This window comes from Streptomyces sp. NPDC042346 (assembly GCF_055581845.1).
Genome location: NZ_JBVJEH010000013.1, coordinates 112,997 through 167,764, shown reverse-complemented (window position 1 = coordinate 167,764; position 54,768 = coordinate 112,997). Strand labels below are relative to the sequence as shown.

The 54,768-nt window shown below is 71.8% G+C and carries 62 protein-coding genes and 1 pseudogene (1 of these 63 running past the window's edge); 31 read left to right on the top strand and 32 right to left on the bottom strand.

Annotated features, from left to right (window positions below; translation table 11 throughout):
* Window positions 1-114 carry the 3' end of an NUDIX domain-containing protein gene (locus ACZ6K0_RS37840; RefSeq protein WP_469578047.1) on the top strand. The gene continues 1,428 nt to the left of window position 1, outside the view, so only the last 114 of its 1,542 coding nucleotides appear in the window; the start codon falls outside the window, past its left edge; it ends in the stop codon at window positions 112-114.
* Between the two features lie 13 nt (window positions 115-127).
* Here the strand turns inward: ACZ6K0_RS37840 and ACZ6K0_RS37835 are convergent, their stop codons facing one another.
* From ACZ6K0_RS37835 to ACZ6K0_RS37795, 9 genes are read right to left on the bottom strand one after another with little or no spacing between them, the layout of a single operon-like run.
* Window positions 128-688, bottom strand: coding sequence for an NUDIX domain-containing protein (locus ACZ6K0_RS37835; RefSeq protein ID WP_469578045.1), 561 nt, complete (start codon window positions 686-688; stop codon window positions 128-130).
* On the bottom strand, window positions 688-1,644 hold the full coding sequence (locus ACZ6K0_RS37830) for a phosphotransferase family protein (RefSeq protein WP_469578044.1): 957 nt from the start codon (window positions 1,642-1,644) through the stop codon (window positions 688-690). Before ACZ6K0_RS37830 ends, ACZ6K0_RS37835 begins: the two co-directional genes overlap by 1 nt.
* A complete protein-coding gene (locus tag ACZ6K0_RS37825; RefSeq protein ID WP_469578042.1) occupies window positions 1,641-2,393 on the bottom strand; it encodes a class I SAM-dependent methyltransferase in 753 nt (250 codons plus the stop codon). The genes ACZ6K0_RS37830 and ACZ6K0_RS37825 overlap by 4 nt, the downstream gene beginning before the upstream one ends.
* A 5-nt stretch (window positions 2,394-2,398) precedes the next feature.
* Complete coding sequence (locus tag ACZ6K0_RS37820; RefSeq protein WP_469578041.1) at window positions 2,399-3,205, bottom strand: inositol monophosphatase family protein; 807 nt, start codon at window positions 3,203-3,205, stop codon at window positions 2,399-2,401.
* Window positions 3,202-4,302, bottom strand: coding sequence for a glycosyltransferase family protein (locus ACZ6K0_RS37815; protein WP_469578040.1), 1,101 nt, complete (start codon window positions 4,300-4,302; stop codon window positions 3,202-3,204). Before ACZ6K0_RS37815 ends, ACZ6K0_RS37820 begins: the two co-directional genes overlap by 4 nt.
* Entirely contained in the window at window positions 4,299-5,432 is a 1,134-nt protein-coding gene (locus ACZ6K0_RS37810; RefSeq protein ID WP_469578410.1) for a glycosyltransferase family 4 protein, read from the bottom strand. The genes ACZ6K0_RS37815 and ACZ6K0_RS37810 overlap by 4 nt, the downstream gene beginning before the upstream one ends.
* Before the next feature lie 47 nt (window positions 5,433-5,479).
* A complete protein-coding gene (locus tag ACZ6K0_RS37805; RefSeq protein WP_469578038.1) occupies window positions 5,480-6,154 on the bottom strand; it encodes an HAD family hydrolase in 675 nt (224 codons plus the stop codon).
* Window positions 6,151-7,065 (bottom strand): aminotransferase class IV, encoded by a 915-nt coding sequence (locus ACZ6K0_RS37800; RefSeq protein WP_469578036.1) that lies wholly within the window; start codon window positions 7,063-7,065, stop codon window positions 6,151-6,153. The genes ACZ6K0_RS37805 and ACZ6K0_RS37800 overlap by 4 nt, the downstream gene beginning before the upstream one ends.
* 12 nt (window positions 7,066-7,077) lie before the next feature.
* A complete protein-coding gene (locus ACZ6K0_RS37795) occupies window positions 7,078-8,283 on the bottom strand; it encodes a hypothetical protein (RefSeq protein WP_469578035.1) in 1,206 nt (401 codons plus the stop codon).
* 235 nt (window positions 8,284-8,518) lie between these two features.
* Here ACZ6K0_RS37795 and ACZ6K0_RS37790 point away from each other — a divergent pair, with 235 nt between their 5' ends.
* Window positions 8,519-9,871, top strand: coding sequence for a tetratricopeptide repeat protein (locus ACZ6K0_RS37790; protein WP_469578033.1), 1,353 nt, complete (start codon window positions 8,519-8,521; stop codon window positions 9,869-9,871).
* Entirely contained in the window at window positions 9,868-10,752 is an 885-nt protein-coding gene (locus ACZ6K0_RS37785; RefSeq protein ID WP_469578031.1) for a glycosyltransferase family 2 protein, read from the top strand. Before ACZ6K0_RS37790 ends, ACZ6K0_RS37785 begins: the two co-directional genes overlap by 4 nt.
* A 76-nt stretch (window positions 10,753-10,828) precedes the next feature.
* On the opposite strand, the gene ACZ6K0_RS37780 is transcribed toward ACZ6K0_RS37785, so the two are convergent.
* The 10 genes from ACZ6K0_RS37780 to ACZ6K0_RS37735 form a co-directional block, all read right to left on the bottom strand.
* The gene (locus ACZ6K0_RS37780; protein ID WP_469578030.1) at window positions 10,829-11,830 is read right to left on the bottom strand and encodes a DUF6624 domain-containing protein; all 1,002 of its coding nucleotides are present in this window, start codon (window positions 11,828-11,830) and stop codon (window positions 10,829-10,831) included.
* Between the two features lie 41 nt (window positions 11,831-11,871).
* Window positions 11,872-12,033 (bottom strand): hypothetical protein, encoded by a 162-nt coding sequence (locus ACZ6K0_RS37775; RefSeq protein ID WP_469578028.1) that lies wholly within the window; start codon window positions 12,031-12,033, stop codon window positions 11,872-11,874.
* A 388-nt stretch (window positions 12,034-12,421) separates the two neighbouring features.
* Window positions 12,422-13,321 carry an aKG-HExxH-type peptide beta-hydroxylase gene (locus ACZ6K0_RS37770; protein ID WP_469578027.1) on the bottom strand — a complete coding sequence of 300 codons (900 nt, stop codon included), beginning with the start codon at window positions 13,319-13,321 and terminating at the stop codon, window positions 12,422-12,424.
* A gap of 94 nt (window positions 13,322-13,415) precedes the next feature.
* Window positions 13,416-13,577: a hypothetical protein gene (locus ACZ6K0_RS37765; protein ID WP_469578025.1), complete on the bottom strand. Its 162-nt coding sequence runs from the start codon at window positions 13,575-13,577 to the stop codon at window positions 13,416-13,418.
* A gap of 106 nt (window positions 13,578-13,683) precedes the next feature.
* Window positions 13,684-14,577 (bottom strand): protein kinase domain-containing protein, encoded by an 894-nt coding sequence (locus tag ACZ6K0_RS37760; RefSeq protein ID WP_469578023.1) that lies wholly within the window; start codon window positions 14,575-14,577, stop codon window positions 13,684-13,686.
* Window positions 14,578-14,593: 16 nt separating this feature from the next.
* Window positions 14,594-15,229 carry a hypothetical protein gene (locus tag ACZ6K0_RS37755; protein ID WP_469578021.1) on the bottom strand — a complete coding sequence of 212 codons (636 nt, stop codon included), beginning with the start codon at window positions 15,227-15,229 and terminating at the stop codon, window positions 14,594-14,596.
* Between the two features lie 5 nt (window positions 15,230-15,234).
* Window positions 15,235-15,966 (bottom strand): hypothetical protein, encoded by a 732-nt coding sequence (locus tag ACZ6K0_RS37750; protein ID WP_469578019.1) that lies wholly within the window; start codon window positions 15,964-15,966, stop codon window positions 15,235-15,237.
* On the bottom strand, window positions 15,963-16,607 hold the full coding sequence (locus ACZ6K0_RS37745) for a hypothetical protein (RefSeq protein WP_469578018.1): 645 nt from the start codon (window positions 16,605-16,607) through the stop codon (window positions 15,963-15,965). Before ACZ6K0_RS37745 ends, ACZ6K0_RS37750 begins: the two co-directional genes overlap by 4 nt.
* Window positions 16,604-18,490 (bottom strand): radical SAM protein, encoded by a 1,887-nt coding sequence (locus tag ACZ6K0_RS37740; RefSeq protein WP_469578017.1) that lies wholly within the window; start codon window positions 18,488-18,490, stop codon window positions 16,604-16,606. The genes ACZ6K0_RS37745 and ACZ6K0_RS37740 overlap by 4 nt, the downstream gene beginning before the upstream one ends.
* A gap of 39 nt (window positions 18,491-18,529) precedes the next feature.
* Window positions 18,530-18,964, bottom strand: a complete 435-nt coding sequence (locus tag ACZ6K0_RS37735; RefSeq protein ID WP_469578015.1) for an NUDIX hydrolase — start codon at window positions 18,962-18,964, stop codon at window positions 18,530-18,532.
* A gap of 288 nt (window positions 18,965-19,252) precedes the next feature.
* Here ACZ6K0_RS37735 and ACZ6K0_RS37730 point away from each other — a divergent pair, with 288 nt between their 5' ends.
* Both ACZ6K0_RS37730 and ACZ6K0_RS37725 read left to right on the top strand, forming a co-directional pair.
* Window positions 19,253-20,560: an XRE family transcriptional regulator gene (locus ACZ6K0_RS37730; RefSeq protein WP_469578014.1), complete on the top strand. Its 1,308-nt coding sequence runs from the start codon at window positions 19,253-19,255 to the stop codon at window positions 20,558-20,560.
* Between the two features lie 480 nt (window positions 20,561-21,040).
* Window positions 21,041-21,487, top strand: a complete 447-nt coding sequence (locus tag ACZ6K0_RS37725) for a hypothetical protein (protein ID WP_469578012.1) — start codon at window positions 21,041-21,043, stop codon at window positions 21,485-21,487.
* A gap of 1,029 nt (window positions 21,488-22,516) precedes the next feature.
* Here the strand turns inward: ACZ6K0_RS37725 and ACZ6K0_RS37720 are convergent.
* From ACZ6K0_RS37720 to ACZ6K0_RS37710, 3 genes are all read right to left on the bottom strand, one after another.
* Window positions 22,517-22,840, bottom strand: coding sequence for a class I SAM-dependent methyltransferase (locus ACZ6K0_RS37720; protein ID WP_469578011.1), 324 nt, complete (start codon window positions 22,838-22,840; stop codon window positions 22,517-22,519).
* Between the two features lie 146 nt (window positions 22,841-22,986).
* Window positions 22,987-23,565 carry a GNAT family N-acetyltransferase gene (locus tag ACZ6K0_RS37715; RefSeq protein ID WP_469578009.1) on the bottom strand — a complete coding sequence of 193 codons (579 nt, stop codon included), beginning with the start codon at window positions 23,563-23,565 and terminating at the stop codon, window positions 22,987-22,989.
* 4 nt (window positions 23,566-23,569) lie between these two features.
* Window positions 23,570-24,349, bottom strand: a complete 780-nt coding sequence (locus tag ACZ6K0_RS37710; protein ID WP_469578007.1) for a GntR family transcriptional regulator — start codon at window positions 24,347-24,349, stop codon at window positions 23,570-23,572.
* A 576-nt stretch (window positions 24,350-24,925) separates the two neighbouring features.
* Between ACZ6K0_RS37710 and ACZ6K0_RS37705 the strand changes: the two genes are divergently transcribed.
* The 8 genes and pseudogenes from ACZ6K0_RS37705 (at window position 24,926) to ACZ6K0_RS37670 (ending at window position 31,060) form a co-directional block, all read left to right on the top strand.
* Window positions 24,926-25,117, top strand: a complete 192-nt coding sequence (locus ACZ6K0_RS37705; RefSeq protein ID WP_469578005.1) for a hypothetical protein — start codon at window positions 24,926-24,928, stop codon at window positions 25,115-25,117.
* A complete protein-coding gene (locus tag ACZ6K0_RS37700; RefSeq protein WP_469578004.1) occupies window positions 25,114-25,632 on the top strand; it encodes a hypothetical protein in 519 nt (172 codons plus the stop codon). Before ACZ6K0_RS37705 ends, ACZ6K0_RS37700 begins: the two co-directional genes overlap by 4 nt.
* Window positions 25,629-25,790: a hypothetical protein gene (locus ACZ6K0_RS37695; protein ID WP_469578002.1), complete on the top strand. Its 162-nt coding sequence runs from the start codon at window positions 25,629-25,631 to the stop codon at window positions 25,788-25,790. The genes ACZ6K0_RS37700 and ACZ6K0_RS37695 overlap by 4 nt, the downstream gene beginning before the upstream one ends.
* A gap of 262 nt (window positions 25,791-26,052) precedes the next feature.
* Window positions 26,053-26,671, top strand: a pseudogene (locus ACZ6K0_RS37690) (DUF2637 domain-containing protein); the annotation flags it as partial.
* Between the two features lie 1,254 nt (window positions 26,672-27,925).
* Window positions 27,926-29,026 (top strand): hypothetical protein, encoded by a 1,101-nt coding sequence (locus ACZ6K0_RS37685; protein ID WP_469578000.1) that lies wholly within the window; start codon window positions 27,926-27,928, stop codon window positions 29,024-29,026.
* Window positions 29,027-29,039: 13 nt separating this feature from the next.
* Entirely contained in the window at window positions 29,040-29,507 is a 468-nt protein-coding gene (locus tag ACZ6K0_RS37680; RefSeq protein ID WP_469577998.1) for a hypothetical protein, read from the top strand.
* Window positions 29,504-30,553: a hypothetical protein gene (locus ACZ6K0_RS37675; RefSeq protein WP_469577996.1), complete on the top strand. Its 1,050-nt coding sequence runs from the start codon at window positions 29,504-29,506 to the stop codon at window positions 30,551-30,553. The genes ACZ6K0_RS37680 and ACZ6K0_RS37675 overlap by 4 nt, the downstream gene beginning before the upstream one ends.
* A gap of 243 nt (window positions 30,554-30,796) precedes the next feature.
* The gene (locus ACZ6K0_RS37670; protein ID WP_469577994.1) at window positions 30,797-31,060 is read left to right on the top strand and encodes a hypothetical protein; all 264 of its coding nucleotides are present in this window, start codon (window positions 30,797-30,799) and stop codon (window positions 31,058-31,060) included.
* A 149-nt stretch (window positions 31,061-31,209) separates the two neighbouring features.
* On the opposite strand, the gene ACZ6K0_RS37665 is transcribed toward ACZ6K0_RS37670, so the two are convergent.
* From ACZ6K0_RS37665 to ACZ6K0_RS37645, 5 genes are all read right to left on the bottom strand, one after another.
* Window positions 31,210-31,587, bottom strand: a complete 378-nt coding sequence (locus tag ACZ6K0_RS37665; RefSeq protein WP_469577992.1) for a hypothetical protein — start codon at window positions 31,585-31,587, stop codon at window positions 31,210-31,212.
* Window positions 31,588-31,629: 42 nt separating this feature from the next.
* Window positions 31,630-32,433, bottom strand: coding sequence for a hypothetical protein (locus tag ACZ6K0_RS37660; RefSeq protein WP_469577990.1), 804 nt, complete (start codon window positions 32,431-32,433; stop codon window positions 31,630-31,632).
* Between the two features lie 82 nt (window positions 32,434-32,515).
* Window positions 32,516-33,400 (bottom strand): hypothetical protein, encoded by an 885-nt coding sequence (locus tag ACZ6K0_RS37655; protein ID WP_469577988.1) that lies wholly within the window; start codon window positions 33,398-33,400, stop codon window positions 32,516-32,518.
* Window positions 33,401-33,568: 168 nt separating this feature from the next.
* Window positions 33,569-34,087, bottom strand: a complete 519-nt coding sequence (locus ACZ6K0_RS37650) for a hypothetical protein (protein ID WP_469577986.1) — start codon at window positions 34,085-34,087, stop codon at window positions 33,569-33,571.
* A 116-nt stretch (window positions 34,088-34,203) separates the two neighbouring features.
* Entirely contained in the window at window positions 34,204-34,347 is a 144-nt protein-coding gene (locus ACZ6K0_RS37645) for a hypothetical protein (protein ID WP_469577985.1), read from the bottom strand.
* Window positions 34,348-34,734: 387 nt separating this feature from the next.
* Between ACZ6K0_RS37645 and ACZ6K0_RS37640 the strand changes: the two genes are divergently transcribed.
* From ACZ6K0_RS37640 to ACZ6K0_RS37555, 18 genes are all read left to right on the top strand, one after another.
* Complete coding sequence (locus ACZ6K0_RS37640) at window positions 34,735-35,130, top strand: hypothetical protein (protein WP_469577983.1); 396 nt, start codon at window positions 34,735-34,737, stop codon at window positions 35,128-35,130.
* A 119-nt stretch (window positions 35,131-35,249) separates the two neighbouring features.
* Entirely contained in the window at window positions 35,250-35,708 is a 459-nt protein-coding gene (locus ACZ6K0_RS37635) for a hypothetical protein (RefSeq protein ID WP_469577981.1), read from the top strand.
* A 446-nt stretch (window positions 35,709-36,154) separates the two neighbouring features.
* Window positions 36,155-36,853 (top strand): DUF6884 domain-containing protein, encoded by a 699-nt coding sequence (locus ACZ6K0_RS37630; protein ID WP_469577979.1) that lies wholly within the window; start codon window positions 36,155-36,157, stop codon window positions 36,851-36,853.
* 79 nt (window positions 36,854-36,932) lie between these two features.
* Window positions 36,933-37,676: a VWA domain-containing protein gene (locus tag ACZ6K0_RS37625; RefSeq protein WP_469577977.1), complete on the top strand. Its 744-nt coding sequence runs from the start codon at window positions 36,933-36,935 to the stop codon at window positions 37,674-37,676.
* 112 nt (window positions 37,677-37,788) lie between these two features.
* A complete protein-coding gene (locus ACZ6K0_RS37620) occupies window positions 37,789-38,172 on the top strand; it encodes a hypothetical protein (protein WP_469577974.1) in 384 nt (127 codons plus the stop codon).
* Between the two features lie 199 nt (window positions 38,173-38,371).
* Entirely contained in the window at window positions 38,372-39,067 is a 696-nt protein-coding gene (locus tag ACZ6K0_RS37615; RefSeq protein WP_469577972.1) for a hypothetical protein, read from the top strand.
* A 172-nt stretch (window positions 39,068-39,239) separates the two neighbouring features.
* Window positions 39,240-40,211, top strand: a complete 972-nt coding sequence (locus tag ACZ6K0_RS37610) for an AAA family ATPase (protein ID WP_469577970.1) — start codon at window positions 39,240-39,242, stop codon at window positions 40,209-40,211.
* Window positions 40,212-40,375: 164 nt separating this feature from the next.
* Window positions 40,376-40,909: a hypothetical protein gene (locus tag ACZ6K0_RS37605; RefSeq protein ID WP_469577968.1), complete on the top strand. Its 534-nt coding sequence runs from the start codon at window positions 40,376-40,378 to the stop codon at window positions 40,907-40,909.
* Between the two features lie 179 nt (window positions 40,910-41,088).
* Window positions 41,089-41,538, top strand: coding sequence for a hypothetical protein (locus ACZ6K0_RS37600; protein WP_469577966.1), 450 nt, complete (start codon window positions 41,089-41,091; stop codon window positions 41,536-41,538).
* 15 nt (window positions 41,539-41,553) lie between these two features.
* Entirely contained in the window at window positions 41,554-42,342 is a 789-nt protein-coding gene (locus ACZ6K0_RS37595) for a hypothetical protein (protein WP_469577964.1), read from the top strand.
* A gap of 264 nt (window positions 42,343-42,606) precedes the next feature.
* The gene (locus ACZ6K0_RS37590) at window positions 42,607-43,809 is read left to right on the top strand and encodes an IS110 family RNA-guided transposase (protein WP_469577962.1); all 1,203 of its coding nucleotides are present in this window, start codon (window positions 42,607-42,609) and stop codon (window positions 43,807-43,809) included.
* Between the two features lie 224 nt (window positions 43,810-44,033).
* A complete protein-coding gene (locus tag ACZ6K0_RS37585) occupies window positions 44,034-45,314 on the top strand; it encodes a phosphoadenosine phosphosulfate reductase domain-containing protein (protein WP_469577960.1) in 1,281 nt (426 codons plus the stop codon).
* A gap of 215 nt (window positions 45,315-45,529) precedes the next feature.
* On the top strand, window positions 45,530-45,979 hold the full coding sequence (locus ACZ6K0_RS37580) for a hypothetical protein (protein ID WP_469577958.1): 450 nt from the start codon (window positions 45,530-45,532) through the stop codon (window positions 45,977-45,979).
* Window positions 45,976-46,323: a hypothetical protein gene (locus tag ACZ6K0_RS37575; protein WP_469577956.1), complete on the top strand. Its 348-nt coding sequence runs from the start codon at window positions 45,976-45,978 to the stop codon at window positions 46,321-46,323. Before ACZ6K0_RS37580 ends, ACZ6K0_RS37575 begins: the two co-directional genes overlap by 4 nt.
* Window positions 46,324-46,402: 79 nt before the next feature.
* Window positions 46,403-46,567: a hypothetical protein gene (locus tag ACZ6K0_RS37570; protein WP_469577954.1), complete on the top strand. Its 165-nt coding sequence runs from the start codon at window positions 46,403-46,405 to the stop codon at window positions 46,565-46,567.
* Window positions 46,564-47,187, top strand: a complete 624-nt coding sequence (locus ACZ6K0_RS37565; protein WP_469577952.1) for a cell envelope biogenesis protein OmpA — start codon at window positions 46,564-46,566, stop codon at window positions 47,185-47,187. Before ACZ6K0_RS37570 ends, ACZ6K0_RS37565 begins: the two co-directional genes overlap by 4 nt.
* Window positions 47,188-47,246: 59 nt before the next feature.
* Window positions 47,247-48,788 (top strand): hypothetical protein, encoded by a 1,542-nt coding sequence (locus ACZ6K0_RS37560; RefSeq protein ID WP_469577950.1) that lies wholly within the window; start codon window positions 47,247-47,249, stop codon window positions 48,786-48,788.
* A 28-nt stretch (window positions 48,789-48,816) separates the two neighbouring features.
* On the top strand, window positions 48,817-49,020 hold the full coding sequence (locus tag ACZ6K0_RS37555; protein ID WP_469577948.1) for a hypothetical protein: 204 nt from the start codon (window positions 48,817-48,819) through the stop codon (window positions 49,018-49,020).
* A gap of 30 nt (window positions 49,021-49,050) precedes the next feature.
* Here ACZ6K0_RS37555 and ACZ6K0_RS37550 read toward each other — a convergent pair whose 3' ends face one another.
* The 5 genes from ACZ6K0_RS37550 to trpA all read right to left on the bottom strand — a co-directional run bounded on the left by ACZ6K0_RS37550 (window position 49,051) and on the right by trpA (window position 54,678).
* Window positions 49,051-49,650 (bottom strand): hypothetical protein, encoded by a 600-nt coding sequence (locus ACZ6K0_RS37550; RefSeq protein WP_469577946.1) that lies wholly within the window; start codon window positions 49,648-49,650, stop codon window positions 49,051-49,053.
* A gap of 58 nt (window positions 49,651-49,708) precedes the next feature.
* Entirely contained in the window at window positions 49,709-50,938 is a 1,230-nt protein-coding gene (locus tag ACZ6K0_RS37545) for an MFS transporter (RefSeq protein WP_469577944.1), read from the bottom strand.
* A gap of 332 nt (window positions 50,939-51,270) precedes the next feature.
* Window positions 51,271-52,509, bottom strand: coding sequence for a hypothetical protein (locus tag ACZ6K0_RS37540; RefSeq protein WP_469577942.1), 1,239 nt, complete (start codon window positions 52,507-52,509; stop codon window positions 51,271-51,273).
* Window positions 52,510-52,548: 39 nt separating this feature from the next.
* Window positions 52,549-53,403 (bottom strand): IclR family transcriptional regulator, encoded by an 855-nt coding sequence (locus ACZ6K0_RS37535; protein ID WP_469577941.1) that lies wholly within the window; start codon window positions 53,401-53,403, stop codon window positions 52,549-52,551.
* 438 nt (window positions 53,404-53,841) lie between these two features.
* Window positions 53,842-54,678 carry a tryptophan synthase subunit alpha gene (gene trpA, locus ACZ6K0_RS37530; RefSeq protein ID WP_469577939.1) on the bottom strand — a complete coding sequence of 279 codons (837 nt, stop codon included), beginning with the start codon at window positions 54,676-54,678 and terminating at the stop codon, window positions 53,842-53,844.
* Window positions 54,679-54,768 lie beyond the last annotated feature (90 nt).

Below are 54,768 nucleotides of genomic sequence, written 5' to 3'. Positions count from 1 at the left end.
AGCGAACCCGGGCCCGCCGTCGCGCACCAAGGACTGGACCTCCGCAAGCACACCCGCGTCCAGGGCGTCGAGCAGTTCCTCGCCGCCCTTCCACCCGCCGACGCGACCCTGTGAACGACCAGCCGCCCTACGGGCTTGTCCCCTCCGCGCCGACGTCGTCGCGGGTGTGCTCGACGTAGGCGGTGGTGCCCGTACGCGCGGCCTCGTCGACCGCGCACAATCGGTCGTACGCCCGCAGCGGGAGTACGAGCTTCCAGTCGGCCAGGGGGCGGGCGTCCCATTCGGTGTGCTCCGCCGGATCGAGCCGGATGGTCGACAGGTCGACAGGAGCCAGGGCCCCTCCGTCGAACACGTAGCCGTGCTTGGCGGCGGGCCAGGAGGATTCGGGCGGGAGGAAGTGCACGGCGAGGAGCCGGCCGCAGGGGCGTGTCAGACCGGTTTCCTCGGAGGTCTCCCTGACGGCCGCGGCGCGCGGGGACTCGTCGTGGTCGAGGTTTCCCCCGGCGAACTGCCAGATCTGCCGCCCACCGTCGGCCTGGTAGATCCGGGAGCGCAGCAGGAGAGGATGGCCGTCGGGGTCCCGCAGAAAGAGGCACGCGTAGGCGGTGGAGCGGGGCAGGGTCTCGATGTACTGCTCGGGCGGGAGCCAGGTACCGGCGGTGGGGTCGAGGTGGGGCGGGAAGGCCATCAGCTCCTCCAGTTCAGGTCGCGCAGGACGGTGACGGCCCACTGGTAGTGGCCGGTGGCCTGGATCGCCTTGTGGTTCTCGGGATACAGGTCGCAGGTGAGGATGGCGATGATCTCGGCGTACGCGCGCAGGAGGTGGCGGCGGCCGGCGGGGGTGCGGTCGGCGGCCTGGTCGAGCAGGCGCCGCCAGACGGTGAGGCGGTCGGTCTCGTACTGACGGTAGTAGATGCAGGCGCCGGCGACGTCGTAGAGCGGGTCGCCGGTCATGGTGAAGGTGCCGAAGTCGACGACCGCGGACACGGTTCCAGCGGCGAGCAGGAGGTTGTCGGGGTAGAGGTCGCCGTGGACGACGGCCTCGGGCCCGGTGTAGTCGCTGTCGAGCAGCGCGTACAGGTCCTTGACGACGGTGTCGAAGCGGGGAACGTCGGCGCTCAGGATGGCGTGGACGGTCTCGAGCCTGGTGTCGAGCAGGCGGCGCAGGAAGGGGTGCCAGCCGAGGCCGGGCTCGGCGCCAGGCGTGCCGGGGCCGGCCAGCAGCATGCGCGGGCCCGCGTCGCCGGGCGGAGGCAGGGCACCGAGGGCGGTGACGGCGTCGAGGTAGAGGGCCTCGGACTCGGGAGTGGTCAAGTCGCAGACCTCGCCCATCGGACGGCCGGGCAGAAGCGTCTCGCGAGTGGCCAGGAGCGGGCCGTGCTGCTCAACCGAGCGGATCTCAGGCAGAGCGTAGGGCACCCGGTCGCGGTCGAGCCGGTCGTAGAAGGCGCGCAGGGTCTGCAGCCGGGCGGCCTGGGTGCCGTCGGGGTCGCCGTACACCTTGAGCACCTGCTCGGCGTCGAGGAGGTAGACCTTGGCCTCGGTGCCGGTGGCGATGAGGTCGGCGGAGTTGAGCTGGTGGGCGGCGAGGAGGTCGCGTTCGGCCTGGGCGGTGATGTCGCTGACGTCGCGGCGGTGGATCACGGGGTGACTCCGGGGGTGGTGGCGAGGACGACGGTGCGGTTGGCGGGCCGGGTGGGCCCGAGGAGGAAGTCGCCGTGGAAGGAGACGGCACTGAACCCGGCGGCGGCCAGCATGGCGTGCAGCTCGTCGCGGGTGTACATGCGGGTGCGGCAGGTGCGCGACCATCCGGGGCGGCTGTAGGTGACGTGGGCCAGGCTCTCGGTCCAGTCGTACCAGGACGTCTCCGTGACCGTGCCGGTGGTCGTCTTCTTCGTGCTGACGGGCTCGTCGTCGTGGCGGTTCTCGTGCTCGGCGCGCTCGCGGGTGGTCAGTTCCATGACCAGGGTGCCGCCCGGGACGAGGGCGCGGCGCCAGGCGGTCAGGGCTTCGGCGTCGTCGGCCGGGGTGGGCAGGTAGCCGAAGCTGGTCCACAGGTTCAGCACGACGTCGTACGGGCCCGGCGGCGGGGTGCGCATGTCCAGGGCGTGGAAGGTGACGGCGGGCCAGAGGCGGCGGGCGGTGGCGAGCTGGACGGGCGAGGTGTCGATGCCGGTGACGCGGTAGCCGGCGGCGGCCAGGGGTCCGGCGTGCCGGCCGGTCCCGCACGGCACGTCGAGGATCCGGACCCCGGGGCGCAGGGCGGGCAGGGCCGTGAGGGCGGTGAGGTCCTGCTCGGTGGTGTCGTACTTGCCGAGCTCCGTGAAGGTCGTCTCGAACCCTTCGTCGAAGAAGGTGTCGGCCCAGTTGTCGGGTGACGGGGTCAGCGGCACGGGGGCTACTCCTGGGTGAGGGCGGCGAGGAGCCGGCGGTGGAGGGCGGGGGTAGTGGCGGCCACGAGGTAGCGGGCGGTGACGTCGCAGCCGGTCAGGCGGAGCGGGGCGCCGTGTTCGTCGGTGACGGTTCCTCCGGCGGCGGTGATCAGGTGGGCGGGGGCGGCGATGTCCCAGGTGCGGTGGCCGCACATCAGGGCGACGGTGGCGGCAGCGTGTCCGCGCGCGACGTCGACGAGGGCGCGGGTGGACTCGTAGGCGTCGAGCCGGTGGTCGAGGTGTGCGGGGACGGCGCGGCGCAGGTCGGGCGGGTCGCAGTAGCAGACGTGGACCGGCAGCCGTGCCGGCGGCGGGGCGGGCGGGGTGAAGGAGGCCGTGTTGTTGATCGCGGTGGCCAGGATGCCGTCGGCCGGGAAGGAGGCGATGGACAGCAGGGGCAGGCCCGCGTGCCAGGCGCTGAGGAGGATCGCGAAGTCGGGCGAGCCGTTCAGATAGGGGCGTGTTCCGTCCAGGGGGTCGACGAACCAGACGATCGTGCCCGGGGCGGCGGGGTGGTGGCTGGCGGGGTCTTCCTCGGCGGCGATGTGGGCGCCGGGGGTGGCGGCACGGATGGCCCGGGTCAGGAGGGCTTCGCTGGCGAGGTCGGCGTCGGTGACGAGGCTGCCGTCCGTCTTGACGGCCGCGTCCGGGCGTCCTCCCGCGCCGGGCCAGGTGTCCAGGAGCCGTAGTCCGGCGGCGCGGACCGCGTCGAGAAGGACGTCGGTGGTGGCGTCGGCCTGTTGGCCGCCGTGCGGCAGGAGGAGGGCGGTCATACCGGCGCCGCCTGGTCCAGGGCGAGGAACACCCCGGCCGCCCACGCCACCCAGGTGTAGGACGTGTCGAAGCGGGGCGCCGAGGGCCGCCGGGCGTAGCGGGTGCGCAGGGCGCGGGTCAGGTCGGTGATCTCACTGCCGCCGACGGGGACGTAGGTGACGGCGTCGGTGTTGTCGAGCAGGCGCAGGCCGGTGATCTCGCTGGTGATGACGGGCCGGCGGTGGGCCAGGAGCTTGGTCAGCGGGCCGGAGGTCTCCCCCAGCCACGGTCCGCGAAGCTGGATCGCGCAGTCCACGGACATCAGCAGCTGGTCGAAGTCGGCATCGGGCAGGTACCCGGTGTGGACGATGCCCGGGGCGTCGGGGACGGCGAGGCCGTCGCGGGCTTCGCCGGCCAGGAGCAGCACCGCGTCGGCGGGCCGGTCGTCCCACTGCCGCCACGCGTCGAGGAGCACCCCGATCCTCTTGTACGCGCCGAGGAAGCCGAAGGTGGCGAACACGAAGGCGCCCGCGGGCACGCCGTGGGCGGCGAGCAGATCCGCGCGGCGCGGCGCAGTGATGGGGTGGACGCCGAACGGGATGCGCTGGATGCGGGCCTGCGGGTAGCGGCGGGCGAGAGTGTCGTGGGCTTCGGCGGAGTGGACGAGGACCTCGGTGGCCTGGCCGATCGCGATGCTCTCCACCCCCATGTCCATGCTGTACCGGTCGATTTCAGGCCGGGCGTCGAGGTAGCGGTCCAGGGCCGAGCGGTCGGTGAACCGGTGGTCGAGGTGCCGGCCGGCCAGGGCGAGGAACCGGTTCTGCTCGGCGGGCGGGAGCCGGTCCCAGCAGCTGAGGTAGTAGTCGATGTTGTTGTACTCGTGCAGGATCACGGGCCCGGGCCGGGCGGCGAGCGCCCGGAACGCCTCGTGGTGCATCGCGTTGTTGCCCAGGTGGTAGAGGACCTGGTCGAACTGGCGGGGGTCGGTTGCGGGTTCGGTGACCCTGACGGGCTCGTAGTAGGCGGCGAGGGAGGCGAGGGAGTCGGTGATGTAGGCGGCCACGCCGCTGCGGTCGGCGGGCAGCGGGCCGTAGATGCCGAGCGTCTTGCGGGTCATGCTGCTCCTGCCGTGCGAAGGCGGATCGCCTCGCGGTAGACGTCGAGGGTGCGCTGGGCGCACTGGGCGATGCCGAACGTCTCGGCCGCCCGCCGGCGCCCGGCCTGGCCGAGCCGGGCCCGCAGGCCGGGGTCGGTGGCGAGGCGGTCCAGGGCGGCGGCGTAGCGGCGGGGGTCGGCGGTGTCGGTGAGGATGCCGGTCTGGTCGGTGACGACTTCACGCAGCCCGTCGGTGTCGGTGGCGACGACGGGCAGGGCGTGGCGCATCCCTTCGACGCAGGCCAGGCCGAGTCCTTCGTGGGTGCTGGGCTGGGTGAGGATGTCGCCGGCGTCCAGCGCGAGATCGCGCAGCGAGTCGGGGCAGTCGGCCAGGAGCGTGACCGCGGCGCCGGCCGCGGCGGCCTGCTGCTGGAGCCGGCCGAGGTAGCCGGGGTCGGACCCGTTACGGGAGCCGATCAGCAGCACCCGCACCGGGCCGGTTTCCTGGAGGAGGGGAAGGGCGTCGAGAATCCGGTGCTGGGCCTTGCGCGGGGTGTAGCGGCCGACGCACACCACCAGCGTGCCGTCGGCCGGGACACCGGCTTCCTTCTCGAGCTCCTGCCGGGCCTCCGCTCGCACGCGCGGCTCTGCGTCGGCCGGGGCCGGGGTGCCCATGAATACGGTGCGGATCCGGTCCTTGGGGTAGCCGAAGGAGACGGCCTGTTCGGCGAAGCGGCGGCTGCCGGCGAGCACGAGGTCGGGCAGGCAGGCGCGGGCGACGAACCGGGAGCGAGCGGCGCCGCACGGCTCGGTCTCGGGCCGGGTCTCGTGGAACGAGGCCACCAGCGGGCTGCGCTCGGCCAGGCCCGACAGGGACGCCAGCAGCAGGGCCGCCTGGGTGTGGGTGTGCACCACGTTGAACGGCTGGCCGTCCAGGAGCGGCGCGACATCGGCCAGCAGGCCGAACATGGCCTCCTCCCAGGGCACGCCGTGCTCGGTGAACCCGGCGAGCAGCGCGCCGGTCCGGATCACCTCGACGCCCTCTTCGGTGGCGGTGGGCGGCTGGCCGGGGTGGTCGCGGTTGGTCAGGACGGTCACCCGGTATCCGAGCTGTGCGAGGTGTTCGGCGAGGTTCGTCACGTGGGTCTCCATCCCGCCGGCCCGGGGATGGTACGTCGTGGACACCAGGCAGATCCGCATCAGCAGCCCACCAGCGGCAGAAGGTCACCGAGCCGGTGGATCACCGGCACCGGCAGGGTGCGCCAGACCCGGTGCCGGTCGTAGAGCACGGTGCGGCCGATGCCCGCCGCCAGTGCACCGAAGACGTCGTTGATCAGCCCGTCCCCGACGAACACCACTTCTGCCGGCGTGCATCGGGCGCGTTCCAGGCCCGCAGTGAAGATCGACGAGTTCGGCTTCTCGCGGCCGAAGACTGTGGAGTCGACCGTCGCGTCGAACAGGCCGAGCAGCCCGAACCGGTCCAGCTCCTCATCGAGGGTGCCGTCGGAGTTCGACACCGCCACCGTGGTGATCCCTGCGCCTTTCAGCGCGGTGAGCACACCGACCGCGTCCGGGTCGAGGTCGCGGTACAGATCCGGCCGGGCCGCGGCCGCCGTCCACGCCGCCGAGCCCGCCGACCGGTCCACCTCCAGCAGGTCCGCCCAGGCGTGGCCGAGCTTCGTGGGCCGCTCAAGGCCGTGGGGGAAGTCGGTGTGGTGGGCCTCGGCCGCCGCCGCGAGCGCCGCCGCCGCGACGGCCGGGTCCACCCCAGGCGCACCCTGGGCGGCGAGTTCCTCGGCCATCACCGCGCCCGAGGGGTGGATCAGCGTCATGCCGATGTCCAGCAACACCGCCTGCGGCGTACGCCTGTTCACGCGAGGACCTCCGTGAACGCCTCGTCGAGCGGCTCGGTGCGGCCGGTGCACATCGCCAGGTACGCCTCGCTCACCGCGCCGGTCACCGCCCCGGCTCCGTCGCCGAACTGGCGGTCGTCGACGCAGGAGACCGCACGGACTTCGTCCAGCGTGCCGGTCAGGAACACCTCGTCCGCGTCCATCAGCTCGGCCGGGGCCAGCGAGCGGACCTGGACGGGGATGCCGAGCCGGTCGGCCAGGGCGAGCACGATGCCGCGGGTGACGGAGTCCAGCAGGCCGTCGCTGACCGGCGGGGTGACCAGCGTGCCGCCCGTGACCGCGAACACCGCCGCCCCGCCCGTCTCCGCGACCGTGCCTCGCTCGTTCAGCAAGATCGCCTCGTCCGCGCCGTCCGCCTGCGCCTGCAGCCGGGCCAGGCGGAACGCCGCGTACGCGGCACCGGTCTTCGCCGATGTCGGCAGCGCCCGGTCCGGGATCCGCATCCAGGTGCTGATGCGGCAGGCCACCGGCCGCTGAGGGCGCGCCGGCGCGGCCACGCACGTGACGTACACGCCGGTCACGATGCCGTCCGGGCGGTCGGTGTACCGGCCGTCCTCCACGTACAGGGTGGGCCGCAGGTACACGTCGTGGCGCGGGGCGAGCTCCTTGAGCAGCGCGGTCATGCCCTCGCGGACCTGTTCGGCGAGGCGGGGGCGGGGGATGCGCATCAGGGCGGCGGACTGCTCCAGGCGGGCCAGGTGCGCCGCCGGGCGGACGACGGCCAGCCGGCCGTGCTCCGCCTGCCAGTAGCCGCGGATCCCCTCGAAGACGTTCACGCCGCGCAGCGCGGTCTCCGAGGTGACGTGTACGCGGGCCTCGTCCCAGGGGCGGATGCGGGCGTTGTGCCAGATCAGTTGGGGGTGGGTGTCCACCGAGGTCCTCCTCTACTTGTCCGCGCCGAGCAGCGCGGCGAACTCGGTCAGAGCGGGCGTGGCCGGCCGACGGCACAGCACATCGCCCTCGCGGGCGCCTTCGACCGGGTAGGGGCGCCAGGCGCCGTTGTCCTCGAAGCCCTCGGGGTCGAGGAAGAACACCTTCATGCCGCGCTCGCGGGCGCGGGCCTGGACCCGGCGCCGGTCGGCGTGGCTGCCGATCACCAGCAGGGCCCGGGCTTCGGGCAGGAACGGCACGTCGGGCACCTGCTCGTCGTAGCGGCGGACGTAGCACTCCTGCATGCCGAGCCGGTCGAACAGGCCGTCGAAGTTGTTCGTGACGACCGGCCCGACCAGATGACCCGCGCGGGCCAGGGACCGCAGCACCCGGTGCGCCGGCGTCGGCTCGGCCCGCAGGCACGCGCCGAACATCTCCACCAGCTCCGGCAGTTTGGCCTCCGGCGCACCCAGCAGCTCGGTCAGGAAGGTGTCCGCCTCGGGGGACAGGACGAACGAGTCGTCGGACCGGTCGGTCACCCGGTACACCTCGTGGAGCCAGTGCAGGGCGGGGATCCCCGCCTCGACCGACATGCCGCACCCGACCTCGACCTGGAAGGGCAGGAAGCCGGCCAGGCCCGACAGGTCCGTGACGATCTCCGGCTCCCCGCGGAGGTCCTTCACCCGCATCCCGCCGGCCAGGACCTTCCACGGCAGCTCCGCCTCGCCGGGACCCGCGGGCCGGTAGCCGTCGGAGTGCACGGTCACCTCCACGTGCCGGTAGCTGTCCGGCATGGCCCGCCCGGCCCGCACGTCCTGCGGGTGCACCTCGTGGGTGCGCACCGCGCACCGCAAGGACCCGCGGCGCCACACCGTCTCGCTCATCTGCGTCCAGTTCCCGGCGACGAGGGCCTTGCCCACCTGGTCGTGGTGCAGGGCGGCCTCCGGCCCGGGGTAGGCGCAGGAGTGGAAGACGTACATCTGCGCGAGGGCCAGCCCCGTAGTGGGGTCGGCGGAGAACTCGTGGCGGTAGTGCACGATCCGCCGCCGGGCGTCCCCGGGCCCGGCCCACCCGGACTGCTCGGCGTTGCGCGGGTCCTGCGTCCGGCGCCACAGCCCCTCCTCGACGTGACGGGGGCGCCCGGCCGGGCGGGCGTAGAAGCGGTCCCAGCGGCGGGACAGGGTCTGGTCCAACGGAATAGTGACGTACGGAAGTTCCATGCTGCGCCTCCGCGGTGGTGAGGCTCGCCCCCGGACGGGGCAGAGCCAGGGATGACGGAGCCCGGCCAATATCAGGCAGGGCAAGGAGGAACGGGCGCGGTCCGGCAGGCGGCTCTCGACGCGGTCGGCCGTACCCGGCGCTGTGAAGAGTGAACAGCTGGACTTGCAAAGCGAGTACGGTGTTCGCCCCGCGGATGCGTTCAAACCGTTCAAGATCACTCACGGGAGGCCGGGCATGCCGGACCCCAACACCCAGTTAGCCGCCGTCATCGCCGAGGCCGGCATCACCTACAACGCTCTGGCCAGCACCGTTCGCATCGTCGCGGCCGAAGCCGGAGAGCGACTCAGTACCCGGCCATCCGCCGTCGCCTACTGGGTCGCCGGCGGTACACCATCCGGCCAGACGCCGTCCTACATCGCCGAGGCGCTCACCAGAAGGATGAAGCGGACGGTGACGGTCGACGAAATCGGTCTAGGCTCCGCAGGCACCGGACCGGCCCTCGCGGCCGACCCGCTCGCCGCCGTCGCCGACCTCGGGAGATTCGTGTTGCTCCGGCGCAGAGACTTCCTCCACTCCGCCTTCGCCACCGCCGCCGTCGCGCTTCCCCTGGCGTACGACCACGAAGCCGTCGCCGCCACCCTCCACGCCGCCGCGCACAAGGGAGCCGTGGGAACGGGCGAGATCAGCACCATCCGCGACCTCACCGAGATGTTCCGGGCAGCCGACGACAAACTCGGCGGCGGGCACGGCCTGACCACCGCCACCGTCTACCTCACCGACACCGTCGTCCCGCTGCTCAAGGCCCGCTTCCCCGACGACAAGCAACGCCGGCAGGCGTACGCGGCCGCCGCCCAGCTGGCCTGCCTGATCGGATGGAAGCACCACGACCTCAGCCGCGAAGGCGCCGCCCAGCGCTACTACCAAGTCGGCTACCAGCTCGCCTGCGAGGCCGACCCGGACGGGCACGCGGCATGGATGCTGCGGGCCATGACCCACCAGGCCCTCGACCTCGGCCACCCCGACTCCTGCGTCGACCTCTCCGAAGAAGCACTCCGTCGCGCCGCCGGCAAGGTCGACCGGCACACCCAGGCTCTGCTCCTGGTGACCTGCGCCCGCGCCTACGGCGCCGCCGGCCACACCGTTAAGGCCGCTTCCGCGCTTCTGCGCGCCGAGCAGGCTCTCGACAGCGAAGACGGCCCGGTGGCCTCGTACGCGGCAGGGTCCGGGCCCGTCGCCGCCACCGTCGCCTCCCACACCGGCAAGACCTTGACCGCCATGCGCGATCACAAGGCCGCCGAGCACCACTACCGCTCAGCCCTCGCCGGCCGCTCCCCCAGCTCCTACCAGCGCGGCCACGCCCTGACGCTGGCGAACCTCGCCAAGTCCGTGGCCGCCCAGCGCCGCCACGAGGAAGCCGTGCACCTGTGGCGGCAGTGCCTCACCGTCATGGAAGGCATCGACTCCGACCGCAGTCGGCAGGAGGTCGCCGCCATAAGGGTTGCCGCCGCGGGGTACGCGCGCCGCGGCATCCCCGGCGCCGCCGACCTGACCCAACGCGCCAACCACCTGCTGAGGACCCCGGCATGAGCGACACCACCGACCTGAGGATCGGCGTCGTCATCCTCACCATGGGCGACCGCCCCCGCGAGCTCAACGCCCTGATCGACTCCGTCACCGCCCAGAACGGCGAACCCGCCACCATCGTCATCGTCGGCCAGGGCGCTCCTCTCCCGCCCCTCCCACCCGATACAGTCCCGCTGGAACTGCCTGAAAACCTGGGCATCCCTGGCGGCCGCAACGTCGGCGCCCGGTGGCTGCGCGACCACGACCGAGCCGACCTGGTCGTCATCCTCGACGACGACGGGCTACTGCCCCGTACCGACACCTTCCAGCTCCTGCGCAACGCCTTCACCACCCATCCCCGCCTCGGCATCGTCAGCTTCCGCATCATCGACGACCACGGCCAGACCCAGCGTCGCCACGTCCCCCGCTTCGGAGCCGCCGACCCCCTGCGCTCCGGCCCCGTCACCACCTACCTCGGCGGCGCCCACGCCATCCGTACCACCGTCATCGACGAGGTCGGCCCCTTCCCCGACCTCTTCTTCTACGCCCACGAGGAGACCGACTTCGCCTGGCGTGCCCTCGACGCCGGCTGGGACATCCACTACCGGGCCGACGCGATCCTGCGCCACCCGCGGACCCCCGCCACTCGGCACGCCGTCTACTACCGCAACACCGGGCGCAACCGGGTCTGGCTGGCGCGACGGCGCCTGCCCGCCCTCCTCATCCCGGTCTACCTCGCCACCTGGGCCGCTTACACCCTTTCCCAACGCCACCCCGCGTGGGGGCTGCGCGCCTGGTGGGCCGGGTTCTTCGAAGGGCTCCGAGTCCCCTGTCCGCCGCGGCGTCCCATCCGATGGCGCACCGTGTGGCGTATGACCCGCCTGGGGCGGCCACCCATCATCTGATCCGTCGGGCGTGCACGGCGCGATCTGCTGAGGGCGGAGACGACCTCGGGCCCGTTGCCTGCCGTGCGGGCCAGCCCTAACCGGCGCTGGCCGTGACCTGTTCGATGTATGTCGCCAGCGGCGGGAAGCCCCACGCTGCCCGTAGCGCCTCGACCTCGTCCGGGTACGCCACGGGATACGGGACGAGCGTGCCGTCGGGCCCCTGTGTCAGCTGGGTGCCGAAGATCTGCTGCTGCCCTCGGGCGATCCGTACCCGGTCCTCCAGCAGAGCGCCGTGTTGCGGATCGGCGTCGCCCGCGGTCACGGCGGCTGAGAGCAGTTCCAGGCACTCCTGCTGGAAGTCGGGCTGCCGGTCAGCATGCTGGGCAAGCAGCCAGGCAGCCCCAGTAGCTTGCCGGCCGACCAGCGCCTCGCCCGGCCATCCGCGCGCGGCGATCACCTTACGCAGCCAGGTGGTGTTCGCCTCGTCCACGGCCCGCCACCGCTCCATCAGCTCAGGCGTCCGCTCGGCCACCGGGACCAGCCGTACGGCCTGGTCTTCCGCCTGGCGCCGGAGGAGCTCCGCGGCCAGGTCCTCGTCGATCGCCGGCTGGGGCCGTACGGCCGCAACGCGGTCCATCATCCCGAACAGCTCGCCGGCTAGCACCCGGGTGTCCTCGGGAAGGTTGAGCCGGTAGACCGCGCTGCGCTCCACCCAGTGGACCGTGTGCTCGGGCGTGCCCTGCATGGCGAACGGCCTGTCGACGACACCGACGAAGATGTGGTCCCGGTGCTCGTGGCGCCGATCGCAGCGGCTGTCCGGGGCGGCCGGCATCGAGACCACATGCCACACCGACGCGGTCGCCGGGTGTGGATACCCCTCGGGAAGCGGCGGCGGCAGCAGGCGCACGCGACGCCCCGTCTCCTCCGACACCTCCCGCACCGCAGTCGCACGCGGATCCTCACCAGCCTCACCGTGCCCGCCGGGCACGAGTTCACCCCCGAGGCGCGGGTGCTCAATCACGCACAATCGCCACTGCCTACCGAACCGCGCGAAGGCGTAGCAGCTCGCCGTCTCATGTTCCACCAAGTCACCCATGTGCCCGATTCTCAAGTCCAGGGGGTGTCAACCGAACGGCTTCAGGACAACTTCAGCCTGGTGCGGCAGAGCGTGCGGAGCAAGTCACCCCCGAAGTGGAGGACGCCGCCACGGCCCTTCTCCAGGCCGCCTGCTGCCTCGACGCGATGCCCCTCGTCCTGCTGCTTCTCCGCGGCCGTGCCCCGGTCGACACCGGTACCCATGAGCGAAGGCCGAGCGGGAGCCGGCTGACCATGCGCCGATCCCGGAAGCAGTAGTCATCCGTACACCGCCTCGGGCGATCCGTTGCCGGACCATGGTGGTGTGGGCCAGGTCGGGCGGTACGGGTCGTCGACGTCTCACCGTGGGCTGCGGCGAAGTGGGAGGCGATCTGCGCCCACCGCAGCGAGATCGCGCGCCCGCGGCCCCTGCCCGAACCAGACCGCAACGAGATCATCAGCACTGAGCAGTTCACCCGACTCCGCCTCAGCCCCGCACCGGGTGTTCCGCACGAGCTCATCGCCTGACCGGCCCACCGCCCACAAGGTCCCCGCTCGCACGATCGGAGACGAAATGGCACGCTGACCACGACCGAGGGCAGTCGCGTACCCCCTACAGGGAGAGGGCCTCGTCGTAGACGATCTGCAGGCGCTGCTGAAGCTCGGGGTGTGCGACGAGGGCGAGCGCCTTCGTGTGATCGGCCGTGGTGGTCGCGAGCAGCCGGCGCTGCTGGTCGAGGTAGCCGGCCAGGAAGCGGTGGAGGCCGCCACTGGTTTCGGTGAGCACGCGGGCGGTGTAGATCATGGTCAGGGGGAAGGCCCAGCAGGCGTGGAGGAAGCCGAACGCGGGCCTCTGCGAGTTTCGCCAGGGGGAGTGGAACGTCTCCGCCTCGTCGAGTGCGCAGCCGATCGAGGCCAGGGCGTCGTTGAGCCAGTTGTGGCCGGCTTCGTGGACCAGGTCGCGGCCGAGTACGGTCGGGGCGCCGACGTGGTCGGTGTATACGGTTCCCGGAAGCCGGGTGATGGCCCAGCTGATGAGGGTGTCGCCGAGCGCTTTGCGCCGGAGCAGGCAGGTGACGACTGCGTGGTCCGCCAGCAGATCGCCGAACCCGTGCCGAGCTGCCGTGTCGAAGGCGGATGCGGTGAGGGCGAGTTCGTCCGCCGAGGCGGCGGTGGTGTCGGGGCCGAGGACGTAGTACGCGGTGTCGGAGATCGAGGACCGCAGCATGAGGCGCGGGTCGGGCGAGACGATGACACGGGGGCCGACGGTCGTCGGCGTGGCGAGGGTGATCCCGTTCGCGTCAGGGCGGTCCTGGTACCAGTCGAAGGTGGCGGTGTCCCCGGTGCGGGCGGCGGCTTCGGCGCCTTCGAGGGCGTGATGGGCCAGGCAGTAGGCGTCGGCCGGCCGCTCGGTCCGGCCCACGTGGGCCCGGAAGAGGCTGTGGATCCGCTGCGTGCGGTCCCGGCGCAGGCCCTGGATAGGGGAGAACGCGAAGTCGAGAGGTGCGGGCACGAGGGTTCCTTCCCGAAGCTGGGCTGGGGCCGGCCCCGTCGGGCCGACCCCAGGGTGACTACCGGCGGGTCGCCGCCGGGCGTCAGGGGGTGTTTCAGGCGTCGGTGCCCTCGGGGGTGGTGGCCGGCTCGGTGGCCGTCCAGCCGTCGGCGGAGACGCTGGAGGTGTGGGCGGTGGCGCGGACGGTGTCCTCGTCGGCGCGGAGGGTGTCCACGGCGGTGAGGAAGGACTCGGGGGTCGTCTGGTTCTCGGTCATGGTCGGTCTTGCCCTCTCATGGGTGGGGATGGTGGGTGTCGTGTGCTCGGGCCGGGCGGGGGTGCTCGGGCGGAGTGCACCGCAGGCCCTCCTTCCGGAGGTGTGCTTAGTGCCCGCGGCGCGGTTGCGGCGCGGAAGTCGGTTCGGCTGCCTGCCGGATGCCGTCGTGCAGGTCCGCCATCGTGGGGCGGTCCCTGGGGTCCGGTGCGAGTGCTCCGGTGAGCAGCGGGCGCAGCGGGCCCGGCGCGGAGTTCAGGCGGTGGTCGCCGTGGCGGGGGATGTCGCCGCATGCGAAGCGGTGGACCAGGACGGCGAGGCTGAACACGTCGGCGGCCGGGGTGGCGGTGTTGTAGGAGGAGGCGTATTCCGGGGGCCAGTGGACTTCCGGGCCGCGCCCGGCGGGGCCTCGGGCGGCGGTGGTGAGTCGGGCGGCGCCGAGGTCGGTGATCATCCCGTGGCCGTCGTGGACGAGGACGTTCTCCTGGTAGACGTCGCGGTGCACAATGCCGCGTTCGTGCAGGTGGGTGAGGCCGGCTGCGACGTCGGCCAGGATGCCCAGTCCGGCGGCCGTGGTCTTCTCGTCGCGTGGGGCCGTGAGCCAGGAGCGGAAGGAGCCGCCAGGGCAGTAGGGCATCGTGTACCAGTCGAACCGGTCGGTGGCGCCTTCCTCCAGGAGCGGGACGACGTGTCCGGCGCCGGTGGCGGCGCGGGCTACGGCGATCTCGTGGCGGAAGTCCTCGCGGGCGAGGGCACGTTCGGCCGGGGTCATCTCGGCGTACCAGTAGAAGCCGTACGCGGCCGGGCGGTCCTTCTCGTCGAGTTCGGCGAGGACGTGGTTGTTGCCGAACCCGGCCTTGAGGACCACGGGCGCCGCCTCGTCCCGGCTGACGAGGGCCAGGGTGCTGGCGCGGGTGAAGGAGAGCAGGGTGTGGACCTGCCATCCGTCGGTGCCGAGTTGGTCGAGGACCCAGGCGGCCGGGTGCATTGGATGCAGACGCATGTCGGGGGCACTCCTCCTATACGCGCGCGGTGGGCGCGGGGGTTTGGCGTAAGGCGCTCAGGCACATGGCGGTCAGGGTGTCGAGGTCGGTGCCGGTGCTGCAGGGGTGGCGCAGGACGGCCAGCCCGGTCACCTCGGTCCAGGCCGTGGTCGCCTGGTCGTACAGGTCGGTGAGGTGTGCAGCGGTGTCGGGGCCCTCGCCGAAGCGGCGTCGCGTGGCCCGGCGTGAGAGCCGCTCAAGGCACAGGCCGGGCGGGGTGGTGAGCAGGACGGTCAGCTTCGCGCGTGCGGTGGGCGCGTGGGCGAGCTGCCGGACGCAGTCGGTCACGGGCAGACCGTGGACCAGGGCGAGCTGGCACGCGGTCGACAGGGCGAGCCGGTCGGCGACGACGTGCCCGCGGGCGAGGGCGGGGGCCAGGTTGTGGCGGCCGTGCAGGTCCAGGTCGAGGCGTACGGCGGAGATCGCTTCCGTGCTGTCGGCGGCGCGGAGACCGGAGCGCAGGCGGACGATCGTCCGGGTGGCGGGGAGCGACAGCCAGGAGAACTGGCCGATGTGCCCCAGCGGCAAGCCCTCGGCGCGGGCGGCAGCGAGGAGCCGGTCACGCAGGGTGCTCTTGCCCGCCCCGGAGATGCCCTCGATGGTCAGCAGCATCCCCTTCACCGCTCGCCGACCTCGGCGGTCAGCCAGCTGATGAACTTCGCGCACCGCCCACGGACCACCGGCTCCGTGCCGTGGGCGAGCTGGGAGCCGTAGAGCAGGGCGGTGCCCCGGGCGGGGCCTACGGTCCAGCGGGTACGGGGCATCTGCGTGAACCAGCCGGCGGAGTGGTCGGCGCCGTCGTGCGCCAGCCACATGCCGGGCGCGTAGCCGCTGCCGGGAAAGTGGCCGAGGCGGGTGTCCCACAGGCGGCTGTCGGAGGAGGTCTCGACGTAGAACCCGCCGCCGGCCTCCGCCTCGCTGATCACCACGCTGATGCCGGCGATCTGCCGGGGCCAGGCGAGCGGGTCGGGGGCGATGCCGTCGAGGTGGGAGGTGATGTGCTGGCCGGGCCCGTACTCGACGTACGTCCACGGACGGCACGTCGTGATCGACGGCATGACGCGGGACAAGGCGGGGCGGGCCCGGTCGAAGGCATCCTGGAGCAGCTGCTCGGCCTGCTCGGGGATCTTCGGGATCTCCACTCGCCCGGCCGGCTCGTACACGGCCATCGCCTGCTCCGGGGTGTGGCCGGGGATCTCGTGGATCGAGCTGCTGCGCTGCTCGCCGAAGTGGCTTCGACGCTCGGAGGTGAGGAAGGCGCGCATCAGGGCGGCGAGCTGGTCCCGCTCGCCGGCGGTGAGGAAGCCTTCGACGCTTCCGATGGCGACGGTCTCGGCGATGTGGATCACGACGTGTTTCTCCTTGATTCGAGCACGCGGCGGACGTCGCCCAGGCCGCCGGTGCAGTGGTTGAGCCAGCTGGCCACGGGCGCCTGGGTGGTTGCGGCCGGGTCCGCCCACAGGGCCAGCAGCTCGCCGGTCAGCGGCAGGTCGTCCACACCGGGCAGGGTTTCGGGGGCCGGCGGCTCGGCGGTGAGCCGGTCCAGGGCCGCGCACGCGGTGGCGTGCCGGGCGGCGAAGACCCGCCCCACCCGGCTGGCCGCCGCACGTCCGCAGGCATCCAGGAGCCCCGGCGCCGGAGAATGCTGGTGGTAGGCCCGGTGCTCGGCCGCAGCCCAGCCGCTCCCTACCGCCGCCGCGGCCGAGGTGACACGACAGGCCGCACAGCACGCGTTGGACGTGCGCGGGCAGGGCCGGTGGTGGCCGGGCAGCTCGGCCGCGACCTCAAGGAGCGCTCCCCACGCGGAGCCCGCCAGCACCGTCTCCGGCGACCGGGAGCCGGGAGCCCGGTGGCGGCAGCAGGCTGGTCCGGATACCGGCGCCCGATCGGCGGCCGGCAGATCGGGGGCGATGAGCAGGACGTGGAAGTACGCGATGCGCCCGAGCAGCTGGTGGACGGTCAGTTCGTCGAGGACCCGTTCCCCGCTCACGCCGGCACTCCCTCACGAAGGGACACGTCCGGCGCGGGGACAGGGCAGGCGCACCGGTAGCCGGTCGGCCGCTCGCCGCCGAGGGCGGCGGCGACGCCCCGGGTCGCCTCGTCCACGGCCGCGAAGTAATCCGCCCAGCCGTGTCCGGGCGCGGGCAGCAGAACCAGGTCGACCACAGGGACACTGCGCGTACTGCTCTCGCACTCCAGTTCGGCGCGGCCAACCGTCACCTGGACGGAAGCCGGCAGGGCGGGGGCCGCGGCCGTGGCCGCACGGCACAGGGCGGCGGCCACGCGGGCGTACTCCGCGCGGTCGCGGGGCAGGACCCCGATCCGGCGCTCGGTGGGGAGCATGCCGAGGCCGTCGTACGAGTGGCCCTCGCAGCTGTCGTACGTGACGCAGCCCCACGGGCCGGTGACGGCGTCGACCAGTGGGCGGACACCGGCCTCGATCGCCTCGTGCCACTGCGGGTGGCCCGGGTCGAGGTCGTCGGCCTCGTGTACGCCGGGTTCGCCGACGGTGTTGATGTTGCCGTACGCGCTGGTGTGCAGCCGCACGGGCTGACGGTCCGCGTCCGGGCGGTCCCATCGGGAGAGGAAGACATCGATGTCCCGCATGCTGTTCGGGGTCTGCGGGCGCCACCGGGTGGTGCGGCACAAGGCGCCGTCCGGGTGGGCGGGCTGGGCGAGGAGGGCTGCGATCCCGTCGATCATCCGCGTGCGGTGGTCGCAATAGGCGTCCTGGTCGCCGGCCTTCTCGTAGCGCCAGCGGGTGGCGATACACCCTCCGCCGCACGCCGAGCGGTACGAGCAGCCCGTGCACCGTCCCATCAGGTCCTTGCCCTGGTTCAGCAGCGGGAGCCTGCGCTGGGCGGCGACGATGTCGGGTTCACCCGCGGTCTGGTCGAGGCGGGTGAGCTGGGCCTGGGGCCAGGGGAGTTCGTCGCAGCTGCCCAGGCGGCCGTCGGGGTAGAGCGTGAAGACGTGATCGCATTTCAGGTCGGAGAAGTGGCAGAAGCCGGTCCCCAGCCCCCGCAGTCGGCGGATCGTCGACACCGCCGGCTCCAGCTTCAGCCGGGTGAAGTGTCCGCCCGCAATCCACCGGGCCGTGGCGGCGAGGACGAACTCGGCGTACTGCGCCGGGCTGATCGCCCAGGCGGGGCCGCCTTCGGCGCCGACGGCGGCCTGCTGGAGCCGACGGCTCGCCGGAAGCCGCCGCCCGAAGGAGGCGGTGGGCCGCTGCACGGGGGTGTCGAAGCAGGGAACGAAGCTGACGGCGTTGACCGCCTCGAACCCGGCCAGGTGATCCACGACCTCCTCGGCGCGGTCGACGACGGCCGGCGTGACCGCCGCGATCACCCCGGCCTTCCACCCGCGGGCAGCCAGGAGCCGGAGGGCGGCAGCCACTTTCGGGTACACCGGCGTTCCGTCGTACCCGACCCTCCAGGCGTTGCCCTTCGCGTCCCCGTCGAGAGACACCCCGATCCGCAGCCCCGGGTACGTGGTCTCGAAGAGGTCCAGCCACGCGTCGTCTAGCAGGACGCCGTTGGTCTGCATCGAGACACGGACCACGGCAGGCTGCCTGGCGAGTTCGTGCAGCACCTCGGCGATGTGCTCGCGGCCCGCGGTCAGCGGCTCACCGCCGTGCAGCTCGATCGCGAGCTGGCGGCCCGGGAAGATCTCGGCGAGCCGACGCACCTGCCCGGCGTCGATCCGCGCTCCTCCCGGGGCCTCCTTGCGCTTCTCGTAGCAGTAGATGCAGTCGATGTCGCAGGTCTCCCCGCGCACCTTCAAGATCACCGAGACGGCAGCCTCGCCTTCGTCGTCCATCAGGCTGCGGTACAGCTCGTTGATCGGGCCGTGCCGGGCGGGGGTGCTGTGCATCGGCTGCCTCCCTGTTCGGGTCGGGGCGGATGGGTGGGGTCAGGCGTCCAGGAGCCCGAGGAGCGCGCCCTGCCCGGACTGGAGCACGTGCGCGGTCTCCAGCGGGATCCAGAAGCACTCAAACCTCGTCGGCTCACCGTGCCCGTCGTGGTCCTCCTGGCTCGGCCACCGCTCAGGGGTCGGCTCGGTCAGCTCAAGAAGGAAGATGTGCCGCTCCTGGATCTCGGGGCGGTACGGGCCCATGTCGTACGAGGCAACGCCGAGCTTGCGCACGACCTTGAAGTCCGTCAGTCCGGTCTCCTCGCGGGCCTCGCGCAGCGCCGCCGCCTCGGGCGTCTCGCCCTCGCGGATGCTGCCGGCGGGAACCTGGACGCCGACCTCCTCCCAGGGGAAGTCGGTGTGGCGGTGGACCAGCAGTCGGCCGTCGCGCACGATGTAGCACAGCGCCTTGGCCTTGGTGACCTTCTCGGACACGGGAGTTCTCCTCGGGAGTGGTCGGATCGTCCGTCGGTTCCCAGCCCGAAATCGGGCAACGGGGATTGGGCGGAACGGAGGCGCTGAGTCTAGGTCTCGCGAGAAGGCTCCCGGCGGAGTCCGCAGAGGCCGAAGCGACCTGCCGCATGAGGCTGTCGCCACCACTCGTTCAGGACTTCGAGGATGGGACAACTGTCCCTGCCAGCAAAGAGGTTGCCGGTAGTCCCCCGGTAGTCCCCTTCGACCGAAGGAGGGACGGAGGGCGCGGGCCGGTGCTTGTATGTCGGAGTGGACCAGTTCACCCACCCGCTCGCCTACCTACGGTGGCAACGCGGACTGACCGGGCCCGGCCTCGCGGCCCGGGTCCGTACCGCCGCAGCCGGCCGCGGCCTGCGCTCCGGCGCGGACAAGCAACGCGTGCGGAAATGGGAGCGGGGAGTCGTCCCCGACGCCGATACCCAGTACGACATCGCCGAGGTCCTGGGAGTGCCGGCCGACGCCGTCGATCCGCACACCTGGCCGAACTGGCTCCTCGCGGGCGACACGGGAATCGTCCCCCTCGGCCCGTCCAGCACCGTGCCCGCCCTGCGAGAGGCCCTCACCAGCACCATGGACCGACGTGCGTTTCTTTCCGCTTCGGGCGTAGCCCTCACCGGTCTTGCCGCCGCCTGGGCAGGCGCGGAGGCCATCGCCCTCCCCTCCGCGAAAGGCGGCACGAGCGTGGGGGACGACCTCGTCACCCTCCTCGAGGACAGCACCCGACGCCTCAGCTCGATCGCCACCGAGCAGCGCCAACATCTCACCGCGCTCCTTGACGGACACCTCACCACCGTCACCGACCTGATCGAGCACGGCCGCTACGACAAACCGACAGGCCAGCGACTTCACCACCTTGCCGCTTCCCTCGCCCAGACGGCCGCCTGGCACCGCTTCGACCGCGGACAGCACACGACCGCCACCAAACACTGGGTCGCCGCCCTTCACAGCTCCCACGCCACCGGGGACCGCGACATGGGCGCCGCCATGCTCGGAGACCTTGCCTACCAGGCAGCCTGGTGCAAGGACCACCCCACCGCCGTCGGCATCCTCACCCACGCCATCACCCGCACCGACCACCCCGCCGCCCGCAGCCTGCTTCACCTCCGCCTCGCCCGAGCCCTGGCCACCCAAGGAGACAAGCGGGAGACCCAACGGGCCCTCACCACAGCCGAACGGCTCCTCGCAGCCTCGACCACGAGGCCCCTGCCGACCTGGTGCTCCTGGTACGGCGAAGCCGACCTCGCCGTCGACACCGGCCAGGCCCTCCTCGACCTCGGCGATACAGCCCGCGCTCACCAGCTGATCAGCGAAGGCCGGGCCCTGCTGCCCCCCGAGCGCGACAAGACCCGCGGCGTTTTTCTCGCCTTCCAGGCATCCAGCCACCTTGAACTCAAGGAACCCGAGATCGCGGCCCGTACAGCGGGAGAGGCCCTCTGGCTCGCCCGTCGCATCGGGGCACCGCGCTGCGAAGCCCTCGTGCAGGAGCTCATCCCCGCCTTCCGGCACGTACGGGCCGCCGAAGGCGTCGAGGAGTTCCTGGCCCTGGCCGCCAGCTGACGCGGGCGGGATACCCGTCTTTCGCTCGGTGTCCAGCCGCATGGCCTGCTGGCGTCCTTGATGCGCTGCTGGCACTCCCTGGGCGGTGGCGCGCCGACCTCATCGCCCAAGAGTGGCTCTAGCCTGTGGATCCGGACGGGCCGCCTGTGGTCGTGAACCAGGCAGATCCGCTTCGGGTGCCTGATGCCGTCCCAGATCAAGGACGAGCTACTCGATGCGATCCGAGCAGGAAGCCTCATCGTCCCCGTGGCGTAGCTGGCCATTCCACACCCGCGGTCGCCCGCCGGCGCAGCCGTTCAGCCGTGCCACAGCCGGATCCGACTCCAGCACTGTCATCGGATGGAGTGCGGCGAGGTAGCGGGAAGCAGATGGCCGGGACCATCGCCCTCGGCATGGCGGCCCAGCCCTCTGTCCGCCGGACGCTGCTGGAGCGGCATGCAGGGGTGCCTGCCCGTGTGCGGTCACGCTACCTTTGGCCGGATGCAGCCACAGCAGCCTTCCACCTTCGCGCCCATCTCGCCCTCCTACGAGCAACCCGGCACCCGTACGAAGACTGTGGTGCTCTCCCTCGTCGCCGGGCTCGTACTCGGCGCCGCGGGGATGGGCGCTGCATGGGCGATGAACGCCGGCTCAGACTCCCCTGTTGCTGGTGGGACTCCAGCTGCAGATGCGCGTGCCGCCTGCGAGGCGCTTGACGGGTTCGACCCGGAGAAGTACACGGCCAAGGGCCCTGCCGGCGAGGTCGCCGTCAACCGCTATGCGGCAGCCGGGGCCCTTTCTGCGTCGGCAGCAGCGGGCGACGCGAAGTACAAGGAGCTCGCACAGACCATTCGCCGATCACAGAACCGCCACGCCCAGGTCTTCGACTTCGACGCGACGGTGAAGAAGGATCTGGACCAGGCGCGCGAGATCTGCCAAGCCCTGTAGCCCGATTGCCCCGGCGCGCCGACGGCGTGGACGATTCCAATCGTCGGGGGACGTGCGGCACGATGGCTCCCGCCCGCCTGGCGATCCGGTCTTCCATCGATCCTTACTGCTCGTAGGTCCACGCCCGACCGGTCTGGCGGTACTCCTCGACGGGGATGGGTATGACGTCGGTCCGCATCCGTGCGATCTAGAGCGGGCCGTTCAGGTGGTCGATCTCGTGGTGGATCAACCGTGCGAGCCCGCGCTCGTAGACGGCGGTAGCCGCCTGGCCCCTCGGAGGCGACAGCACCGCCGACACTGCGAAGGTCGAGCAGTGGGAGAACGGCCGCTGGTGGCACTTCGAGACCATCACCGCCGATGAGATCCGAGCCGTTCAGGCCGCTACCCACACCACCGAGAAGTGAGGAGCCGCAATGAGCATGGCCGCAACGACAAACGCCGAGGAGCGAGCACGCTGCGGTGTATGCGGTAACGAGGTCGCGCGCCGCAAGGACGGCATGGTTCGACGCCACGGTAGCTGTGAGGGCGCGGGTGAACTGGCGCTGTTGCCCCAGTATGGCGTCCGCTGGGCCCCGGACAAGCCCGTGTTCGCGTACGGATCGCGGCACGAGGCAGAGCGAGCGATCGATGCGCGAGGCGCTGGTGTCCTGGTGTCCCACGCCGCAATCCCGGGGCGCCCCAGCGACCAGTGGACTGCCTGGGCTCCGGTTGACGGCGAAGCCGCCGAGAAGTAGCGAGGATCACTGCCATGAGGAGGTACCACAGGGCCGGGGACACGGTCCTCGTTCTGGAGGGTCCCGAGAAGGGACAGACCCTGACGGTCTCGTCCGTCCGGAACCCGGCACTCGGCCGACGGGGATCTTGACTGGACCCGGGAGCAGCTCCTCGCAGCCCGGCAGGAGACCACCGCCATCATCATTCGCGCCAGAAGGCCGAGCCGGGCCTCCGCAAACATCGCGCGTCCAGGGCGTCGAGCAGTTCCTCGCCGCCTTCCGCCCGCCGACGCGACGCTGTGAACGACCAGCCGCCCTACGGGCTTGTCCCCTCCGCGCCGACGTCGTCACGGGTGTGCTCGACGGAGCCGGTACGCAGCTTCGTCGACCGCGCGCAGCCGGTCGTACGCCCGCGCCGGGAGCACGAGCTTCCAGTCGGCCAGGGGCTGGTCCACAGGTTCAGCACGACGTCGTACGGGCCCGGCGGCGGGGTGCGCATGTCCAGGGCGTGGAAGGTGAGGTCGGGCCAGAGGGGGCGGGCGGTGGCGAGCTGGACGGGTGAGGTGGCGATGCCGGTGACGCGGTAGCCGGCGGCGGCCAGGGGTCCGGACCCCGGAGGAGCGTTAGGGGCAGCGGCCAAGGACCGGGGCAGCAGCGGCGGCGGGCGGCTGCAGCACCGCACGTCGGAGCAGTCGTGCGCATGGCGGCTTCGCCCCGGTCATTCACTACAGGGCCGCTGTCATCCGCTCCCACGGGCAGCGCACCCGGGGCGGCAGGTCAAGCACGTCACTGGAGCGCACGGGGATCTCTCTCAGCTTCGGCGAGTTCGGCGAGGGGATGGTCGGGGTGCTGGATGACGTCGGCAGGACGCTGTCCCATCCATCCGGACAGGCGGTGGTCGGGGCGCTTCGTGCGCACGTGGGTGAATCCCTCACGGAGGTAGTAGTCCTGCAAGCGGATGTTCGCGCGATCGCAGTCAAGGCGCACCCACGGCCGACCGTCTCGGCGCGCAACGGATGCGGCCCAGTCGATGATGCGTCCCCCGAGTCGGGCCCCGGTCGTACCGCGGGAGCTGATCAGCTTGGCAATGTAGACCGCCGAGTCGAGATCGTCCTTCGGGGTCCAGAAATCCGTGTCGGGCCGGGCGAGGGTCACGGTTCCGACCACGCCGCCGTCGCCGTCCTCAACGACGTACGTTCGGCCGGCGGCGATGTCGGTTCTCCACTTGTCGAGCGCCCGGTCCCGGAACCCGGGGCTGCGCCATTGGTCGATCCCTTGGGCGGCGAGCCATTCCTCAGCCTCCAGGCGCAGCTTCATCAGCGCGATGGCGTCGTCGTCCGTGGCTCGTCGGATCAGATGTTGCACGCGCTCATTCCTGGAAGTCGTAGATCAGGACATTGCGGTCGCCGGGGGCGATGGTGACCATGCAGCGAACGGGTTTGCCGTCGGCCCCGTAGCCGATGAGGGTGTGCCTGGTGACGGGGTGGGTGGCGTCGGGATCGAGGTCCAGCCGCTTGATCTCTTCGTCGGTGGGCAGCCAGGAGCGCACGATGTGGCGCCTGCGGACCTGCGGGTGGCCGATGTTCTTGAGGATGCCGCCGGCCATGGTGACGTCGCGTTCCTCCATCAGCGGAGAGTCCATGGCGACTTCTCTGGGGAACCAGGAGTCGGCGAGCTGGAAGGGCACGCCGTCGACGCGGCGCAGGCGGCGGCGTGCGACGGCGAAGGATCCGGGCTCCAGTTCCAGCCATTTGGCGACGTCCTCAGGGGCCCGCTCGACCGTGACGACCGGGGTGTCCTGACTCGGCACGCGGCCGAGCTCCTCGATGGAGGCCTTCCAGTCGTCGATACCGCGGGCGGGGTCATCGCGGCGCTCTCCGTGCTCGAACGAGTGAACGTGCCACTCAATGGGGTCTATGACACGCACGAAGACGCCCTTGCCCTGCCTCGAGGTGACCAGTCCCCAGCCCTTGAGCTTCAGGACGGCCTGGCGCGATGTCTCGGGCGAGGTTTGGTACTCCTCGACCAGCGTGCGGGTCACCGGCAGTTGACTGCCTTCGCTGAACTCCCCGGCCTGGATTCGGCTTCGCAGATCTTCGGCGATCTCCTGGGCGCCCCAATGCCTTTGCTCCTTGGATCGGCTATTCATGCCGTCAGAGTAGCCAACTTACCAAGTGAAGCAAGTGAAGCTATCGGCACATCATCAGGCCGCCTGCGCCCACGTGAGGGCTGACCAGCACTTCGTTTGATCCTCTGTCCTCAACGACCGTTGTGCGCGACGTGGTTGACGGCGTGCCAGCTCGCGGTCTACGGTCGCTCCAACTTCACTTGTGAACCTAGTGAGGCTAGTGAAGTTGGTTGGAAGGTTCGGGCCACGTGGGCCTGGCCGCGCACAGCGGTCACCTGCCGATCTCGATTCGTGACAATCCTCCACAAAAAGCCACACGGCGTCGTCGCTTGAGAACTCCACAGCGGACATGGGACTGAGCGCCCGGCGCGGCTCGGGCGGCATCGCGATCGCCGCACGGCCGGCCCGGGCGCGACTGAGAAGTCCAGACACCCAAGGTCCGGCGCACGAAGGCTGTGTGCCGTGGCCTTGGCCGCCTGGCCAAAAAGACAGCCCCGCCCAGGAGTTCCTCCCGGACGGGGCCACTCGGCCCGTGAAGGAGTCGCCACTCCGGACCGGACCTGATCCGAACACCTCACTGAGCGAGGAGTCCGAACTGTGTCCCAGATTAATAAGTACCCCGCCCCCGCTGCCGCGCGGGTCGGCTCGACGAGCGCCGCGCACTCCAAGACGATCGCCGCCGCGGTGGACACCGCCGCCCGGGCCCGCGCCGCGGAGGTGGCCGGGGCGTACCTGTCCAACCTGACGCTGGCCGCGAGCGCGGCGGCCGCCAAGGGGGTGCGCTCATGACCAACCTCGACGACTTCGAGCCGGTGCACCCGAGCCTGGCCGCGTTCGCGGGAATGGCGCGCAACCGGCTCGGCAACCTGAGCCCGGCCGAGCGCCGGGTGCAGGCTGCTGAGGCAGCGCGCGACGTGCTGCTCCGGGCGATCAAGCTCGATCTGAAGCGCATGGCGGCGGACGAACTCGTCCTGGAGATCCTGGAGATGCGCGGCGCCCTGGCCGGCCTGCTGACCGTCACGGTCCCGGCGGCCACGCCGCCCCCCAGCCCCGACCAGGGCGGGCTGACCGATGACGACCTGGTCTCCAGTCTCTTCGACATGATCAGCGACGTGGCGCCGCTGGGGGCCGACGTGGCCGTACACCTCGGCCGCCCGCTGCCCAACACGCTGATCGACAGCCTGGTCCGGGCGATCAACGCTCCGGGTCTGCGGGACGTGGGCGGGTACCTCGAGGCCCGCGGGCACTGCGGGACCTCCACCGTCCACATCACCACCACGACGTCCGCCGCAGGTGCCCGGTGACGCAGAGCGCGCCCGAGGACCGGCGCCCCCGCGAGAACCAGATCATCACCGAGCCCGCCACGGTCGACCGGTGCCAGGCGGACTACCGCCGCGGCACTGCCGACCGGACCACCGCCTACAAGAAGATGCGGCGGGCGGGGGCGCCGGGTCGCTGGTGACCACGGCGCCTCCGGCCTGCCCGCACCGGCCGCCGCCGCGACGGCGCGGCAGCAAGGCCGTCGGCGGCCGGTGCGGGTGGCCCATTCAGCAACGCACGGGGACGGAACAACCCCCCGATGTCCCCCCTCGCGGCCTCCGCCACCCGGAGCCGCCTCGCACAGGAGAAGTACGGTGACCACCACCTCCAGCACTCCCCCTACGACACCCCCGCCGGTCCCGGCCGGCGAGCCGGACCGGCAGCCCCTCAACCAGGCGCAGCGCGTGATCGTCGGTGTCGTGGTCGGCGGCGCGGTGGTGATCGCGGGGATCGGATTCGCCGGCTCGTACGCCGCAGTCCGGGACCTGGCGATCCGCAAGGGCTTCGGCACCTTCGCCCATGTGTTCCCGCTCGGCGTCGACGCGGGGATCCTCGTCCTGCTCGCGCTGGACCTGCTGCTGACCTGGCTTCGGATGCCGTTCCCCATGCTTCGGCAGACCGCGTGGCTGCTGACCAGCGCGACCATCGCCTTCAACGGCGCCGCGGCCTGGCCCGACCCGCTCGGCGTCGGGATGCACGCGGTGATCCCGGTGCTCTTCGTCGTGACGGTCGAGGCCGCCCGGCACGCGATCGGCCAGCTGGCGAACATCACCGCCGGCCGCCACCTGGAACCGGTTCGGCTGATCCGCTGGCTGCTGTCGCCGCTGCCCACGTTCAGGCTGTGGCGGCGGATGAAGCTGTGGGAGCTGCGCTCCTACGACCGGGTCCTCGCACTCGAGCAGGAGCGCCTCGTCTACCAGGCCCGCCTGCGTACCCGGTTCGGCCGCGCCTGGCGCCGCCGGGCCCCCGTCGAGGCCAGGCTGCCGCTGAGGCTCACCCGCTACGGCGTGCCCCTCAACTCCGCTCGCGCGCTCGCCTCGGCCCCTGCCTCGGCCCCTGCCCCTGCCCCTGCCCCGGCTTTCGAGGGCAACGCGCTGGAGACGCACGTGGCCGACGCCCTCGCGCTCGCCTCATCCCCGGACCGAGCCCCGGCGCCTTCCACGGGCGAGCGCATGAACGTTCCTTCCCCGCCCGTGAACAACGGCGCCGACGCCGGCGTGAATCCGCACGCCGGGCACACGGCCGAGACGCGGCCGGCCGCCGTGAACCAGGCCGCCGGGCGTGAACCGGGGCCCGTGAATCCGGACGCCGGGCAGGGCGTGAATCCTCCGATTCACACCGGGCCCGACGCCGGCGTGAACGGTTCACGCGAGGACGGTTCACGGTCCGGCGTGAACGGTTCACGCGAGGACGGTTCACGGTCCGGCGTGAACGGTTCACGCGAGGACGGTTCACGGTCCGGCGTGAACGGAGCGATGAGCGCCGACGATTCACGCATGAAGCCGTTCACGCCCCCCGTGAACCGCACCGCCGTGAACCGCGTGAACCGCGTGAATCCCCTGCTCGCAGGCACCGTGAACGGATTCACGCCGAGCGTGAAACCTCGTGAATTCACGCGTGAAACCGAGACCGTGAACCGGTCGGAGTGGAGCGTGAAACAGCCGTTTCACCTCAGCGTGAACCACCCGGCCGACCGTGAACGAAGCGGCGTGAACGACGGAGACGGCACCGTGAATCCGGCTCCGGACAAGACCGTGAACGGGCACCCCGGCGATCGTGAACAGGAGCGCGTGAACGAGACCGACGGCGACGTGAACCGGGACACCGTGAATTCACGCCGCGCACGCCGCGCGCACGCCGCAAAGCCGCCGGCTCCGAGTTCGGTTCACGCCGCCCTCGGCGCCCCGAGCCCGGAAGAAACAGAGCGCGCCGATGCGGCCGCGGCCTGGTTCGCCGCGAAGAGGGCCGACCCGAGCCTGACCCAGAAGGACTTCGCCAAGAGACTGGGCCGCTCGCCGAGCTGGATGACCAAGGCCCTCAAGGAAGCGGCCCGCAAGGCCGAGACCGCCGCCGATGACTGAGCCGCTCCATGGGGGCCGCTCCCGCGCGGCCTGCCTGGGGCCAGGCACACCGCCCGGCCCCAGGCTCCACGCCCTGCCACCAGCGGGGCCACTGAGCCGTACCGAACCCGACCACAACGAGCAGTTCATACGCCTGCTGATCCACCTCGCCCTCCAGGGCGAGCGGGTCACCGGAGCCTCCGAGGAGGGAGGGAACATGACCACCGCAGACGAGAAGACCGACCCGTTCCACGTGCCGCTCCCGGACGAGGTGCCCGTACCTGAGGCGCGCGCCGAAGAGGCCCCCGACGGTGGCCGTAAGACGGCCGAGACGTCGGCCCCTGCCCCCGTAGACGCTGCTGTAGATGCCCCTGTAGACGGTGTAGACGCGCAGGTCAGCGCGACGGAGGACGCACCGCCGGCCCCCCGGGGGAGCGGGGCGGAGCCTGTCATTCCGCCCAAGCCGAAGTCACCGCCGCAGCCGCCGAAGAACGGCCCGGAGGAGACCGCCGCGGACTGGTGGCGCAGGGCCCGGGACCAGTCGAAGACCACCCCGGCGAAGGGCTCGCCGCGCGAGTCCAAGTCAGGCTGGTGGGACCGTCTCTACAAGGACCAGGACGCGGACCTCGACACCTACACCGGGCACGTCCTGACCGTGCCGGAAGGCGGCGGTCCCGTCCTCATCGAGGTCCAGAAGACCCCCGAGCCCGAGCCGCCGGAGCCGGACGAGACCGAGTGCGAGGAGTCCGCTGAGGGCCCGCAGGACCTCGAAGTCCCCAAGCCGCAGCCGACCCTGCAGATCCGCACCCAGCCCGCGAAGGGGTGGCGTCCCAGCAGGTTCTGGCGCGTCATCACCTTCAACGGGACCGCAGCGCTGGCCGGGTCCGCCATCGGTCTGAACGCCTACCTGTCCCAGTTCCCGCCGGCCGCGGTCACCGCTGCCGACGGCCTGCTCGGGGCCGGCATGGCGCTCGGCGGGGCGTTCGTGGCAGGGAAAGTGGCGGGCAGCGAGATGCTCTCACCGTTCGTGCCGTTCGGCACCCTGGGCCGTATCGGAGCGGTTTTCGTCGCCGCCGAGCTCGGACGACGTCTCAGCCAGGAGCTGCTGGCCTACACCTCCGACTCGGTCGCCCGACACGTCGGGCTGAGCCAGACCGACATCTCCCTGCTCGTCGTAGGCCTCACCATGTGCGGCGCCTCGGGCTGGCTGGTGTGGCGCACCCGCCACGGCGGGCTGCTCAAGCGCTGGCTGGCGCGCATCCCGCTGGCCACGTCCCTGCTCGTCTGCGCCCTGTACTCCAACGGCCCTGTCATCTGAAAGGCACCAACCCGTGACCCCCATGAACACCGTGCTCGCCGCCCCCGACGCCAGCCTGGGCCAGGGCCTGGGAGCGGTCGGGCTCTCCTCCCTCGCGGCGACCGGATTCATCGTCCTGATCATCGCCATCCGCAACCGCTCGAAGCCCCTCAAGAAGCACTTCGAGGACCGCCGCCCCCTCGCCGGGCTCGCTGCCGTGACGGGCATCCTGTTCATCATCGCCGGGGGCACCTGGAGGATGATCGCCCAGGGCACACACGACCTGGCGGCCTCGACGCTCAACGACCCGAACGTCGTCGCCGGGCTCACTCCGGCCGGAACCGCCCTGATCCTGACCACCCTGGCCTTCCTGCCCGAGTGGCAGCGGCGGTTCCCCCCGGCGTTCCTCGGTCTGGGAGCGGGCGTCTCCTGGGGTCTGGCAGGCGCCTTCTGGGGGATCCTCTTCAAGTTGATCGGCGCGATGCTGGGCAAGCTCGCATGAGAGCGCTGCTCAGGGAGGTCGCCGTCCCGTTCCGGGGCGTCAGGCAGACGCCGCGGCTCCTGCTGCTCCCGCTGCTGACCGGGTCGCGCCTCATCGCCTCGTTCCTGCTGCGCAGGGCGGCCCGGGGCGTCAAGCTCGGCTGGACGGCGGCCATGAACCTCGACGCCCCGCCGTCAAAGGCCGCCCCAGCCGTACGGGAGCAGGACGGCGCGCCCGACGACGACTCCGCCGGCAAGCCGGCAACGGGCACCGTCAAGGCGTCCGGGAAGGCGACTCGGGCCGCCGCCGATGACGCGATCGAGCGGGTGGGCCTGGGCTGCCTGATCCTCCTCTTCGTCGGCGTCGTCATCGCCGGACTCATCTGGCTGTTCATGTGGCTCGTCTGGCCCTACATCGCCCCGTACGCGCCGGTCGGCGGCGCCGTCCTCGCAGTGGTGTGGGTGATCGCCGCATGGATGATCGCTCCCCCGCCGCAGGAGACCACCACCCGAAACGATCATGAAAAATCTGCGGGGGAGCAGGACGAGGAATCCGAGCAGGACCGCTTCACCCGCCTGCTCGCGCGTTTCGTCGTGGCCGCCGTCCGGGACGCCGCACCGGAGCACATGGGCGTGCACATCTCCGAGCTCCTCGGGCGGCTGCAGCAGGAGTCCCGGGGCTTCGAGGGGTGGGAACAGCTCCAACTGCGGGAGTTCTGCACCGCCGCCGGGATCCCCGTCAGCAGGAACGTCCGCGCGAAGGGGAAGGGGCCCACCTGGGGGGTCCGCGCGGACGAGCTGCAGGAGGCGTTCGGCACCTCGCTGGACGAGGCCCTGGAGACCCTCGCCCGACCGGCCCCCCGGGCCCCCTCCGAGGAGCCCCCGGCCACCTCCGCCCAGGCCGAGGACGCACCCCCCGCCACCACCCTCACCCCACCCCTCGCCGAGGGCCCCGTCACCACCCTCACCGCACCCCCCGCCGAGGCCCCCGTGCCGCCCCCGCCCAGCGCCCCCGTCCAGCCCCGCCTCCAGGCCGTCTCCGCCCCCTCCCCTGACGTGCTCGCGTGATCGGCCCCTGTGGAGGCGCCGATGCCGTCTACACCCCCATCTACCAGGGCATCTACCGTCCGTCTCACCCCTGTCGACAGGCCGTCGACACGTCGGTCTACGGCCCGTCGACACCACCTTTGCCGCCGCGGTCACCGCCTCGGCGCCCTCCGCGGCCACGGCGAGAAAGAGCCCCTGCCCGTGCGCGGATACGGCCCTTGCCCTCTACGATCCGGTGACCACCGATCGGATCAGGAGGCGGCCGTGGCGTTCACGTACTGCTGCAAGCGCTGCGGCACGGAGTCCCGGCCCTACTTCTTCCGCGCCGGCGCGGAGGGGCACGGCGTACGGCACCGTCGTCGCCGCCACGACGGCGACTACCCGGTGGGCGAGCGCATCCAGCGCATCGCGTGGATCAACCCGTTTGCCCGCGCCGCCGGTTGGCGGCCCTCCGGAGGCGATGCCGTCGCCGCAGCAATCGCCGGTCTGCTCGTCCTGTGGAGCGTCTGGCACGCGTTTACGAACTGACCCCCGGGCGGGAGCACACCTTCATGGTGTGCTCCCGCCCGGGGGTCAGTTCGTTCGGGGCGTCCCCGAGGCTCGGCGGGCCGGGCGAGCCGGTCGGCCCGGGGTGGCAGAAACGAAGGCCGCTCAGGTCCGGGGCTTCCGCCGTCCGCTCACGGGGCGAGGGGGAGGCTGTCGCGGAGGGACGCCGGCAGCGGGAAGGCCGCGGCCAGGGCGGTGATGATCTGGTGGGCCGTCTCCCGGTCAGCTTCGGGGTCGGCCTCCTCGATCACGGTGTTGTCGCCGCCGAAGAGCTCGGCGAGTTCGTCCTGGAGGTACTCGGCCTCCCCCTCGTCGATGACCTGGTCCTTGCCCCGCTCGTCTGCGTACCGGTGGGCCCGCTCCAGGCTCGCCGGGTTGTCCGGCTCCCCGTTGATCTCCGTGCCGGTGGCCTTGACCCTCGTGCGGAGTTCGGGCTCGGCGGGCGGGATGAGGAGGGTGAGGACCGCCTCCTTGAGAGCGGCGCGGTCGAGGTAGACGCTGACGTCCAAGGGATGGCTCCTGTTCGGGTTACGGGAAGATGCGGTCGTGGTTCAGCCGGCCAGTTCGAAGGCGCGGTCCAGGCGGCGGGTGTGGTCGGGTGCCAGGAGGTCGCCCAACGACAGGGTGGAGCCGAAGCGGTAGGCCGCCCAGTCCGGGGTCATCTCCAGGAGCTCGGACGTGCGGCTGCGCAGTCCCTCCATCCCGCGCGCCCACTGCTGGGCCGGGGTGAGCGCCTCCCACATCTGCTCGACCTCGTCGTCGTCCAGGTCCTCGCCGTCCGCCGTTCGCAGGCGGGCGTCCCACCGGGTCGGGAAGGACTCGCTGGCGGAGACGACGACGGGGTGGTCGTCGCGCTCGCGCAGGAAGTTCTGCAGGTCTTCCCAGCCGCACGCCTTGCGGAGATGGCCGTGGGCGAGGCCTTCGGCGACGACGTCGGCAAGCCAGCTCCGGTGGGGGCCGTCGACCCAGGTGTTGACCTCGCACTGGCCCATCAGCCGGGCTGCGAGGCGCAGGGGGTCCGGGCCTCCGTCCATCGCGGTGTTGAGGGTCAGGTTCAGGGGGCGGATCTGGTGGCCGCGGTAGTCGACGATCGGGTCGTCGAAGATGACGTTCTGCAGGGCGCGCGCGTACCCGCTCAGCCAGTGGCGCGGGCTCACGTGCCGGCCCGGCAGGACCTCCCGGAGCTCGTGGTCGTGCGGCAGCAGGTCGTAGAGCGCCCGGGCGCCGGCGCCCGGGTCGGGGTGGTCGAGGAGGACGCGGCCGGCGTGGTCGTGGACCATGCTGAGCAGCCAGTAGCGCTCGTGGCCTTTGAGGTGGATGTGGCCGTGCACGTCCTGGAAGCGGAGGTAGCTCACGGGTGTCCTTCGTTCTTGCGGTGCTCGGTCGGTTGGGGCAGGGGCACAGACCGTCGGGTGTGACAGCGGTGCCGGGCGGTGCTCAGCTCTTGGCCAGGGCGGGCCGCGTGCTGCTTTCCAGGGCGGCGATTGCCTCCTGGGGGACGGGGATGACGCTCTCGATCAAGGTGAGGGCGCGGCGCAGGGCGAGCTGGCGCTGGGGGGTGTAGCCGCGTTCGTCGAGCGCGACGGCGAGGGCGGCCTGGGCCTGTTCGATGTTGCGTCGCTCGGAGGGCGGGAGGTAGCTGGCGCCGGTCGTGCGGGCGTGGTGGTCGGCGCTCTTCCAGGCGAGTTCGAGAGCGGTGACGGCCTTGCGGTAGGTGTCGAGGGCGTCGTGGGTGGTGCCGATGCGGGCGTCGCGTGCGGCGTCGAGGGCGTCGATGAGACGGGTGGTCTGGGCCACGTTCACGTCGGCCAGGGCCAGGCGGTGGAGGTTGTCGAGCAGATTCATCTCGAAATCTCCGTAGGCGTCGCGTACCGCGTCGTGACGCGCTTCCAGGTCGGTCCGGCGCCGGGCGAGTTCGTCGGCGTGACGGGCTTGCTGCCGGCTGCGCTCGCGCCGGCGGCGTGCAGCGGCGGCAAGGGCGAGCGTGGTGAGCAGGAGTGCGAGGGCGGTGGCCGTGACGCCGAGGACGACCGCGATCGTGCCCCAGGGCGGGCCGTCCGCGCTGGTCGGGGCGTGCTGCTGGGGGCCTGGGTCGGCGTCGAGATCCTTGTGGGGGGACGTGCGGAGCTTGGCCGCCAGCTCGAGGGGGAGGGTGGGGCGCCACACCATGGCCGTAACGACCAGGACCGCTGCCAGCGTGGTGAATACCCGGGGCCAGTCCCGGGCTATCCAGAACCGGAAGGCCTGGACGGCGAGGAACAGGCACATGCCCGAGCTGGCGAGGGAGAGCAGCCAGGTGGCCGTCGTGGACGTCGGTGACATCGGCCGGGTGCCTTTCACGAGGTACGTCCCGCCGGGATCGGGTCGGTGGTGGACGGCCCGGCGGTGTCCTGTGATGGGTCAGGACCTGATCACGATGTGGCGGCTCGCCTGTGGACAGAGGCCGGCGCCGGCGGGTGCGGGCTGTGGACAGCGCCGGGCCGGTCCGGGTCAGATGTGGTCGCCGACCTTGATCTTGCGCCACTTCGCCTCGGTGACCGGCTTCCAGCGGGACCGGTCCCCCTTGACGATCAGGACCATCCACGCCTCCGGCGTCTTGTGCACGCCGGTCTGTACGCGGCCGAGGTACTGGCGGTCGCAGACCTTGCGGTTCCGGCTGCCCGATTCCCCGCTGGACCCGTTGGAGTTGTTCTTGTCGAGCTTGTTGGACTTGCCGGGCTTCACCTTCGAGGCGCCTCCTGAGCTGCCGCCGCGTGAGCGCCCGCTGGATCCGCCGGTCGTCGACGGGCGGCTGATGCCGGTGAGGGTGAGCGCGTTGGTGACCGTGCGGCAGTTGGTCTCCCGGTAGCGGTCCTGGTAGATCGGCGTGCTGATCGCCGCGTCGTGGCGCTTCTTCTTCACGGTGCCGTGCTCCAGCGGCGCGGACTGGTGAGGGCCGCAGGCGGTGAGCCAGAACGTGGCGGCGACGGCGGTCGCGGTGATCGTGAGCTGGCGGGTGGTGTGGGGCATCGCGGGGGTGTTTCTCGCTTTCTGGTGCTTGAAAGGGCGGTCGGGCGGAGGGACGAATGTCCGGCAGGTGGCCTGTGGACAGCGGCCGCGGGCGTGCTGCGGTTGGGGCAGGGGGTTCAGTGGCGCAGGGTCTGGAGCTCGTGGATCACGCGGGTTCCGTGGGATTCGTGCACGACGCGGTGGACCAGGAGGTCGCCCCGGTGGAGAGCGAGGTGACGGGCCTTGTCCTCGATGGCCGCGAGCTTGCTGCCGGAGTCCAAAGGGTTCCGCAGTCGCAGAGCACGCCGTAGCCGGTGCGGCCGCCGAGCGCTGCGCACTTCGGGTCGAGCGGCCTGCCCCCGCGGTGAGGGTGTTCGTCGTCGCCGGTGAGGGGGCACGGCGAGCGGTCCTTGGCGTGGAGGGCGACGATTTCAGCGTTGGGGGCCTGGTCGTCGTTGCCGCCCGTGCTGTCGGCGCTCGTGCCGTGCATGTCCACCCTGCTCCTTGTCGTAGACGGGCACCGGGAGAGGGAGCGGGCGGCACCGAACCCGGTTGACGCAATAAAGTTAATCTGCAAGGGTGAAGGTGTCAACTTTTTTGGGTCGCCGGTGCGCGGGCGCTGTTTCGACGGCGCGACCCCACCGGCAGTTCGACATCCCGGAGGCCCCTTGACCCGCACCCTCGGCCGTCACCAGCGCACCGTCCTCAGTGCCCTCGCTCGCCACAACGGCGGTACCTGGACTGCCGGCTGCTCCTGGCAGCTCCGCTCCGCCGCCTACACGACCCGCGTCCTGGACAGCCTGGTTGAGCGCGGATTCGTGACGCGGACGACCGGGACCGGCCGGTACGCGATCACCGAGTCCGGCCTCAACGCGCTGGGCTGGTACACCTGCGGCAGTTGCACCCGCCTGACCCGCACCCCCGTGATCGAGCGGCCCGCCGCCCGGGAGCGGCGCGTGCGGTGTTCGTGGTGCCACGCCCCCGGCGACCCCTCCGCTTCGAGCGAGCCCCTCTCCGAAGAGGCGCGGCCGCGCACCGCCCTCACGCGCGGCGTGCCGGCCTGATGACCGTCGCCACCTTGGAAGTCGCCCCGCCCGCTGCATCCCGCCGCGCGAGGAGGTGCTCGCTCATTCCTCCGCCCATCCCTGAGACGCCACGGGGCCTCTCGCGCTTGGATCGCCAGGTGACCTGGTCCGTGTCCGTCTACCGCCACAGCGGCGGCGCCGAGGTTCACGAGTACACCAGCCACCGCCTCGCTTCCCCGGCCCTGGTGCGGGAGCACGTGGATCTCGCCCGGGAGCGGCCCTGGGTGTCGCGGATCGGGCTGACCGAGCACGTCCGCGAGGTGACCCGCCACTGGATCTCCGAGACCGACCTGCCGGGCGACGGACTGCCGGCGGTGGTCCCTGCCCCCGCAGGCGGAACCGTCGCGGCGCGCTTCTACGAGATCGAAGGCTCCAAGGTGGACGGTCTGCTGAGCGCGGACGATGCTTGCGACCACCTCCAGGAGCTGTGCCGGGCATCTGGGGGTGCCGCAGGGGCGGCCGAGAGCGCCCACCCTGCCGGGCTGAGCCTGTGGGAGGTCACCGTCGTCGACTTCGCCCGGCCGACGAGTGAAGACGCTCTCCCCCGCTCCGCTTGACGCTTTAACATTGATGCACGTCAGCGCTTGCGTTACCTTACTAGGGTCATCTGGCGGGTTCCCGCCCTCCGGGCTGCGGCCCGGCCGCACGGCCGCTCCGGGAGACGGCGCAGGGCGACTTCTCCCCTCACAGCCCCGGGACGGCAGGAACTATCCGAGCCGGCTGCTGGCCCTGCCGCCCCGGCCCCGCCTCGACCCACGGAGGAGACCCTGACCCCGCACGCCCCCGCCCAACGCACCCCCGAGCCCCGGAAGACGCCAGGTACCTCAGCGGATCGGTGGGACGTCCGCCGTGCGCGCACTCTCCTCGCCAAGCACACCGGCCTGAACGACCTGGGCGTCGAGGTGGGCCGCAGCTACGCCGACCGCCAGGCCGCAGTCGAGGCTCTGGCCCACCGCTACGGCCTGCCGATGCCGCTCGCCCTGTTCGACGAGGAGCGGCGCCCATGAGCTGCCGGCCGAACACCGACAGCGCGCGGCGCCCCGCCTCGCTCGGCGCCCGGCAGCGTGCGGGGCTCCACGCCGCTGCGGTACACGCCGAGGGGTTTCTCCCGCCTTCCGTGCCCGACTCGGAGGTCCACGAGGTGGCCGAGCAGGGCCTGGTCAAGGCGATCGCCGCGGATGGGATGGACCGGTTCGGGCCCCTGAGCCGGGCTCCGCGCTTCCGCATCACCGGCCGAGGCCGGGACAGGGCCCAGATCGAGCCGCTTCCCCAGGTCCTGCTCGTGCCCTGTTCGATGGGCAAGCTCGACGTGCCCGTGGCCCCGGCCAGCGAGATGTACGTGGGCTCGTACCACGTCGCGGCTCGCAGGGCGGCAGCTGCTGCATCGGCGGACGGCTCGGCCCAGGTCCTCATCCTGTCGGCGAAGTTCGGGCTCTTGCGCGACGAGGACCGGATCCTGCACTACGACCTGCGCGCCGGAGACAGCGGCACGGTCACTCGGCAGGTCCTGGCACGGCAGGCCCACTTCCTCGGCGTGAGCGCCGCGCGCGTGACGGTCTTCGCCGGCAAGGCGTACGCCGACCTCGCCCGCACGATCTGGCCCGGCCTCGAGCACCCGCTGGAGGGCCGAGGGATCGGCCGGCACCTGGCCTTCTTCGCCGCCCTGTACCGCCCCGGCCGCCCAGCGGGCGCGCGCCCGTAGCCGCGGCGCGCCTGCGGATTCTGTCCACAGGCCGCCGCGCGCACCGTTCATAGATCAGTTCCACGGCCGACCTGGCCCGATGACGGGAATCACCATGTTCAAGAAGTTCTTCTCCGCCTCCCCCGCCCCTGCCGAGCAGCCCGCCGCGCCGGTGCGGACGCCACTCGCCGACCTGACCAAGAAGGCCGCGTACAGCCTGCAGAAGTCCGGGCTGAGTGGGCAGCGAGCGGCCGTCTACCTCGTGCTGGACCGCTCGGGATCGATGCGCAAGTACTACAGCGACGGCACGGTCCAGTACCTCGCCGAGCGGATCCTGGGCCTGGCGCGGAACCTGGACGACGACGGCGCGGTTCCCGTGACCTTCTTCTCCACCGAGGTCGACGGCACGATCACGGTGAGCGTGGACGACTACGCCGGTCGCATCGAGGCGGCGCACAACGGCATGGGCCACATGGGCCGCACGTACTACGCGACGGCCCTGCGCGCGGTGCTGGAGCAGCACCGGCAGTCCGGGGCCACCGCCCCCGCGCTGATCGTCTTCCAGACCGACGGCAACCCGGACGACCGGGCCGAGGTGATCTCCCTCATGCACGAGATCGTCGGGGAGAACGAGGAGGCGGCGGTGGACGCGTTCGTGGCCTTTGTCGCCTTCGGCAAGGACGTCGCCTTCCTGCGCACGCTCGATGTCCTCGGGCTGCGGGCCGACCACGTGTCGCTCTTCCAGGCCGATGAGCCCGAGCAGATCGCCGACGAGGAGCTCTACGACGGCATCACCCACGAGTTCGTTCCCTGGCTCCTGAGCCGCCAGCCGGCCGGCCGCTGACCGCCACCCGGGCATCCGGCCGCAGGTCCGCGACCGGCCGACCGGCCCCCACTACCCTCAGCGCAGTGCGCGGGTCCCGTCCGCGCGCCCCGAGCGAAGAACAGGACGCACGATGAGCGAGCGGACTCTCCACGCGACCTACGCCAGTGCCTCCCGGTCGGCCGGTGAGCAGGCAGCGGCACTACGGCTGCTGCTGGCCCGCACCGCTGCAGATCCGGACCTGGCGCTCGCGCTGACCCGGGTCGACACCACCGAGATGAAGGGCCCGCTGGACTCCGCCGGTCTCCGGGCCGCGCTCACGGAGGCGGAGGCGGAGCGCGACGTGAACGCGGCGCTGGCCGAGCGGTACCACCGGCGCGCGCTCGCGGGAGTGGCGCTGGGCACCTCGTGCGTGTGCGGGCACTCGCCCGCCACCCACGCTCCACGCCTGACCGAGGACGGCCGACTGCCCTGCCGGCACGATGACTGCGGCTGCGCCGACCTCGACTTCCCCTGAGGACCACCTCGGAGCCGCCCGCGCCGGGCAGAACATCCGGCCCCGTCCGTCCCTGAGCCCCGCGGCCTCGGGCCGCGGGGCTCTCGGCGCTCCACCACCGGGCCGCGGCGCGCAAGACGCGCCGCGCAGCCCATGCCTGACCCATTTAAGTTGGCGTACCATCGGCCGTGTATTTATTTTTAAGCGACAAGGAGCCGTGATGGCCCGCCAGGACGAACTACTGACTCTCAACGAGATCGCGCAGCTAGCCGACGTGGGTCGGCAGACCGCGCAGAAGTGGCACGGGCAGCCGCGCAAGACGGGCGGAGAGCCGCCGCTGCGCATGATCGCCAAGGCGATGAACGTCGCAATCCCGGAGGCGAACGACAGGTCACCGCGCTACCCCCGCAAGGTGGTGGTCGCCTTCCTGAAGGCCGTGGGCTACATGAACGCGGACGAGAGCCCCATGGAGCGGCGCGGAGGAAGAGGAAAGTGGTCGCCGGCCAAGCCGACCATCGACCCCCGCCCGACCGAACAGCCCGACGCCGAGCGGTCCGGGCCCGAGGCCGACAAGAAGGCGCTCTACGTGGACCACGCGAGCAGAGGGCGACTGCGCTACTACAACGCACACGCGTGGGAGGTCGCCGGCTTCGGCTCGGAGAACAGCTTCACCAGCTCCCGCACCCTAGGCCGGGCCCCCGAGCCCGACGGGATCGACGAGCTCGAGCGTCCGTACTGGTTCCGGGAGACGCTGGAGAAGTGGGCGGTCGACAACATGGACCGCAAGGCGGCGCGGTTCGCCGGGCCCCGGCCGGACGGCTTCACTCCGGAGGGGCAGCCCTTCCGCATCCTGCCCGGCGACAACTACTACGCGAAGAAGGCCGCCGAGCAAGCCGGCCAGACGGTCGAGAAGTAGCCGGCTCAGCAGGAGGGAGAAGACCCTCTGAGCAGCTATTTCCCGATGTACCTGTGGTAAAATTAATAGCGTCAGAGGGAGTCGGTTCCGGCCCCCGGGGGCGCCTTCTCGCTCCCGTGCGCGGCCCCTGCGGACCGGACCCTGAACCCACCGAGGTGTTCCCGGAGGCCCCTTGACGGACACCATGACGCATCCACAGGAATTTCCCGCCGCTCGCCCGCCCCATCCGCAGTTCCCGTTCAGCCCCGCGGTCAACACCCAGATCCTGGGACGCATCGCGCTGATGGGGCCCAGCGGCTCCGGAAAGTCGTTCACCGCGCTGGAATTGGCTTCGGCGCTCGGATCCTCGACCGCGGTCATCGAGGCGGTCCACGGACACGTCTCGAAGTACGCCGGCCGGTTCACCTTCGACACCTGCCCGCCCCTGACCTACTGCTCGCCGGAGGTGCTGATCGCAGCTCTGGCCGAGTGCGCGGCGCGGGGCTACGAGACCGTGATCGTCGACCCGTACACGCTGTTCTGGTCCGGCCACGGCGGCGTTCTCGAACAGGTCGACGACGCTTCCAAGCGGGGCGCCGGCGGCAACAAGTCCGGCTGGACCGAAGTCCGGCCGCGCGAACGCCGCATGTGGGACGCCCTCTTCGCGTACCCCGGCCACGTCATCGTGACGCTGCGCTCGAAGACCGACTACCACCTGGAGGCCGACGAGCAGGGCCGCCACGCCATGCGCCGCTTCGGCGGCAGGCCCGAGCACCGCGACGGCGCGGAGTACGAGTTCAACTTCGTCGGCGCCATGGACAGCGACAACACCCTTGTCGTGGTCAAGGCGCTCTCGCCGGACCTGTCCGGCGCGGTCGTCGCCCGGCCGGGGGCCGAGTTCGCCGTCCGCGTCCGCGACTGGCTGGAGGAGGGCGAACCGGTCCCTCCGCCGGTGCCGGTCTCGGAACTGATCGCGCAGGCACGCCATCCGGAGGCCACCTACGCCGGTCTGGGCCAGCTGCGCGACACCGTGCGCCGCCGCTGCCTGGAGGACGTGCTGATGCCCGACGACGACGGCCTGACCCTCGTCCGCCTGGACGACTACATCACCCGGCGCGGCAGGGCCCTGCAGGCCACCGCCCCACAGGACGCCCATACCTCGTGACGCCGGCGCGGCGGCCGCTCTTGCGGCCGCCGCGGCGCCCTGCCCCAGCCACCCGCCCCGCGGGGCCACACCACCCCACCAGCAGGAGGAGGACACATGCACATCGCCCGGCTAGCGGCCCGCCTAGGCCGCGCACCACCGCGACCCCGACATCTGGAGCTTCCATGACCGCCTTCCGGTACGCCCCCTCCCGCCTTCTCTCCCTTGCACTGGCCCCCACCGCGCGCGGCCTGATCTTCCTCGCCGACCACGCCGCCCGGCGCGCCGACATCCCCAACCCCATGGCCGCGACCCGGGTCGTGCTCTCGCACCTTGCCGACCAGAACCTCTCGGGCGGCGACGTGTACGAGTCGGTCAGCTGGACGCTGCGCCGGCTCGGATTCGTCTGGCCCGCCGGCCTGTGCGACAAGTGCAACGGACCGCTCGACGTCGACCAGGCCGAGAGCACCGGCCTGTGCGCCCACTGCGAACCTTGGACCTGCGCCTGCGCCTTCGAGAACTCGGGCGCCGAGGAGCTGTGCGGGGGCTGTCACCTGACCCGCGCCGGGCAGGGCGAGCCCATGCCCCCGTGCACCTGCGGGTACGACACCAGCTTCGGACGGTTCGGCGACTACGACACCGAATCGTCCGCATCCCGTCAGCACTTCATCGACACCGGCCGGTTCCTGCGCCCCGGCGAGATCCTCGACGCCAGCTGATCCTCCTGCCGAGCAGCAGAACCCCCACCGCACATGTGCACCCCGGCAAGCCACCCCCAGATTGACGCTTTTAACTTTACCCACACCCCCTCCTTTGGTAAACTTATAAGCGTCATCCGGTGGTGGCCCCGGCCACTGCTCGCACGCGACCCCCCGGAAGGGCACCCATTTCCGACACCGTGATCGAGAAGGCGCTCCAGGCGGCCGACGTGCAGCAGGAGGAGGTCGTACGCGAGGTCTTCCGTGCGGCCGGCCTGTTCTGGCAGTGCAAGGGCCGCGACTGCCGGTTCGACAACACCCCCTCGCAGCAGCTGTGCGAGGGCTGCGGACGCCAGCGCAACGGACATCGCGTCGACGACAAGATCCCCCCTTCAGCTCACCCCGACGACTTCGAGAACCCGCGCGCCGAGCTCAAGGAGCACTTCGTGCACGTCGGCAGCGACCTCCCCGACGCGGTGGCGTTCCAGCTCGACTTCCACAAGCGGTGGCGCACCGACGACGCGACTCTCCACTTCGGCTCGCGCGCTGAGATCCACGACTTCGACGATCCCGACATCGACCTCGCCCTCAGCGACCTCGGCCCCGCCGACGACCGGGGCGAGACCCTGCGCGTCGCTCTGTACCGCTGACCACCGGAGACCCGCATGCCGACCCCACTGGCCGCCGATCCCCACGCCCCGGCTCCCAACGCCCTGCAGCGCACCTGGCTGCTCACGGCCCTCCGCGCCGCCGACGGCCTGCTCCCGGTCGGTGTTCCCACCCGCTCGCTGAACGTCCTGCGTGAGCGCGGGTGGATCACGACCGCCCCGGCCCGCGACGACGACGCGGAGTTCGCCCGGCACAAGATCACCCCCGCCGGCCGTCTCGCCCTGCTCAGCCTCGCCAAGGCCGACGCGCTCCTCAGCACCCTCGTCTCCGTCGAGCCCGGCCGCATCGAAGCCCCGGTCCAGGAACGCATCCTCAACTCGCTCGTCCGCGAGGGCCTGGTCATCCACCTCACCCGGCGCGGCCTGCAGGCCGAGGGCGAGGAGCAGCACCCGTACATCACCAACCTCGGCCGCCGCCTGATCGGCCTGCCCGAGGCCGACGACACCCCGGCGGGCGACTACCTTCTCGCCGCCCTCGCCGCCCACGGCCTGGAGGCGCGCGTCGAGACCGACCACCACGGCGACAGCCGCGTCGTCCACCGCAGCGGGGACGTCGAGGCCCTGTTCTACCGCGAGGTCTGGAACCCCGGCCGCTACACGTACAGCGCCCGGCATCCGGCCTGGATGCACACCAAGCCGTGGACCGCCCTGATCACCTACGGCGCGGACGAGGCCGTCGAGAAGCACCTGCCCAGCGGCCTCGGCGTGCAGGAGGAGAGCGCCCGCATGGCCGGCGCCTTCGCCGCCTGGCTCGCCGACCGGGACAACGCGGCCTTCGCCGCCTGACGCCCACCGCCCACTTCCACCCCCCCCGTTACTTTTTTCGTGGCTCCGCAATGGGGCCGCCGGCCTTCGGGTCCGGCATGACTTCCCCCCCTTGTTGGTGATGATCCGGGGGGTGGTGTCACCGGGCCCGGAGGCATCGACGGACCGCTGATGAGGGGCTTGAGCACCGGCTTCACCCGAGCCGGAAGAGCTCTCCGTAACGTGGATGTGGCAGCTCGATGCCGAGGCAAGGCCGGACGAAAACGTGAGCGGAGGGGCTCGCACGTGATCGACACCAGCGACATCGACGTCTTCCTCGGCCTGGACGTCGGCAAGGGCGAACACCACGCCACCGCCGTCACCCCGGCCGGCAAGAAGGCCTTCGACAAGCGGTTACCCAACACCGAACCCAAGCTCCGCGAGCTCTTCGCCAAGCTGAAAGCCAAGCACGGAACGGTGCTGGTCGTGGTCGACCAGCCGGCCTCGATCGGTGCCCTACCGCTGGCCATCGCCCGGGACATGGGCTGCCCGGTCGCCTACCTTCCGGGGCTGACGATGCGTCGGATCGCCGACCTCTACCCCGGTGAGGCCAAGACGGACGCGAAGGACGCGTTCATCATCGCGGACGCGGCCCGCGCGATGCCCCACACCCTGCGGGCGATCGACGGCGAGGACGAGACCATCGCCGAGCTCGAGATGATCGTCGGCTTCGACGACGACCTGGCTGGCGAAGCCACCAGAATCGCCAACCGGCTCCACGGCCTGCTCACCCAGATCCATCCCTCGCTGGAGCGGGTACTGGGGCCGCGGATGCAGCACCCGGCCGTCCTGACGCTGCTGGAGCGGTTCGGTTCACCGGCCCAGATCCGCAAGGCAGGCCGGCGCCGCCTGATCACCTTGTTACGGCCCAAGGCCCCGCGGATGGCCGAGCGCCTGGTCGAGGACATCTTCACCGCCCTGGACGAGCAGACCGTCACCGTTCCCGGCACCGAGGCGGCCGCACTGATCGTCCCGAGCCTGGCCGGGTCCCTGACAGCCGTGCTTGACCAGCGGAAACTGCTGGCCGGACGGATCGAGGAATTGCTGGAGGCCCACCCTCTTTCACAGGTCCTGAGGTCGATGCCGGGAGTCGGCGTCAGGACCGGAGCCCGCATCCTGATCGAGGTCGGCGACGGCAGCACCTTCCCGACCGCCGGCCACCTCGCCGCCTACGCAGGACTCGCCCCCGCGACCCGCAGTTCAGGGTCCTCGATCCGCGGCGAACAACCTTCCAGGAGAGGAAACAAGCAGCTCAAACGGGCTTTCTTCCTCTCCGCGTTCGCGGCACTTGGCGACCCGGCATCGCGGATCTACTACGACAAGAAGATCGCCCAAGGGAAGCACCACACCCAGGCCCTGCTCTGCCTCGCCCGACGCCGGGCCGACGTCCTCTTCGCCATGCTCCGCGACGGAACCTTCTACGAACCCCGACCGGCAGCCTCTGGCTGATCCTCGTCACGGTCGCCACACGCTGGGCAGTCGTACTCGTCGACCGAGTCGATCAAGACCGGGTGACCGCAGTAGTCACACGGCCGCAGGCCCTCATCAGCCGACTCCTCAACAGGTGCTTCAACACTCATGACAGCCACAGTGCCAGGCGGCCTCCCCGCCCGGCACCCAGCCCACCACCTTGACCAAACAGATAGGGGCACCCCCCCCGGGAACTCGCCGCCATGGATCTGACTACCCGCCTGCACCTGCTCAACCTCGTCCGCCTCTCGGCCAGCACCGAGAGCGCCTGCCGCGCCGCCGAGCGCGCCGAGCGGCGGGCCCGGCTGCGCCGCAAGGAGGCGGCCGCCGCACGGCGTCGGTGCCGCAGCGTGGTGCGCACGGCCCGCAGCCGTGACCTCGACGACGCGGTGAAGGCCCTGGCCGACGCCGAGAGCGAGTACGAGGCGCGCGCCGAGCAGGTCGAAGCGGCTGGTCTCCGGTGGCGCCGCGCCTTCACCGCGAGCGAGCGGGCCGACACCCGCCTGGGTAGGGAACTCGCCCGTACCCGGACGCTGACCGGCGCGGGCCGGCCCCGCCGCAAGGGCGACCGGCTCTCGGCCGAGATCTCGCTGCTGTCCGAACTCGCCGCCATGCCGCTGGAGTTGATCCGTGCCGCCTCGGCGCTGCTCGTGCAGTCCTCGGCCGGCAAGGACAGCGTGGTGGCGCTCGACCGCGTGGTGCGGTGGGCGAAGGCCGCCGGCTGCCTCGACAAGGTCATCGTGGTCCATGCCGACATTGGCGAGGAAGCCGAATGGCCCGGGGTCCGCGACCTTGCCCGGCAGCAGGCCGAGCGGTACGGCCTGCGGTTCGTGGTGGTCAAGGCGTCCGTCGGGTTCCTCGGCATGGTGGAGAAGCGCGGCATGTGGCCCGACGCCCAGAACAGGCTGTGCACCTCCACCCTCAAGCGCGACGAGGCCGCCAAGCTGTTCACGCAGATCGTCGACGAACTCGGGCTCGACGACCAGGCTCTGATCGTCAACTGCCTGGGCATCCGGGCCGCCGAGTCGCCCTCGCGCCGCAGGAAGCACGAACTCGCCATCGACCACCGCGCCAGCAACGGCCGCCGCCTCGTGCTGACGTGGCACCCGGTGTTCCACCTCTCCGACGAGAAGATCTGGCAGGAGATCGCCGACCAGGCCCTCGACTACCACCCGGTGTACGACACGCTGATCCCGCGCCTGAGCTGCATCTTTTGCATCCTGGCGCCCTTCGAGGTGCTGGTGCGGGCCGTCCGGCTGTGCTGGGTGCTCGGCCTGCCGACCCCCAGGACGTACCTCGACCTGGAGCAGCGGATCGGGCACCGCTTCACGAACCAGTTCAGCCTGGCCCAGGTCATCGAGGAGGCATCCCGCCGGGAAGCGGAGGAAGGCCCGCTCACCTGGCGCCGGGGCGACGCGATCCGCCATCACCTCGGCGAGGACGCGGCCGCCGCCTACCTCCATCGCCTGGCGCTGGCCGCTTGAGAGCGAGACCACCCGTCATGACGACCACCCCCAACGGCTGCCGCCACTGCGGCATCGACCACCACGAGCACGCAGCGGTGGACCGACCCGCCAGTGGACCCCGCCCACCCAGCAGCAGATCAAGGCCCGCATGCACGCCCGCCGCGCCCGCACCGGCCGCCGCCCCTGACCTCGCCTAGTCCCTCACCCCTTGTCCCCGTACGGAAGGCCCGCCCTTGCTCCTCGCTCCCGCGCCCTCGCCCGCCGCCCTGGCCCCCCTCGTCGGCACCGCCGACTTCGACACCGAACTCGCCCGGCTCCTGGACACCCTGAACGCCTCGCAGCTCAACGACATCGAGATCGCGTGTGTCCGGCGCCAGAGCGCTCACTTCGCCGACCGGCTGGTCACCGTGCTGCGCCACCGCGCCCGTGAGGTGGTCGCGGCCCGGGAGACGGACTCGCGCTGGCCGGTGGTCTCCATCGAATTCGGCTCCTGGGACTGGGAGAACGGCTGGTTCTGGTGCGAGTACAGCGCCGAGCTTCGCCACCTCGACGGGGCGGTCAGCACCGCCGACCTCGCCTTCGACGACGTGAGCGAGGTGCTGGCCGACCTGGCCGCCACCGATACGCCCCAGCGCGGCGAGACCCTCACCGTCGACCTGCGCACCGGCAGCGTCACCCAGTGAACCCCCGCCCCACCCCGGCCACAGCCCGCCGCGCTGCGGCCGCCCAGCCCGGGCGCGGCGGGCGGCCGTCCACCACCACGGTCGTCTACGACTGCGCGCACCTGCGGGTGCGCGCGTCCGGCACCGACGTGCTGTGGTTCGCGCGCGACGTCGCCGCAGCCCTCGGCTTCCGGCTCCCACTCACACCAAGCAGCGCGGCACCGCGGGTCCTGGTGACCACCGAGGAACTGCACTCGCTCATGGAGGCCGCCGGCTTCCGGCCGCCCGCCGACTTCACCGCCTGGGCAGCACAGATGCCGCACCGGCTGCCGCGCCCCAACGCCGCCCCCACCCGTAGGCGTTGACCTCCCGCCCCTCCGGCGCGCCCCTTCCCGCCCCGCCTCCGTCCGCGTCCGCGCGGCCGTCGTCCGTCCTCGAGGAGTCATGCTCAACCGCCCCACTCTCTGCCCCGACTACAGCGTCCGCCCCGACCCCGCCTCCAGCGAACTCCTTCCGGACCTCAACCGGCTCCACGCCGAGTGCGATTGGCATCCCGTCCGCCAGCGCATGGTCCTGCGGAGCCGGACGGCATCGGAGTCCAGCCGGTGAGCGCGCCCCCAGTCCCCGTGCGCTGCCTGAACCGCCCCCAGGTCGGCGGTCTCGTGGTGCCGTTCGTCTCCTACGAGCACGACGGCCACGCCGTGTTCGGGAGCGTCGATCCGCGCCGCCTCGCGCTGGCCCTGCTGCACCGGCTCTGCCAGATCTGCGGCGAGCCGCTGCAGGAACGCTTCTGTCTGGCTGTGCGGCCCATGGACGTCAGGCTCGGTGCCGCCCCCGAGGCCGGCCTCGACCCGGAATGCCTGGCCTACACCGCCAAGGCGTGCCCCATGCTGAACGGCTCCGCGAGCGAGTACCGCGGCGCCCCGGTGGGTGTCGCCCACCCCGCCCGCCGGCCGTGCAGCGACCCGGGCTGCCCGTGCCCGCGCATCGCTCCCGACGCCCAGCATGAGGTCCGCTCGGGACGCCCTGCCGACGACTGGGACGCCTGGATGATCCGCAGCACCCACTACCGGCTCAAGCGGGACCCGGAGCAGCCCGGCCGGCTCCTCGGCATCGACCTCGACGTACCAGTGCTGCGCGTGCGTCCGCTGCGCCGCGCTCCCCGCCCCCGCCTAGAGCGCGCGCAGGCCGAGCAGATGCTCGCCGCTCTGCGGGCCCTGGGCCTGTAACCCGCACGCCGGCACGGCCGCGCCGTGCCCGGCACCCCCGACTCGCAAGGAACCTGCTCGTGTCCACTACCGCCCCCGCCCTGTTCTCGATGCCCGTGCCCCGCGGGCCGGCCCGGCCCGTCAAGCCGAAGACGGTCCTGTCGTACGGCCTGGGCGCCGACTCGACCGCGATCCTGCTGATGTTCCTGGAGGATCCGGTCCGCTACGGCCTCGAACCCGACCTGTCCGACCTGATCGTCGTGCATGCCGTCACGGGCAACGAGTGGCCAACCTCTCTGTCGTACGTGGACCGCCTCGTGCTGCCGCTGCTCGCCGAGCGCAGGGTGCGGGTGGTGCAGGTGGCCAGGATGGGCCGCTCCGACTCCGACGGGGTCCTGGTCCTCGACGACTCGCGGGCCACCCGCCGCATCCACCAGGCGGGGCCGTGGCGGCTGTCGGACTGGCTGCTGACCGGCGGCACCGTGCCCCAGATGGCGTCGGGGCGCAGGACCTGCTCCATTCGCTTCAAGGGATGGGTACTTGACCACTGGGCGGTGGCCGAGTTCGGGCAGGTTCCCTTCCGCCGGGTGATCGGCTACCACGCCGGGGAGCGGTCCCGGATGGAGAAGGACACCAAGATCCAGAACCGGCTGAACGAGCGGGCCGGGCGGGTGATCTGCGAGCCCTCCTACCCGCTGATCGAAGCGGGCATGGACCGGGAGGCGGTGGAGGCGTACGTCCTGGCGCGTCTCGGCGAGCCCATCCAGAAGAGCTATTGCACCTTTTGCCCCTTTAGTGGCGTGTGTGCGTCGCGGGACCGTCACGAGGAGCGGCTGCGCGCGCACCCGGACCTCGCCGCCGAGGCGCTGGCGATGGAGTACGCCTCGATGGCGCTGAACGAGCCGATGTCGCTGTACGGGACTCGGTCGCTGTACCAGCAGCTCACCGAGGACGAGCGCAACGAGGCGGTGCTCGCCGCGTTCGAGGAGCGCCTGGACGCGGTGCCGTTCTCCCTGTACGAGGTGCGCCGCCTGTACCTGCCGGGCCGGACGAAGGACTGCCGCCTCCACCATGGGGACCGGTGCGTCCGCCCGCGCTGGTGGTGCCGTACCGAGCGGACCGCACTCTGCCGCCGCGAGCACACCGCGTTCGAGACCGGTGGCGGGGGTACGCGCACCGAGCTGCCCACCGCGTGCGCCGGCGTTGAGAACGACTGCCAGGGCAAGCCGGTCAAGGGCCAGGCGTGGCGCTCGGTGCGCACGGTGTGGGAAGGCCCCCGCCTGGAGGCGGAGTTCACCCTGATGCGCTGGGGCCGCGAGGAGGGCGTCCAGATGCGCCGCGGAGAGCGTTCGATGATCAAGCGGCTGCACTACCTCGACCGCGGTGAGGGCTACCCCGCGGCGGAGGCGTACCTCGTGGCCGCGCCGAGCGGGGCCGACGACAAGCACCGTGACTCGTTCGAGCGCCGGTGGACGGAGTTCACGGGCCTCATCGGCACCCGGTGGGATCCGGTCCGGCCCTTGGTCTGCCACCCGCGGACGCGCGGCAGCCGCGTCGTGCCCGTCATCCGGCCCTCGGGCGTCGCGCATGTGCCCGCTCTCGCCGAGAGCGCCGCGGCCTGAAGTGGGAGAACAGAAGGAGGTTCCCCTCATGGGCGTGACGCCGCAGACGGTGGTGTGGTGCGAGGAGCGCGATCACCCCTACGTCACCTACAACCCCTGGCTGGAGCGTAGTTACTGCCGGTGCGGCCGCCGTCAGGAGGCCGGGCGGCAGCCGCTGGACACGCTGGCCGCGCACGAGATCTTCCACGGGCACGCTCCCGGCGCCCTCTGCCGGTGCTACCTGCCCCGGTGACGCCGGGCGGCCGCGTCCGCCCCGGTCCGGCTACGGTTGCCGGCGACTTCGGCGGACGGCGCTCTCCCACTCCTGCCAGGCGGTGTACTCCTGGCGTATGTAGCCGCGCAGTCCCTCCGGGCTCTGCCACTGGGGTGCATCGGCGCCAAGGAGCCCTTCGACGTGGACCTGGTCGAGATCGAGATCGAGGTGCAGGAGCAGGTCCGCGGCCATCACGGCCGCGTCGGCGGCGTCGGCGGCGTACTCGGGGTCGATCAGCCCGCCGTGCGCGGCGACCTGCATCGCGTGAGCGGCTCGGTCGAGGTAGGCGGCCTGGCGCAGGTAGAACAGCCGGTAGCCGCCGTGGTCGACGGCCGGGCCGTGGCCGTCACGGGCCGCCTGGGCACGCAGGTTGATGCCCTCAGCCCAGAGCGCGAGGGTCAGTTCCTCCTCGGTCAGCGGCGGAGAGGCGCCGTACGCCTGGTCGTAGTCGGGCGCGAGAAGGTGCGGGAGCTCTTCGGGGTGCCATCGGTGTCCGCACAGCAGGCAGGCGAACGCGGCGACGGAAGGAGAGCCGGCCGGCGGGTCGAGCTGGACGTCGACTTCGTCGCTCGGGCACTTCGGGCAGTGAATCACGAGGTGGTCGGGCATGGGTGTTCCCCGGCCATCGGAGCGGACCGGGACCGGATGGTGTCCTTCGCGGTCATGGTCAGCTTCGGGTGCTATCAGTGGTGCGGGTCCGCAGGGAGCGGGCGAGGGGGTAGCAGGCGGCGACGGCGAACGCTGCGCTGGCCGCGAGGAGGGTGGCGACCAGCGGGCGGCCGCCGACGTCGAGGGCGAGCGCGATGCCGAGCGGCGGCAGGGAGGCGAGCGCGGTCGCCCCGCTGATGACGGCCTGGTAGCGGCCTGTTGCGCCGGCCGGGGCGGCAGTGGAGATGTAGGCGCCGACGGCGACGCTGTAGCAGACCTCGCCGGGGACCAGGACGACGGCGGCGATCGCGTATCCGAGGACGGTGTGCTGGAAGGCGGCGATGGTGATGCCGAGTCCGAGGATGGCCGAGCCGGCGGCGAGCACGGGGACGAAGGGGAAGCGGACGGTGTCACCGCGGCCGACGAGCAGGCGCATCAAGGGCGGGGTCAGAGCGAGGACGGCGATGGTGTTGGCGACCATGGCCACGCCGAAGCCCGTGGCCGGGAGACCGTCATTGGTCATCAGAAGTGGGAGGACCGAGACGAGCCCCCAGGCGCAGATCATCGAACAGACGGCGACCGCGGTGATCCAGCGCAGGGTCGGATCGGCCCACACCTGCCGGTAGGTCGCCAAGGGCTCGTCGCCGGCCGGCGCCTTGGGGGCCAGGGTGCGGCGGACGACGAGCGCGAAGGCCAGGCACACGACGGCGTTGGCGACGAACAGGCTCTGGTAGCCGTGGTGGTGGGCGAGGTAGCCGCCGGCGCCGCCGCAGATTGCTATGCCGACGTTGCTTGCGAAGTAGGTCCAGGTCTGTGCGCGGGTGCGCCCCGCTTCGGTGGGGATCGACTCGTTGATGGTGGCCGAGACCGCCGGGCGGTGGGCCTCCATGGTCAGTCCCAGGCACACGGCAACGGCCAGCAGCGCGGGCAGGGATGTGGCGACGGCGAGCGCGAGGCACGCGAAGGCGGACAGGATCATCAGGGCGACCAGGGCGGTGCGCTGGCCGAGCCGGTCGGTCAGGGCGCCAGCAGATGCCTGGCCCAGGCACCAGCCGATCCCGAAGGCGGTGAGCGCGGCGCCGGCTGCGGTGGTGCCGTGCCCCGTTCCGTCGGCCACGTAGTAGGCGAGGAAGTCCCAGCTGAACCCGGCCGCCTTTACGACGAGCGAGCCGATGATCAGGATCCAGACGACGGACCGTGTCGTCGATTCGGTGGGCACGGCGGTGGTGGCCGGTGTGTGTGTGGCCATGCGGCGTCTCCCTGCAGGTCCCGCCTGCGGTCGTAGCGAAAGGGGGGTAAACAGCCCGAAGGCGGCCGAACCAGAGGTGCGGCCGCCTTCGGTGTGGTGCTCGTGCGACTTAGCGCACGGAACGCACCGAACGGACGGAGCGGACGGACCGGACGGACTTACGGACGGGGCTCATGAGCCTCTCCTCTTCTGTGGTGCCAACTCCCCGAAGCCCGGGGATGTGGCGAACGTATGGGCTGGTCAGCCGCGTAGTGGCCGGACAGGTGCACCCCGGACATCGTTGAAAGTCGAAGCGTTTCCGGGGTGCACCGTTCCCCCTGGTGCGGGCCCTGTCACGCCGCTGCGGGAGGGGGCCCCTGAAGCGCCGGCGGCGGCGCGGACGCGTCGGTGCGCAGCCGCTGAACGGTGTCGGCGCGCGGGATACCGAACTGCAGCGCGGCCTGGTCGGCGATGGCGGTGACGGTCTGCTCGGCCGCGTGGGGATCATGCTGGGTGAGCCAGCTAAGGACCTGGCCGACGGCGGGCAAACATCCCGCTCCATCAGGCAGGTTCGCGAGGGCGGCAGCGGTGAGGACGTCGGCGAGAGCCTGGACGGGGATCGTGTCCTGCAGCCGGTCGGCCGCGAGGTGGGCGAGGTCCGCGGCGACGTCCCGGACGGCATCGGGGGTGCGGTGGCGCAGCACCCACCGGGCACGCCGCTCGGGGTCGTCCCACAGTGCGGCGAACAGGACCGAGTCGAGGCGCTGGCGGATCCGCTCGGCGCCCGCCGGAAGTGCGGGACGGTGACGGTAGACGGGCCAGCGGGTGGCGGCGGGGCGGCGCCGGTGGGCGGCCCAGTTCTCGGCAACCGGTCGGGACCACATGGGACGGCCGCCGACGATCGCCTGGGGCTCCGGGACGGCGCCCTGGCCGCGGCTGTTGTAGGCGCGCAGCGCCGAGGCGCTGATGGAGGCGGCTGCGGCCAGGGCAGGGGTGCCGATCAGCGCCTCGCCGCCGAGTTCGGGAGCGGTGAGGGTGACCACGCAACGCGCGAGCGGCGGATGCCCGGCGTCCGGGGTGCGGTTGTCGGCCCAGCGGGCGAGGTCGTGACGCCACTGCGCAGCGTCGACGTACGCGCTCTGCTCGGCGAGAGTGGCTGCCCGGTAAAGGTGCCCGCGGCCGGCATCGGCCTTGGGGCCTTGCAGGAAGTCGGCGGCGGTGACGGTGACAGCCGCCGGGACGGGCTGGTCCTCGAAGGCGCCCGCAGCCTCGTCCCAGAGCAGGGGTGGCCGGTGCCAGTGTGTGCCGTCCCACCAGTAGCCGCCGGACCGGGAGACCAGGGGCCAGTGGTTGTGCCAGTCCCATGGACCGGTGCCGTCCGGGCCGGCGTCGTACAGCAGGACAGTGCGGCCCAGGTGCGGGCGGGTGTGGACGATCCATACGAAGCCGGCCCGGTGCGGGTCCTCGGTCCGGGTGGGCCGGGCCGCAGCCGGGGGTGTGCCGGTGTCCAAGTGACTGTCGTCGACGAACGGCAGGCCGGGGACGGGGTGGTCGGTGCTGGCGCCGTTCGCGAGGAGCCGGTGTGAACTCATGATCGTGGTGTCCTTCGGCGGGTTCATCGGCGGAGTCAGTCAGGCCATGGGGCGGGCGGGCGCGGGCCTGGCCTGCTGGCGGGGGCACGGGCCGGCGGCCCGGGTGGCCGCCCGGCGCAGCAGGACCGCGAATTCCTGAGCCCGTAGCGGCTCATGGAACAGCTGGTCGTCCCCGGTGAGGCTGAGTACGGCGACCAGGTGCGATCCGCGCAGGACGGGCGTGGACATCGTGCAGATGCCGAGACATCGGCGCAGCGCGATCCGGGTGGAGCGGATGGTCTCCACGGTGGCGGATGGCAGTACGAGCGGCCGGTCCTCGGCGTTGACGGCGAGTTCTGCCGGAACGTAGGCGAGCGCGGCGCGTCCGGCGGCGGTCGTGTGGAGGTCGGTGTCGCGCTGCGCGGCTGCGGCGCGCTGCTCGTGGTGGGGGCCGACCAGGTCGACGAGTGTGAGGTGGAGGCCGATTCCGGGCTGAAAGTGCGGCTCGTGCCAGGCAACGGCGAGCCCGGTTTCCTGCTGGAGGTCCTCCACGACCCGGCGGACCGGTTCGGGGGCGGTGGCCGTGCCCACAGGGTCAGGGGTGAGCGGGGCAGCGTCGCGGGTGATCCGGTAGGTGCCGCGGCGGGCGCCGTGCTCGACGAGGCGCTCTTGGGCGGCGGCTTTGAGGAGCTTGGCGGCGTGTGGGGGTTGCAGGCCCGCGGCGCGGGCGATGTCGGCGAGCTGGTGCTCCTGGTCGGCGCCCAGGCACAGCAGGGTGTGCAGGACGCGGAAGCCGCGGCCAGCGGACTGCGGCGGCTGCCGGGTGTCGTTGACAGCGGTGAGGACAGGTGGCAGGGCCGGCGGGGACCAGTACGTGGACGAGGTGGGTCGCGGGGGGACGTTGATGCTGGACATGCAACCTCCGGGACAGGTGCGGCGCGGTGAGGCTCCAGACGTCGAGGGGGGAGTGCGGGGAGCCGGCCTTGAGCGCGGCTCCGCGTCGGCGACATCAGGGGTTGGTCAGGGGCGGTATGGGCGTTGACGTGGGCGGAAGGCAGGCGGCGGCGCGGGGGCTGGGACGGCGTCGTCGAAGTCCGCGTCCGACGTCATGCCGTAGCGGGGTTCCAGGAAGAGGTGCTTGAACCGCCATTCCGGGTGAGGGGACAAGGGGGCGGGCCGGGGACGGCGCGCGGCCGCCTCGGTACGGCCGGGTGGTACGCGGCGCTGGATGGGCACGGCGTCTCCTTTTCTGCTTCTGGCCCGGCAGGGCGGCGCCCGGGCTGGTGTTGGTGGGCAGCTGCTGAGTGGGGCAGCCGGTCAGGTGGGCGTCGCAGCCGCGGCGCCCCTGGATGATCACGCAGAGCGCGGACGAGAGGCGCCGGGCGTGCGCAGGGCGTGCGCGAAGGCCCTGACCTGCTCCACGGCACCGTCGAGTCCCGCCGGCGCGGGACCCTGCAGCAGCGGCCGGATCAGAGGGGAGCCGATGACGACCCCCTCCACGAACGGGGCTACTACTGCGGCGAGCTGGGGAGTCGAGATGCCGATGCCGCCGACCACAGGAAGGTGGGAGTGCTTGCGCAGCCGCGCGGTGAAGTCCCTCAGCGCGGGCAGGTCCAGTTCTCCCTGGTAGCCGGTGGGGGCGGAGGCCGCCGGGGCGTAGATCCAGCCGGAGGCGGCTTCGGCGATCGCGGCGAGCTGGTCGTCGTCAGCGTCGCGCGGGGCGAACTGCGGAGTGTGGATGCCGGCCGCCTGCGCGGCCTCGGTCCATTCACCAGCCGCCGGCGCGGGCAGGTCGGGGATCATGGCGCCGGCAGCGCCGGCCTGGGCGACGTCCTGAGCGAACCGGGTGATGCCGAAATCGAGGACGGGGGCCCAGTAGCTCATGACGACCACCGGGACGCGGGTGCTGGAGGCGGCCAGGCGGATGGTGGAGAAGACATGTGCCATGCGCGCGCCTTGGCTCAGAGCCTGCGCGTGAGCGGCGGAGATGTCCGGACCGTCGAGTTTCGGGGTGCGGTGCGGGACCCCGACTTCGAGGAAGTCGGCGCCGTGGCGGGTGAAGGCGCGCAAGGTCTCAACCCCGGCGCTCCAGTTGGGAAAGCCGGCGGGCAGGAACGCGCCGAGGGCCGGCCGTCGGCAGTGGGTGAGCAGTGTGGTCAGCCCGGTGGCCGCAGGGGTCAGCGTGGTCATGACGAAGGCGCCTTTCGCAGGGCGTAAGGGTGGTGGGGGCCCGCGATCTTGCGGTGGATGGCACGCGTGCGGGGCGACTCGCCGCGGGGC

Coding starts and splice junctions, on each gene's coding strand:
- ACZ6K0_RS37540 (WP_469577942.1), bottom strand. CDS start 52,509: ATGAGTTCACACCGGCTCCTCGCGAACGGCGCCAGCACCGACCACCCC.
- ACZ6K0_RS37725 (WP_469578012.1), top strand. CDS start 21,041: ATGCAGCCACAGCAGCCTTCCACCTTCGCGCCCATCTCGCCCTCCTAC.
- ACZ6K0_RS37785 (WP_469578031.1), top strand. CDS start 9,868: ATGAGCGACACCACCGACCTGAGGATCGGCGTCGTCATCCTCACCATG.
- ACZ6K0_RS37655 (WP_469577988.1), bottom strand. CDS start 33,400: ATGTCACCGACGTCCACGACGGCCACCTGGCTGCTCTCCCTCGCCAGC.
- trpA (WP_469577939.1), bottom strand. CDS start 54,678: ATGACCACGCTGACCCCTGCGGCCACCGGGCTGACCACACTGCTCACC.
- ACZ6K0_RS37820 (WP_469578041.1), bottom strand. CDS start 3,205: ATGACCGCCCTCCTCCTGCCGCACGGCGGCCAACAGGCCGACGCCACC.
- ACZ6K0_RS37650 (WP_469577986.1), bottom strand. CDS start 34,087: ATGCCCCACACCACCCGCCAGCTCACGATCACCGCGACCGCCGTCGCC.
- ACZ6K0_RS37595 (WP_469577964.1), top strand. CDS start 41,554: ATGCCGACCCCACTGGCCGCCGATCCCCACGCCCCGGCTCCCAACGCC.
- ACZ6K0_RS37835 (WP_469578045.1), bottom strand. CDS start 688: ATGGCCTTCCCGCCCCACCTCGACCCCACCGCCGGTACCTGGCTCCCG.
- ACZ6K0_RS37535 (WP_469577941.1), bottom strand. CDS start 53,403: ATGTCCAGCATCAACGTCCCCCCGCGACCCACCTCGTCCACGTACTGG.
- ACZ6K0_RS37755 (WP_469578021.1), bottom strand. CDS start 15,229: ATGCTGCTGACCATCGAGGGCATCTCCGGGGCGGGCAAGAGCACCCTG.
- ACZ6K0_RS37625 (WP_469577977.1), top strand. CDS start 36,933: ATGACGGGAATCACCATGTTCAAGAAGTTCTTCTCCGCCTCCCCCGCC.
- ACZ6K0_RS37570 (WP_469577954.1), top strand. CDS start 46,403: ATGCTCAACCGCCCCACTCTCTGCCCCGACTACAGCGTCCGCCCCGAC.
- ACZ6K0_RS37605 (WP_469577968.1), top strand. CDS start 40,376: ATGACCGCCTTCCGGTACGCCCCCTCCCGCCTTCTCTCCCTTGCACTG.
- ACZ6K0_RS37760 (WP_469578023.1), bottom strand. CDS start 14,577: ATGCGTCTGCATCCAATGCACCCGGCCGCCTGGGTCCTCGACCAACTC.
- ACZ6K0_RS37775 (WP_469578028.1), bottom strand. CDS start 12,033: ATGGGTACCGGTGTCGACCGGGGCACGGCCGCGGAGAAGCAGCAGGAC.
- ACZ6K0_RS37550 (WP_469577946.1), bottom strand. CDS start 49,650: ATGCCCGACCACCTCGTGATTCACTGCCCGAAGTGCCCGAGCGACGAA.
- ACZ6K0_RS37765 (WP_469578025.1), bottom strand. CDS start 13,577: ATGACCGAGAACCAGACGACCCCCGAGTCCTTCCTCACCGCCGTGGAC.
- ACZ6K0_RS37555 (WP_469577948.1), top strand. CDS start 48,817: ATGGGCGTGACGCCGCAGACGGTGGTGTGGTGCGAGGAGCGCGATCAC.
- ACZ6K0_RS37815 (WP_469578040.1), bottom strand. CDS start 4,302: ATGACCCGCAAGACGCTCGGCATCTACGGCCCGCTGCCCGCCGACCGC.
- ACZ6K0_RS37740 (WP_469578017.1), bottom strand. CDS start 18,490: ATGCACAGCACCCCCGCCCGGCACGGCCCGATCAACGAGCTGTACCGC.
- ACZ6K0_RS37675 (WP_469577996.1), top strand. CDS start 29,504: ATGAGAGCGCTGCTCAGGGAGGTCGCCGTCCCGTTCCGGGGCGTCAGG.
- ACZ6K0_RS37685 (WP_469578000.1), top strand. CDS start 27,926: ATGACCACCGCAGACGAGAAGACCGACCCGTTCCACGTGCCGCTCCCG.
- ACZ6K0_RS37710 (WP_469578007.1), bottom strand. CDS start 24,349: ATGAATAGCCGATCCAAGGAGCAAAGGCATTGGGGCGCCCAGGAGATC.
- ACZ6K0_RS37790 (WP_469578033.1), top strand. CDS start 8,519: ATGCCGGACCCCAACACCCAGTTAGCCGCCGTCATCGCCGAGGCCGGC.
- ACZ6K0_RS37630 (WP_469577979.1), top strand. CDS start 36,155: ATGAGCTGCCGGCCGAACACCGACAGCGCGCGGCGCCCCGCCTCGCTC.
- ACZ6K0_RS37615 (WP_469577972.1), top strand. CDS start 38,372: ATGGCCCGCCAGGACGAACTACTGACTCTCAACGAGATCGCGCAGCTA.
- ACZ6K0_RS37585 (WP_469577960.1), top strand. CDS start 44,034: ATGGATCTGACTACCCGCCTGCACCTGCTCAACCTCGTCCGCCTCTCG.
- ACZ6K0_RS37795 (WP_469578035.1), bottom strand. CDS start 8,283: ATGGAACTTCCGTACGTCACTATTCCGTTGGACCAGACCCTGTCCCGC.
- ACZ6K0_RS37620 (WP_469577974.1), top strand. CDS start 37,789: ATGAGCGAGCGGACTCTCCACGCGACCTACGCCAGTGCCTCCCGGTCG.
- ACZ6K0_RS37780 (WP_469578030.1), bottom strand. CDS start 11,830: ATGGGTGACTTGGTGGAACATGAGACGGCGAGCTGCTACGCCTTCGCG.
- ACZ6K0_RS37810 (WP_469578410.1), bottom strand. CDS start 5,432: ATGGAGACCCACGTGACGAACCTCGCCGAACACCTCGCACAGCTCGGA.
- ACZ6K0_RS37700 (WP_469578004.1), top strand. CDS start 25,114: ATGACCAACCTCGACGACTTCGAGCCGGTGCACCCGAGCCTGGCCGCG.
- ACZ6K0_RS37545 (WP_469577944.1), bottom strand. CDS start 50,938: ATGGCCACACACACACCGGCCACCACCGCCGTGCCCACCGAATCGACG.